Source organism: Hydrogenophaga sp., from assembly GCF_019264445.1.
Taxonomy (GTDB): domain Bacteria; phylum Pseudomonadota; class Gammaproteobacteria; order Burkholderiales; family Burkholderiaceae_C; genus Hydrogenophaga.
On record NZ_JAHVAB010000090.1, the window covers coordinates 1 to 56528 of the forward strand.

A 56528-nucleotide genomic window follows, 5' to 3' on the forward strand; every position below is an offset into this window, starting at 1 on the left:
GCGCTGGGAGACCTGTGAGAAACTGCAACAAACTCCCGACTCCCTCCCCATCGGCATGAACGCAAGCCAGCCCGTGACCGCTTCACCCACACTGGAAGCAGAGAAAGCGCCCCCGACCACCCCCCCGTTGCCACAGCAACGGCACAAGGTCGTGCTGGTGATCGATCTGGTCGAGTCGGTGCGGCTCATGGCGGCCAATGAGGCGGCTGTGGTGAACCAGTGGCGCGGCTTCCTGCACCACGCCACCACGCAGGTGCTGCCTTCGTGCCATGGCCGCCTGGTCAAGAGCCTGGGCGACGGGCTGCTGGCCGAGTTTGACCGGCCCACCGACGGCGTGCGCGCAGCGCTCGCGATGCACCAGTACTTTGGCCCACTCAACCAGAGCCTGCCGCCCGCCCAACAACTGCACCTGCGCGCAGGCCTGAACGCCACGAACCTCTACGTCGACGAAAACGATGTGTACGGCCACGGCGTGAACCTCGCTGCACGCGTGTCGGACCTCGCTGCACCTGGCGAAACGCTCGTCACCACCAGCATCTTCGACGGCATCGTCGTCGGCGTAGACGCCGAAGTGGAAGACCGCGGCGAGAGCTACCTCAAGCACTGGCCCGAGCCGGTGCGCACCTGGCAGGTGTACCCGGTGTCTGCCGCTTCGGCGGCGGTGCGCCCGCGCGTGCCTGAAGGCGCAGCCACCGACTTCCGCCCTTCGATTGCGGTCGTACCCTTCGAAACCCGAAGCCACGCGGCCGAGCAGTTCGTCATCGGCGAGCTGATCGCTGACGGCGTGATCGCACAGCTCGCCCGCAGCCAGAACCTGCGCGTGATCTCGCGCATGTCCACCACCGCATTCCGGGGCCGCCAGAGCAGCGCCGGTGAAATCGGCCAATGCCTGGATGCGACCTTCGTGCTGGGCGGCAGCTATGTCACGTATGGCGAAAAGGTCGTCATCATGGCCGAGCTCTCGGACCGCAAGCGCGGCGAGGTGATCTGGGCCGAGCGCCTGTCTGGCGACACGCGCGACCTGCTGGAAATCCAGAGCGGCCTGATCGATGCGCTGTGTTCGGCGTGCGCCAAGGCGCTGCTCAACGACGTGGTGCAGCGCACCCTGGTGCTGCCCGTGCCCCAGCTCGACAGCAATGCGCTGATGCTGGGCGGCATCACCCTCATGCACCGCTCCACGCCGCGCGACCTGCAGCGCAGCCACCAGCTGCTCGAAGCCGTGGTGGAACGCCACAAACGTGTGGCCACGCCTTGGGCGTGGCTGGCCAAGTGGCACATCATGCAAGTGGTGCAAGGCCTGTCTGGCGAACCGGCGCGCGATTTTCAGCGTGCGATTGACACCGCAGACCGCGCGCTCGACCTGGAACCCAGCAGCTCGCTGGCCATGGCCATCAAGGGCCATGCGCTGTGCCACCTGGGCGAGGACGTGGACGCCTCACACCGCCTGCTCCAGGAAGCCACGCAGAGCAACCCCAACGATCCGATGGCCTGGCTGTACAACAGCGTGTGGTCGACGATGTGGGGCACGCCGGAAGACTCCATGACGGAGGCGGAGAACGCCTTGCACCTCTCTCCGCTGGACCCGCAGAAATACTATTTCGAGATGATGCTGGCGACCAGCTGCGCAGCGCTCGAGCAATGGGATCGCGCCATCGTGCTCTGCCGCGCTTCGCTGATGAAGAACCGGTACCACCTGCCCACCATTCGGACTTTGCTGATCGCTCAACACGAACTAGGCCTGGAGAAAGAGGCAAAAGAGACTTTCACGCTCTTGACGCAACTGCAACCGCATTTGACGGTACAGCAGTACTTGGCCGCCGGAGGCGAGAGCCCGCTAAGGCAACGTGTCGCGAAAGCGCTGACCAGTTTGGGTCTTCGAATTCACTAATCAACCAACCAGGGGAACCCTATGAGCGGCGGCATCAGTGGCGGGATAAGTGGGGGCATCAGTGGAGGAATAAGCGGTGGTATCAGTGGTGGAATCGTCTCCGCCGACGCCCTCATCCTCAGCCGTGCCGCCATCGTGGGCCCGTTCAACGGCGCGGTGCTCCACGTCAACGAACCCACATTCGACCACCCGCCCAACCTCGCGCTCTGGGCCGATGGGCCGCGCCTGGAAGCATGCTTCACACAGCTCGTTGAAGGCCTGCTCTTCAAGACGCGCAGCGGTCCCAAAGACGCCACGCTGGAATTCGCCAACCTGCAGGCCAGCAACATCCAGCGCAAGCCGCTCGTGCGCATGCGTGCGCCGACCAAGGCGCAGTTCAAGAAGCAGCTCGACCTTGTGGCCGCCTATGCCGATCTGCGCGCCGACCGCGCGGTGGAAATCGTGGACCAGCGCACCCCGCCCATCGCATTTTGGTCTTCCGTGGTCGGGCTCACGGCGCACCGCCACAAGAAGACGCTGCAGCTGATCGACCTCGTGTTTTCGCTGTGCATCTTCGTGGAGATGCGCTTCAAGCACATCTTCGCCAGCATCCGCCCGGTGGCCATCTCGCCGCAGATCCAGCCCATGATCGAAACGCCGGGGCACGGCAGTTGGCCCAGTGGGCACGCGACCGAGGCCTTTGCCGTGGCCACCTTGCTTCAGGCCCTGCTGGATACCGTACCCAGTACGGGTTCAACGCCCAACGGCGTGCTCAGCCGGGAGCAACTGCAACGCCTGGCCGCGCGCATCGCGACCAACCGCGTGGTGGCCGGCGTGCACTACCCCGTGGACAGTGCCGCAGGCCGCCTGCTCGGGACGGCGCTGGCCGAGTTCCTGGTGGCGCGCGCCACCGGCACGCGCGTGCACGAGCGTGGCTTTGATGGCCGACTGTTTGAGGGGCCCAACGGCGAGCCGCTGGACTTCAGCCTGCACCAGTCGATGGACCACACCAGCGGCCACGCCTACACGCGCGCTGCCGCGTCCACCGCCGTGGGCAACGCGCCGCTGCTGAACTGGCTCTGGGAGGAAGCGCTCAAGGAGTGGGCATGAGCGGCGCATGGCAGCCGCTGCCCACCGGTGAGTTCACCGGCATCGACTGGAGCGCGCCCGGCGCCATCGACGGCGAAGACCCCTACCTCGCTTGGGCCGAGGCCGATCATTTCGCCGGCTACCACCTGGGGCGGGGCAAGAAGCCACCCAAGTGGTTGCCGATCGTGATCGAGCTGAGCGCCCATGCCGACGTGCCCGCGCTGGTGGCGGCTTCGTCCACCGCGTGGCTGCAGATTCCGCGTGTGTACCTCAACATGCCGGGCTTGCGCTTTTGCAGCGCGCGCGTGAAGCGGCGCTTCTTCGACCAATGGCGCCAAAACGCTCACCTGCGTGGGCTGATCCAGCGCTTCGAGCTGGGCTTGCCTGTGGGCCACCACACGCACCCGCTGGTGGACCCGTGCACCCCTGGCAGCCAGCCCGCCCCTGCGCCGGGGCTGCTCACTGGCAAGGTGCTGGGCCTGATCGACGGTGGCCTGGCGTTCGCCAACGACCAGTTTCTCGACACGCAAGGCCGCACGCGGGTGAAGCACTTCTGGCGGCAGGACGACACCGTCAATGGCAACTGGCCCGGCAACCAGCCGCGCCACCGCGTGCCGCTGGACCCCACCCGCGCAGGGCCCACACCGTGCGACATGGGTTACGGTCACGAACTCTCGGGTGCCGCCATCGACGCGGCCATGGCGGCCCACACGCACCACGGCCAGCTGGACGAAGCGGCGCTCTACCAACACCTGCAGCTCTGGGACCTGAGCCGGCCGGTGAACCACGGCACGCACGTGATGAGCCTGGCCTGCGGCAAGGGCAACCGGCTGCACCCCATGGACGACGAGGCCAGCCGCTGCGATCTCGTGGCGGTGCAGCTCGATTGGTCCAACGTGCTCGACACCTCGGGCGGCGCGATGAACGTGAGCGTGCTAGACGGCCTCATGTACATCCTCGCGCGCTGCGCGCCAACGGCGCAGGTGGTGGTGAACATCAGCTGGGGCACGCTGGCCGGCCCGCACGACGGCACCTCGGTGCTGGAGGCCGCCATGGACCAGCTCATCGAGCTGCTCGGTGGCCGCCTGCAAGTGGCGGTGCCCGCCGGCAATGCCTACCAGAGCCGCACCCACGCCAACGCCAGCTTGCCGCCCGGCGAATCGGTGACGCTGCACTGGCGCGTGCAGCCCGACGACCGCACGGAAAGCTATCTGGAAATCTGGCTGCCCGAGGGCGCAGAACACGTGCAGATCAGCGTGACACCGCCGGGCCAGGCCCAGCCCCTGCCACCCATGCGCATGGGCCATGCCGGCTTGTGGACCGAGGCCAACAACACGCCCCGCTGCGGCCTGATCTACCCCCGCACCTCGGCGCTGGGCAGCCACGGCACCTGCGCGCTGCTGGCGCTCGCACCCACCTTCAGCCGCAAGGCCACCGTGACGACCGCGCCCTTTGGCGCGTGGAAAGTGACGCTCGCCAACACCGGCACCACCGCCACGCTGTTCGACGCCTACATCGAGCGCGACGACGTGGCCATCGGCCAGAACACCGGGGCACGGCAGTCGTACCTGGAAGACGTGTTCTACGACACCAGCGGCAACCTGGGCTCCTTCGTGGACCATGCCGACAACCCGACGCCCATTCGGCGCAGCGGCACGTTCAACAGCCTGTCCACCGGCCAGCGCACCGTGAGCGTGGGCGGCGTGCGCCATGCACCGTCTGCCGGCGGGCTCTTTGCGCTGTATTCCCCGCGCAAGCCCGACCCCGACGCCAGCCGGCCACAACGCCCCGGAGTGAAAAACGTGCCCGACACACTGCAACCCTGCGACGACAACCCGGCGCTGTGGGGGGTGCTCGGTGCGGGCAGCCTCAGCGGCAGCGTGGTGCGCCTGGCGGGCACGAGTTCATCGGCCCCTTTGCAGGCGCGGGCCCTGCTCGACCACCTCTGAAACTGGCGGGCGCCTACCAGCGCGCGGGCAGCGGCTTGCGCAACACGATCCAGCGCTCGCGCACCGCAATGTAGCCGCCCGTTTCCAGGTCTTTCAGCAGGCGGCTGACCATCTCGCGCGAGCAGGCCAGGTGCTGCGCCATCTGCTGGTGGGTGAGGCGCTCCTTCAAGGGGCGCTCGCCCTGCTCGTTCGGGCTGCGGGCCAGCTCGTTGAGCAGACGCACCAGGCGGCCGTACACGTCGATCAAGGCCACGCTGCGCGCGCTGTCGGTGGCCAGGCGTGCGCGCCGGATCAGGCGGGCCATGAGCTCCAGGGCGAATTCGGGGTGGGCGGCGATGTAGTCCAGCAGCGTGGCCCGCGTGACCACCGCACAGGTGCTGGCCTCTGCCGCCTCGACGTTGGCCGAGCGCGGGCCGCCGTCCAGCGACATTTCGCCCACGTACTCCAGCGGGCCATACATGCCCAGCGTGAGCTCACGGCCCTGGTTGTCGGAAACGAATGCGCGCAAGCGCCCCTGCAGGACGATGTAGAGCGTGTCGCCTGTCTCGCCTTCCTGGATCAGCAACGCACCGCGCCGGTACTTGCGCGCCATGCCCAGATCGGCAAGCGCTTCAATGTGGTGGGTGTTCGGGGGGGTGGCAAAGGGAACGGCGGTTGCAGGCATCCATGCTCACGGGTGGGAAAACTCCGTGGCATTGTGGGGCATGGGCGTGATGATGCGCAAGGCAGGGACCACCGGCGGCAGCGTGTTGACCCGGTGCAGCAGGTCGCGGATGCTGGGCGAGCCGGCTTTTTCGCGCAGCGTCTTCACCTGGCTGCGAATGGTGGACTCGGCCACGCCGTGCTCCTTGGCGATTTCGGCGATCTGCCAACCCCGGCACAGGCCCATGAGCACCGACTCCTCGCTCGGGCTCAAGCCCAGCGTGCGCGCAAACATGCGCACCGCGAGGTTGTCGCTCGGGCTCTGGCGCGAGAGCAGCACCAGCACCGATGGCGCATCGGGCTCCAGCGGATGGCTCAGCGGCATGAAGGCCAGCGACAGCTCCTTGTCGCCCACGTTCAGCATCACCAGCTTGCGCTGGCCGCGAAACGACGATTCCATGGCGTGCTGGATCTGCGAAGTGAATTCCGCGCTGCTGCCGAGCAGGCTGTTGCCGTACGACATGATCAAGCGGCCCTGGGCGAGCTCGTGGCGCGCGAGGTGGTTGGCGTGCAGGATGTGGCCCTGCGGATCGATGATCAGCATGCCGTAGTCGATCTCGTCGAACACCCGCATGAGCTGCTGGTGCGACAGGACCGCGCGCGTGCTGCTGCCGGTCGCGTCCGAGCCGCCGTTCCACGACGTATCTGATGTCTGCCACATGACCAACCCCTGTAAATGGATGGCCCAGTCTAGGCAGCCCCCGCACCGCGCAGGTGTGTGCAGGTGCCGGGAACTTTGTGACGCAGTTACCTTGCGCCGCCCTGCGCCGCCTGCCGGATGGCCGTGAGCGTGCCGCGGGTGGTGATCACATCCACGTCCAGCATCACCTCGATCAGGCTGCCACCCGGTGCGGCCAGGGCGCGTTGCAGCGCGGGCTCGAACTCGGCCGTGTGCGTGATGCGCTCGGCCTGGTAGCCATAGGCGCGGGCCAGCGCGCAGAAGTCGGGGTTGCTCAGGCCTGAGCCGCTCACATGCGCGGGGTACTCGCGCTCCTGGTGCATGCGGATGGTGCCGAAGCTGCCGTTGTTGAGCAGCAGCACGATGCTTTTGGCGCCATGCTGCACCGCCGTGGCGAGCTCCTGCCCGTTCATGAGGAAGTCGCCGTCGCCGGCAATGGTGAAGGCTGTGCGACCCGTGAGGATGGCCGCACCGATGCCCGCAGGCACGCCGTAGCCCATGGCGCCATTGGTGGGGGCCAGCTGCGTCTTGAAGCCCTTGGCCAGGCCCGGGTAGCGGTAGAAGCGGTGCAGCCAGCTGGCGAAGTTGCCAGCACCGTTGGTGAGCACGGCATCGGCCGGCAGGTGCGCCTGCAGCGTGTGGATGAGCGCGGGCATGTCGATGGTGCCGGGCAGCACCACGCCGCCATTGGCCACATCGATGTTGGCGAGGTAGTCGGCGTGGCAGGCCTGTGCCCACGCTTGCCACGGCACCGATGGCGGCGCGGTGAGCACCTCCAGGCTGCGGGCGGCGGCGTTCAGCGTGGCGTGGATGGCGAGCGTGGGCTGGTAGACCCGGCCCAGCTCCTCGCCGCTGGCGTGGATGTGCACCAGCTTCTGACGGGGCAGCGGCGCCTCGATCAAGGTGTAGCCGCCGGTGGTGGCCTCGCCCAGGCGTGGGCCGATGGCGATCAGCAGGTCGCTTTCGCGCACGCGCCGCGCCAGCGCCGGGTTGATGCCCAGCCCCACGTCGCCCGCGCACAGCGGGTGGTGGTTGTCAAAAGTGTCCTGGAAGCGAAAGGCGTTGGCCACCGGCAGCTGCCAGTTTTCGGCGAAGCGCTGCAGCGCGGCGGCCGACTGCGGTGTCCAGCCGCCACCGCCGGCGATCACCAGCGGGCGCTCGCTGGCCAGCAGCAGGGTGCGCAGCTCGCGCAAGGCACCCGGGTCGCTCCAGGCCTGCACCGGCTCCACGCGCGGCAGGGGTTCGGCGTCCACGCTCTGCGTGAGCATGTCTTCGGGCAGCACCAGCACCACCGGGCCGGGCCGTCCGTTCATGGCGGTGGCAAACGCGCGCGCCACGTATTCGGGAATGCGGCGTGCGTCGTCAATGCGCTCCACGCGCTTGGCCATGCCCTTGGTGGACGGGCCGAAGAACGCGGCGTAGTCCACCTCCTGAAAGGCCTCGCGGTCGCGCGCGTCGCTCGCCACGTCGCCCACAAAAAGCACCATGGGTGTGGAATCCTGGAACGCGGTGTGCAGGCCGATGGACGCGTTGGTGGCACCGGGCCCGCGCGTCACGAAGCACACGCCCGGCCGCCCGGTGAGCTTGCCCTGCGCCTCGGCCATGAAGGCCGCGCCGCCTTCCTGCCGGTTGGTGATGAATCGAATGCGATCGGCGTGGGCATGAAAGCCGTCGAGCACCGCGAGGTAACTTTCCCCGGGCACGCCAAAGGCGTGCGTCACACCCTGGACAATCAGACATTCCACAAGCAGGTGGCCAGCGATGCGGGTCATTTGACTTTATTAACCAATTAGAGAATTATTGCGGCATGAGCACCCCACCCACACCCGTGACGGAAGAGCGCCTGAGAGACGCCGACCGCTCGCAGAATACCATTCTGATCGCGGCGCGAGACGAGTTTGCGGAGCATGGTCTGGGGGGTGCGCGCATGGACCGCATCGCTGAACGCGCGGGCCTGAACAAGCGCCTGATCTACTACTACTTCGAGGACAAGGAGCGGCTGTTTCAGGCCGTGCTGGAGCAGGCCTACCGCGACATCCGCGAGGAAGAGCAGCAGCTCAACCTGCTGCACCTCAAGCCCGAAACCGCGCTGCGCCGCCTGGTGGAGTTCACCTGGAACTACTACCTGGAGCACCCGGAATTTCTCACCCTGCTCAACAGCGCCAACCTGCACCGCGCGCGCCACCTGGAGCAGTCCGAGCGGGCCCGCCAGCTGAACTCGCCGCTGATCGCCACGCTGGGCGAAATCATTGAACGCGGCCGGGCAGACGGAAGCTTTCGCGGGGGTGTCGATCCGCTGCAGCTCTATGTGTCGATCGCCGGGCTGTCGTACTTCTACCTCTCCAACAACCACACGCTCTCGGCCATCTTCGGGCGCGACCTCATGACGCCCAAGGCGCGCAGCGAACGCCTGTCCCACATGTGCGAGGTGATCCTAGGGTATGTCCTGATGAGCTGAAGTGGCTGGCGGCTTGACGGGCCGGGGTGTGGTTTCTACTATTAACTGCTCGGTGAATTAAACCCTGGAGACCACGCATGAAAACCGCCCTGCCCCTTCGCCATCTGTTCATCACCTCCCTGCTGACCCTGGCCACGGCCAGCGCCATGGCCCAGTGGAAGCCCGACCGCCCGATCACGCTGATCGTGCCGTGGGCACCGGGCGGCTCCACCGACCAGGTCTCGCGCGTCACGGCGGCCGAGCTTGAAAAGCACCTGGGCCAGAAGATCGTGGTGATGAACCAGCCAGGCGCCTCGGGCTCGGTGGGCACCAAGAACGCCATGGCCGCGCCCGCCGACGGCTACACCTGGACCGCTGGCGGCGCCAAAGACCTCGGCACCTACAAGGTGCTGGGCATGCTCGACACCTCGGCCAACGACTGGAACCTGTACCTGAATGTGGCGCACATCGCGGTGGTGGGCGTGAACGCCGACGCGCCGTACAAGAACATGACCGAACTGCTCGCCGCCATGAAGGCCAAGCCCGGCGCGGTGTCGGTGGCCACGGCCGGCGTGAACTCCAGCGGCCACTCGGCCATTGAAGCCATCGCCCGTGTGGCCGGTGTGACCTACAAGCACGTGACGTACGACGGCGGTGCACCCGCCGCCGTGGCCGCCGCCTCTGGCGAAACGGAAGTGACCACGCAGCTGGCCGCCGAGCAGACCGACATGATCCGCGCCAAGAAGATCCGCCCGCTGGCGGTGGTGGGCGACAAGTCGATCGAGATCGAAGGCTACGGCACCATTCCGCCGCTGTCGCAGTTCATCCCTGGCTTCAAGGACCCGATCAACTACTTCGGCATCTTCGTGCCCAAGGGTGCGCCCGCCGAAGTGAAGCAGACGCTGGACAAGATCTGGGCCACCGAAATGGTCAAGAGCGAAGCGCTGCGCAAGTACGCGCAGTCGCGCGGCGCGATGTTCGCACCCATGGCGGGTGACGAGGCGCAGAAGGCCGTGTTCCCGGCCATCCAGTCGTACGCCTGGACGCAGCAAGCCGCCGGCAAGGCCAAGGTGTCGCCCGACACCGTGGGCATTCCCAAGCCCTGAGCACACCGCGCGGAACATCACATGACCGAGGGTGGAAAAACCGCCCGCTCCGACCTCTGGGGCGGAGCGGGTTGGGTCTTGTTCGGCCTGCTGATCGTGGCGGGCTCTGTGCGCATGGACCGCTTTGAGGCCATGGGCGCGCAGCTCTACACCATGCCGGGCTTCGTGCCCGGCATCATCGGCGCCGTGGTGGCGCTGCTGGGGCTGGTGCTGATGCTGCGCGGCGGCCTGCGCCACACCAAGGAAGCGGGTGCGGCCAGTGAACCCGCCGAACCGCTGCTGAACCGGCGCATCGTCATCACGATGCTGCTGTCGGTGTTCTACGCGGGCCTGCTGATCGGCCGCGCCCCGTTCTGGCTGGTGACGGCGCTGTTTGTTGCGGCCTTCGTCGCCACCTTTGCCCCGGCCGAGCAGACCCTGCCCCGCCGCCTCGCCGTGGCGGTCATCGCAGGCGTGCTCACCTCGGCCGTCGTCACCGTGGTGTTTCAGCAGGTCTTTCTCGTTCGCCTTCCCTAGGACCCCCATGTTTGACGGACTGATCATGTTCGGGCAGTCGATCGCGCGCTTCAGCAGCGTGGAGACGATTGCCTATGCCCTGCTGGCTTCGCTGGTGGGTGTGGTGATGGGCGCCCTGCCGGGCTTGACCGCCACCATGTCGCTGGCGCTGATGACCACGCTCACGCTCAAGCTGCCGCCCAGCCAGGCGCTGCTGATCCTCATCTGCACCTACGTGGGCTCGATCTACGGCGGCTCGCGCTCGGCCATCCTGCTCAACATTCCGGGCACCCCGGCGTCGGCCGCCTCGTGCCTGGACGGCTATGCGCTGGCGCGCCAGGGCATGGCCGGCCGCGCCATGGGCATCGCCACCACGGGCTCGGTCATGGGCACGCTGATCGGCATGTTCTTCCTCGCCACGTTCACGCCTGTGCTGGGTGGGCTGGCGCTGAAGTTTGGTGCGTACGAGTTCTTCTGGCTCGCGCTCTTCGGCGTCATCATCGCCGGCACCCTCACGGGCGACGACCCGCTCAAGGGCTGGATCGCGGGCATCGCGGGCCTGTTCATCGCCACCATCGGGCAGGAGCCGCAATACGGCTACGAGCGCTTTGCCTTTGGCGTGCGCGACCTGGCCGGCGGCATCCAGCTGGTGCCGGCGCTCGTGGGCGCGTTCGGTTTTGCCGAGCTGCTCACCGCCATGCGGCAACGCCAGCTGCCGGTGAAGATCAGCGCATTCGACACGGTGATCCCCAAGGTGCGCGACGTGTTCCAGTACTGGCGCACCATCTTGCGCTCGGGCCTGATCGGCACTGGCGTGGGCATTGTGCCGGGCGTGGGGGAAGACGTGGCGGCGTGGTCGTCGTACGCAGCAGCCAAGCGCGCGAGCAAGGAAAAAGAGAAGTTCGGCAAGGGCTCGGTGGAAGGCCTCATGGCCGCCGAAACCGGCGACAACGCCTGCGTGCCCGGCGCGGTCATCCCGGTGCTCACGCTGGCCATTCCGGGCTCGGCGCCGGCTGCGGTGCTGATGGCCGCGATGATCATCCACGGCGTCAAGCCCGGGCCGCTGATCATGGTGGAGAACCCCGAGTTCGTGTACGACGTGGTGACCATGATGCTGTTTGCCACGGTGGGCATCCTCATCTTCGGCCTGGTGCTCACCAAGGCGCTGGTGCAGGTGCTGCGCGTGCCCCAGCACCTCATCACGCCCATCGTTTTCGTGCTCTGCACCGTGGGCAGCTTTGCGATTGCCGGGCGCCTGTTCGACGTGTACGTGATGCTCGCCTTCGGCCTCATCGGCTTTGGCCTGCGGCACTACGGCTACCCCATGGCGCCGCTGGTGCTGGGCATCGTGCTCGGCGACCTGCTGGAGAAGAACCTGCGCCGCGCGCTGATCCTCTCCGACGGCAACCTCTCGCCCTTCTTCACCCGGCCCATCGCCGGTACCGTGGCGGCGCTCATCTTCGCCACCATCGGCTGGAAGCTCTGGGCACTCTATGGCCGCAAGCCCAAGGCCCCCACATGAAGCTGGCGCTGTGCAACGAGGTGCTGCAGCCCATGACGCTGGACGCGCAGTGCCAGGCCGCCGCGCGCATGGGCTACGACGCACTGGAAATCGCGCCCTTCACCCTGACCGACACACCCGAGGCGCTGGATGCCGCCGCCGCACGCCAGGTGCGCGGCACCGCGCACAGCCACGGACTGGCGGTCTCCAGCCTGCACTGGCTGCTGGTCAAGCCCGATGGCCTGTCGCTCGTGACGCACGACGCCGCGCTGCGCCAGCGCACGCTGGACCTGCTGCGCCGCCTGATCGACTTCACCGCCGCCTGCGGTGCGCGCGTGCTGGTGCACGGCTCGCCCCGCCAGCGCTCGCCCTCGGCGGGCCAGACGGTGGAGGACGCCCATGCGCGCTTCGAATCCGCCATGGCCGAGCTGGCGCCGCATGCCCAGGCCGCAGGCGTCGTCTATTGCATCGAACCGCTGGGGCGGTTTGAAACGAATGTGGTGAACACCGTGGCCGAAGCAGCGGCGATGGTCGACCGCATCGGCTCCCCTGCCCTGCGCACCATGCTGGATGTGAGCGCTGCGTCGCACAGCGAGACCGAGCCCGTGCACGAGGTGCTGCGCCGCTTCCTGGCCAGCGGCCACATCGCCCACGTGCAGGTGAACGACAAGAACCGCCGCGGCCCCGGCCAGGGCGACACCGACCAGCGCCCCGTGCTGCAAGTGCTCAAGGACGCCGGCTACAGCGGCTGGGTGGCCGTGGAACCGTTTGAATACCTGCCCGATGGCCCGGGCTGCGCCCGCGCCTCGGCACAACACGTCAGAGATCTCTGGAGAACCCTTTCATGACCGGTGTGACCCTGCGCGTCCACGAAGTGCAGCTGTACCAGCGCCACGTCACGCTGCGCCTGCCGTTTCGCTTTGGCGCCGCCACCGTCACGCAATGCCCCCAGGCCTTTGTGCGCGTGGTGGCCGTGGCCAACGGCCAGCGCGTGCAAGGCGCCAGCGCCGAGCTGATGGTGCCCAAGTGGTTCGACAAATCGCCTGCGCTCACCCACGAGCAAAACTTCGAGCAACTGCGCGAGTCGCTGCGCAACGCGCGCGAAGCCGTGCTCGCTGCCGGCGTGGCGCTCAGCCCGCACGCGCTGTCGCAAGAGGCGGGTGAAGCCGCGATGGTCGTGTCCGTGGGGCGCGGCCTGCCTCGGCTGGCCGCGCAGTTCGGCACCGCGCTGCTCGACAAGGCCGTGGCCGACGCCGCACTGCGCGCCGCGGGCCTGCCCTGGGTGGAAGGGCTGCGCGCGGGCGTGCTGGGCGACCCATGGGGCCCGCGGCTGTCTCTGCAGCGCCCCGCGCAGGTGGTGCTGCGCCACACCGTGGGCCTGGCCGACCGCCTCACCGACGCCGACCCCGGCACCGACCCGCAAGACGGCCTGCCCGCCACGCTGGAGGCCGCCATCCGCCGCCACGGCCTGCACCACTTCAAGCTCAAGCTGTGCGGCCAGATCGAGGCCGACGTGGAGCGGCTCACGCGCATCGTCGAGGTGCTGCAGCGCCTGGGCGGCGACTACCGCGTCACGCTCGATGGCAACGAAACCTTCACCGACGCCACCAGCCTGGGGCGCTTCTGGCACACCCTGCGCACCACGCCCGCGCTGGCCGAGCTGCTGCGCCGCACCCTGCTGCTGGAGCAACCGCTGGCGCGCGCCGTGGCGCTGCGCGAGTCCATCGCCTCGCTGGGCATCGGTGTGCCGGTGATCCTGGACGAGTCGGACGACCACACCGAAGCGCTCGACGAGGGCCTGGCCCTGGGCTACCACGGCATCTCCAGCAAGGCCTGCAAAGGCATCTACCGCTCGCTGCGCAACGCCCACCGCATCGCGCAAGACCCGCGCCTGCTGCTCTCGGGCGAAGACCTCACCTGCCAGGCCGGCCTGGCGGTGCAGCAAGACACCTTGCTCGCCGCCAGCCTGGGCGTGACCCACATCGAGCGCAACGGGCACCACTATGTGGACGGCTTTGGCACCGCGCCTGAAGAAGAGGCGCAGGCCTTCGCGGCGGCGCACCCCGGCCTGTACGAAAACAGCACCGGCCGCCCCCACCTCGCGGTCCACCAGGGGCAGCTCGACCTGACCTCTTTGCACGTGCCGGGCTTCGCGTCGGCGGCGGCACCGGTGTGGCGCAGCCTGCAGGCCATCGCCTGAGAGTTCACCAAACAGTTAACAAAATGGCTTGGGCACCACGGCTACACCGCGCTGATCGGTAGCCGGAAGTCGCTCCAATCCTCCCGATTCGCCAGGCCTTCCCCCTTGATAACGTCCGCATTAAGAAATTCCTCCCCGGGCTTGCAACCCAGTCCTCATCGCCCCTATAATTTCTGCTATTCACTGAATGGTGAATTAAAACCACAACCAGCCGCTTCACTGGAGACACACATGAAACTCATCCACGCCACCGCCCTGACCGTGCTCGCCCTCAGCGCCAGCCTGCCCGCCGTTGCCCAGCAGGGCTACCCGAACAAGGCCATCCGCGTGATCGTGCCGTTCGCCGCCGGCAGCACCACCGACATCATTGCCCGCGCCATCACCGACAAGATGAGCCAGAGCATGGGCCAGCCCATCGTGGTGGACAACCGCGGCGGCGCGAGCGGCACCATCGGCCAGGCGGCGGTGGCCACGGCAGCACCCGATGGCTACACCATCATGATTCACTCGTCCTCGCACACGGTGAGCCCTTCCACCTTCGCCAAGCTGTCGTTCGACACCGTGGGTGACTTCGCCGGCGTCACGCCGATCTCTTCCACGCCCAACGTGCTGGTGATCGCGCCGAGCAAGAACATCAAGACGCTGCAGCAGCTGGTATCCACCGCCAAGGCCAACCCGGGCAAGATGAACTTCGCCTCTGCCGGCCAGGGCAGCGCCACGCACCTCAACGCCGAGAAGTTCAAGATGGCCGCGCAGATCGACGCGGTGAACATCCCCTTCAAAGGCTCTGCCGAGGCGGTGACCGAAGTGCTCGCCGGGCGCGTGGACTACTACTTCTCGCCCATCGCCCCGGTGATCGGCCAGATCAAGGAAGGCCAGCTGCTCGCGCTGGCCGTGGGCTCGCCGCGCCGCGCGAGTGCCCTGCCCGATGTGCCCACCACCGCCGAAGCCGGCGTGCCGGGCTCCGAGTTCAATTTCTGGATCGGGATGATGGCCCCGGCCAAGACGCCGCGCGACGTCGTCAACCGCCTGCACGACGAGGTGGTGAAGGCCCTGGCCACCCCGGAAGTGAAGGAACGTTTCCTGAAGCTGGGCGCCGACGCCTGGACGCTCAAGCCCGAGCAGTTCGACGCCTACATCAAGGAAGAAATCAAGAGCAACGCCACGCTGGTGAAGGCCGCCGGCCTGCAAGTGGCCAACTGAGCCCGACGGGCATTACACGAAAGAAGAGAAGGAAACCGCACCATGGCAGTTCAACAACTCGGGATCATCATGCACGGCGTCACCGGGCGCATGGGCATGAACCAGCACCTGATCCGCTCCATCTGCGCCATTCGCGCCCAGGGCGGCGTGACGCTGTCCAACGGCGACAAGGTGATGCCCGACCCCATCCTGGTCGGCCGCAACGCCGAGAAGATGGAAGCGCTGGCCAAGGCCCACGGCATCGCACGCTGGGGCACCGACCTCGACGCCGCGCTGGCCAACCAGAGCGACACCGTCTTCTTCGACGCCGGCACCACCCAGATGCGCCCCACCCTGCTGGCCAAGGCCATCCGCGCCGGCAAGCACGTGTACTGCGAGAAGCCCATTGCCACCAACCTCAACGAGGCGGTGGAGATTGCGCGCCTGGCCGAGAGCTCGGGCCTGAAGCACGGCGCCGTGCAGGACAAGCTCTTCCTGCCCGGGCTGCGCAAGCTCGACATGCTGCGCCGCGCCGGCTTCTTCGGCCGCATGCTCAGCGTGCGCCTGGAGTTTGGCTACTGGGTGTTTGAAGGCGACCTGCAGCCCATCCAGCGCCCGAGCTGGAACTACCGCAAGGAAGACGGCGGCGGCATGATCCTGGACATGATGTGCCACTGGCGCTACGTGCTGGACAACCTGTTCGGTGAAGTCAAGTCGGTCTCGTGTATCGGCACCACGCACATCCCCACACGCTGGGACGAAGCCGGCAAGCCCTACGAGTGCACGGCCGACGACGCCGCCTACGCCACCGCCGAACTCACCGGCCACAACGGCGAACACGTGATCGCGCAGCTCAACATGAGCTGGGCCACCCGCGTGAACCGCGACGACCTCGTGACCTTCCACGTCGACGGCACGCACGGCTCGGCCGTGGCCACGCTCACCGGCTGCAAGGCGCAGAGCCGCGTGAACACGCCGCGCCCGGTGTGGAACCCGGATGTGAAGAACACGATGAACTTCTCCGAGCAGTGGCAGGACGTGCCGGACACGCAGGTGTACGACAACGGCTTCAAGATCCAGTGGGAACACTTCATCCGCCACGTGGTGGAAAACGAGCCCTACAAGTGGACGCTGCCCGAAGGCGCCAAGGGCGTGCAGCTGGTGGAAGCCGCGCTGGAGAGCTGGGAACAGCGCCGTTGGGTCGACGTGCCCGAACTAAAGATGTAACCCCCGCCGCGCTTCGCGCGACCCCCTTACAGGGGGCGACACCAGCCGTCCGGCAAAGCCGGCCCGGCGGTGTCTCTGGACTCAGTCACTTCGCGCGTTGCGCTGGAGCTTCTACATGACTCTCTCTCTCACCCTCCCCAACGCCTCGGGCAAGCTCGAGGCCTACACCCTGCGCGGCACGGCCCCGGCCAAGCCCGCCAAGGGCGTGAAGTTCAATCGCATCGCCTACTCGGCTGCCCACGTGGTGGCCAACCCGCTGGCCGCCATCGACCCCTGGCTGCAATGCGCCGTCGACTGGGACGCCACCATCGCCTACCGCCAGCACCTGTGGTCGCTGGGCATGGGCGTGGCCGAGGCCATGGACACCGCGCAGCGCGGCATGGGCATGGACTGGCCCACGTCGCTCGAACTCATCCGCCGCTCCATCGACGCCGCGCAAGACGTGCCCGGCGCGCTCGTGGCCTCCGGCTGCGGCACCGATCATCTGGTGCTGGAAGACGTCAAGTCTGTCGACGACGTGATCGCCGGCTACGAAATGCAGATGGCCGCCATTGAAAAGCTCGGCGGCAAGCTGATCGTCATGGCCAGCCGGGCGCTGGCCCGCGTGGCCCGCAGCCCGGCCGACTACGAGCGCGTGTACGACCGCATCCTGAGCCAGGCCAAACAGCCCGTGGTGCTGCACTGGCTGGGCGACATGTTCGACCCCGCCCTCAAGGGCTACTGGGGCAGCGACGATGCCGACAAGGCCATGGACACCGCACTGGCCGTGATCGCCGCGCACCCGAGCAAGGTGGACGGCATCAAGATCTCCCTGCTCGACAAGGACAAGGAGATCGCGATGCGCCGGCGCCTGCCGCCGGGCGTGCGCATGTACACCGGCGACGACTTCAACTACGCCGAGCTGATCGCCGGCGACGGCGTGGGCAGCGAGATCACGCACCGCCAGAGCGACGCGCTGCTGGGCATCTTCGATGCCATCGCACCGGCGGCCAGCGCGGCGCTGGGCGAGCTGGCGCAAGGCAACGTCGAGAAGTTCCACGAGATCCTCGGTCCCACGGTCCCGCTCTCGCGCCACATCTTCGCGGCGCCCACGCGCTTTTACAAAACCGGCGTGGTGTTCATGGCCTGGCTCAACGGCCACCAGACGCACTTCACGCTGGTGGGCGGGCAGCAGAGCACCCGTTCGCTGCCGCACCTGGCCGAGCTGTTCCGCCTGGCCGACGCCGCGAACCTGCTGGAGCAACCCGACCTGGCCGTGCAGCGCATGAGGACGCTGGCTGCCGTGCACGGGGTGGCCTGACAGCCCGTCGGGCTGAGCTTGTCGAAGCCCATCCCAACACCGCACGCGAGCCCTTCGACAAGCTCAGGGCGAACGGTTTCTCTGGACAGCATCCATGCGCGACTTCTCGCAAGACCACCACTGGCTCTCCATCAACACCGCCACCGTGCGCAAGAGCCGGGGCGCCGACCTCCCGCTCACCGACATCCTCGATGCTTGCGCGCGCCATGGCATCGGCGCGGTGTCGCCCTGGCGCGACCAGGTGGCAGCCGTCGGGCTCAAGACCGTGTCGGCGCAAGTCAAGTCGCTCGGCCTGAAGCTCTCCGGCTATTGCCGTGGCGGCATGTTCCCGGCGGTGGACGCCGCCGGCCTGCAGGCTGCGCGCGACGACAACCGCCGCGCGGTCGACGAGGCCTGTGAACTCAACGCCCCGTGCCTGGTGCTGGTGGTGGGCGCCCTGCCCGGTGCACTGGCCGGCAAGGCCGCGCACAAAGACATGGGCCGCTCGCGCCAGCAGGTGCACGACGGCATTGCCGAACTGCTCGAATACGCCCGCACCTGCGGCATGCCGCTGGCCATCGAGCCGCTGCACCCCATGTACGCCGCTGACCGCGCGTGCATCAACACCATGGAGCAGGCGCTCGATGTGTGCGATGCACTGGACCCCGCCAGGAGCGGCGCGCTCGGCGTGGCGGTGGACGTGTACCACGTGTGGTGGGACCCGAAGCTGCAAGCGCAGATCGAGCGCGCCGGGCGCTCGCGCCTGCTGGCCTTTCATGTGTGCGACTGGCTCACGCCCACCACCGACCTGCTCAACGACCGGGGGATGATGGGCGATGGCGTGATCGATATTCCGCGCATCCGCGGCTGGGTCGAAGCCCAAGGCTTCTCGGGCTTCAGCGAGGTGGAGATCTTTTCCACCGGACACTGGTGGCAGCGGCCGCACGACGAGGTGCTCAAGACCTGCATCGAGCGGCACCGCAGCGCAGTGTGAGGCGCCGCAACCGCTGCGCCGTGCTCAGCGCAGCGGCACTTCGGTGCTGGCGGTCAGCACCGCCGCGCCCCGCTCGGGCTGGGCACGTTTCTCGTCGGCGAGGATGAGCGAGCCGGTGGTGCGCTGCTGAATGCGGCGCTGTTCACCCCGCTCCGTGATGCCGTTGAGCACGGCAATGAACCATATGAGCAGCAGGCCGGCGGCAGCAAACAACACCCACACCAAGGCCCCGGAAGCCGAGTCCATCCACTCGGGGGTTGCGCTGCGGACCTTGTAGGCAGACCGGTTCATGGGGAGCTCCTCGATGCGTTGTGGGTATGGAACGCATCATGGTGGCGGTCGATGGCCGGCCTTGTCGGCGGGCGGCGGCAAGCGTTGTAGGAATGCGCCGACACGGTCGGCGCGGTGGCGCCTGTGCCGCTCAGGCGGCGGCGGATTCGCGGCGCAGCGGCGACTGCTCGGCCACCATGGCCTCCAGCGCTTTCTGCACCACCCCTTGGGCATTGACCGGGCGCAGCAGGCGGCTGGCGATCAACCGTTCGCAACTGCGCTTGGTCATGGAGTGCGGGCGTCCGCCCCGGCTCACGAACATGAACAGCGTGCCCTTGCTGCTGGCCCAGATGAGCTGGGCGCGCAGCCACTCCCGGTGCGAATACAGGTCGACCCAGTCGCCCTCGCGAAGCCCCGCCAGCGTGGCCGCCGCGTTGATGTCGTCGATCTCGACCTCTTCGGCCAGGGCAGCCGCGTGGGAATCGTCGGCAGCAGCCCGAGCCACCAGCTCGGTGTCTTCCAGGTCGCCGTAGTCGGTGGGCATGGTGTCTTCAAAACCCGCCGCTTCCAGCTCGCGCTTGCCCAGCCAGGGTTGGGCGCGCGGCCTGGGCTTGCGCTGCTCGGGCGTGGCCGGCAGGGTTTCGTCCAGGTCCATCGACATGGAGGACGGCACGTCGTCCAGCGGCATCGAGCCCGAATGCTCCATCTGCGGCGAGCCGGAGAGGCTGGCATCGGCGCGGATGCGCGCGCGGCGCAGGCCCAGCACCGGTGCGTGCAGGCGCATGAGCGCGTCAAAGAAGGGTTTGGTTTCCTCGCGGGTCTTGCCCAGCATGTCCAGGCCGGCGTGCAGCGTGGCCAGCATGCCGGGGACCATGGCGAAGAGTTCTTTTGGCCGCTTGAGCGTGACTTCCTTCTTCACGCTCCACAGCAGGTTGGACACCACCTTGCGGTAGCCACCCGGATCGGCCTCGCCTTCCGGGCCACCGAGCCTGGCGGAGGCAATCACCAGCGCCCACGGCCCGTAGAGAAAGTCGAGGATCACACCCGGCGCGTTGTCCACATCAGGGCGCTGGCTGAGCTCCCAGGCGATCTGGTCCGCCATGGCCTGCCGCTCTTCGGCATAGCGGATGGACTGCAGGCTGTTGTCCTGCAGCGCGAGTTCTTTCTGGTCCTGCGCTTCCCAGCCCTGGCGCAGCTCGGTGAGCACATCGGCAAACGGTTGGGGATCGCGCGTGGCGGTGGCGTTGAGCTCGTTGAAAGCCCGCTGCACCGGCTGGAAGAAACTGTCGAACTCTTCCGAGAACTCGTCGTTGAACTTGAAGCTGCGCTGCGCGACGCTCTCGATCAGGCGGCGCGCCGGATGCTCGTCTTCGTTGAAGAAGCGCGGGTTGGCCATGGCCAGGCGCAGCAGCGCGGGCTCCAGCGCCACCACCGCTTCGCGCACCGGGCCCAGCAGCAGCGGGTCGCTCGCCACCTGGCTCACCAGCGTGCGCACCAGGTCCAGGCCCACGGCCTGGCTCACGCGCTGCGCCTTCTGCTTGAGGTGCATCAGCACGCGCGAGCGCTCGTGCGCTGCCGCGTAAGTGCCCCAGGCCTTGTGGCTGAGCTGGCTGGAGATGCCCACCTCGCGCGCGGGCCGGTCCACCACCGGCAGGTCGCGGTACTGGGTCTGCTGCTCCAGGATCATGGACTCGTCGAGCACCGGGATGGCGGCAAACGCCTCGATGGCGGCGAGCTCCTCGCTCACCTGCTCGTAGTAGTCCGGGGTCAGGTGGCGGTCAAAGTGCTTGCCGCCCTGGTTGAGGAATTCATGAAACACCTGGTGGTCCACGCCAGACTGCATGCGCGCGAGCGTCTGCATGGGCGGCAACTGGTCGGCGCTGGACCAGGTGGACGCATGAAAGCCGCTGTTCCCGTGCTCACCCACGTCCTGCCATTGGCTGCTGCGCGACACGCCCAGCGCGGCCGCGCGCGAAGAGAGCCCCAGCCCGCCAGAGCGCGTGGACAGGGCACCCGAGCGCGTGGACGAGCCTTCCTCGACCAGCCGCACCCGGTAGCCGGCCTCCTGCACATTGGCGCGCTGCAGCATCAGCGCCACGCGTTCGTAGAGTTTTTGCAGCTCGCGCGCCAGCGCGTCGCCCATGTGGCGCAGCCACAGCGCGCGCACCTCGGGCTCGGACTCGGCCGACGCCATGAGCTCGCGCAGCGCGCGCACGAACACCGAAGGGCGCATGGGGTTGCGCTCGGCCTGCACGGTCTGCAAACCGATCACCGAGCTGATCAGCGCGTCCAGCACGGTGAGCTGTTGTTCCAGCACCGGCATGAGGCTGTGCACGAGGCGCGCGGATTCGAGCGATTCATTGACCGCGTCGTCCTCCACCAGCGACAGGAGAGACGACTCCGACAGCAGCGCCGGCCGCGAGGTGTTGGCCTCGGGCGAGGCCATGAGCGCGTCGCGCAGGTGCTGGGGGAAAGTCTGGCCCCACTGGATCTTGTTCTGCAGCAGGCCCCACCAGGCCAGCGCCAGGCGGTCGCGCTGCGCCACTTCCCGCGACGCCTTCTCGGCCGCCTGCAGGCTGGCGATGGCCGAGTCGGCGCAGCGCGCCAGCATCTCGGGGGCGCCAGACAGCGCTTCCTGGAAGCACTGTTGCAACAAACGGGAGGGCGCCATCATGGGCGGTGAGCGGAAATCGGTAAACGGGCGGGGGTATCGATCAAGCCGCTTTTATACCCGTTGGCGAAGCCCCCCGCCTGATGCACGTCAAATATTCGGCAGCCGGGCACAACACGTGCTCCGGCGGCTGGGACAGCGCTGGCCGTGCGGTGCCGCGCCGGGACTTTTCGGCCGGCTCAGGCCGCTGCCAGCGGCGTGCGCCGCACCCGGCGCACGTTGAAGGCGCTGGCAATGAGCACCGCCTGCACCACGGCCAGACCGATGAGCACGCCCCGGAACTGGCCATGGTCCATCAGCACCCCAAAGATGAGCGGCGAGATGGCCTGCCCGATGTCCAGCCCCGAATACACCACGCCGTAGACGCGCCCGGTGGCGTTGTCCGGGGTGGACTTCTTCACCAGCAGGTCGCGCGACGGCCCGGCAATGCCGGCCGAAAAGCCCATGGCGCCAAACAGCACCGGCACCGCAGCGGCCGGCACATGGCCAAACGCCAGCAGCAGTGCCACACAGGCCGCCAGGCCAAAACCCACGCCCACCACGCGCTCGCAGCGCGCCGGGTCCGAGGCCAGAAAGCCGCCCAGCACCATGCCGCCCGCGGAGCACACCATGTAAATGGTGAGGCAGACCGCCACCAGCGCGATGGGCACCGCGTGCAGCTGGCGCGCGGCTTCCGGCGCAAACGCCTGCACCACGCTCAGCGACATGGCATAGAAGAAAAAGAAGCCAAAGCACATCCACACGGCGGGAATGCGCAGGAAGGCCATCGGGTCTTCCGCGGCGGCCTGGCCATGTCCCTGCGCGGGGCCTTGCACCGGCTTGGGCGCTGCAGGCAGGCTCAGGCGCTCCCGGTTGAACCACAGCACCGCCAGCACCGCAAACGCCAGCACGCCCGCGCTGGCCAGCGCTGCACGCCACGAAAACGCCAGCGCAATCGGCACCATCATGGCGGGCGCCAGCGCCCAGCCCAGGCTGCCGGTGATGCCGTGCACGCTGTAGGCGTGGCCCAGGCGCGGCGCGCTCACCTTGCGGTTGAGCAGCGTGTAGTCCACCGGGTGGAACACACCGTTGCCGGTGCCCGCGATCACGGCGAAGAAAGCCATCATCCAGTAGCTGGTGCTGGCCGCAAAACCGAACGCCGCCACGCCCAGCATCGCCAGCCCGGCAAACAGCACCGGGCGCGGCCCGAGCCGGTCCACCAGAAACCCCGAGGCCGTCTGCACCGCGCAGGAGGTGACGAAAAACACCGTCATGAGAAAGCCCAGCTCGGCGTAGCTCGCGTTGAACGCGTCCTTGAGCCAAGGGAACAGCGGCGCCAGCAGCAGCTGGCTGAAGTGGCTCACCATGTGAGCCAGGCCCACCAGCCCGATAAGGCTGGCGTCCTGCCGGAACGCCACGGCTGGCAAGGTTTGGGTGGTGCTGGATGACGACATGGCGCGATCGTAGGCGCAAGGCCTTCTGCCGAATTGCGATGATCTGTCAGAATTCAGCGGAAATCCGCCAAAGCAACATGGCCACCCGCCACGCCACCATGCAACGCCGTGCCAGCCCGATTCCCCTGGGGGACACCGACCCCTTCACACCCGATGCCGCACGCCCGGTGCGCGTGCGGGCACGCTCCCTGAGCGCCGACGCGCATTTCGACCCGCACCGCCACCCCTGGGGCCAGCTCGCCTACTGCACCACCGGCATCCTGCAGGCGATGGCCGCACCCGACGAGCCCAACCTGCAAGCCGTCACCTACATCGTGCCGCCCTCGCGCGCGGTGTGGTTCCCGCCCGGCATGCGCCATGCCGTCACGGTGCGCGAGGCGGCTGAATTCCGCACGCTGTATGTGCACGCCGATGCGGTGCCCGCGGGGTGGACGTCGTGCCGGATGATCGTGGTCTCGCCCTTGCTGCGCGAACTCATCCAGGCCATGGACGCAGCCACACGCCGGGCGGCCGAACCCTCGCGCGACCAGCTGCTGATCCAGCTCGTGCTCGACGAACTGGCCCACGCCGACACGCACTCGCTGGGCGTGCCGCTGCCACGCGACAAACGCCTGCGCGCACTGTGCGAGGCGGTGCTCAACGCGCCGGGCGAGCGCGCCACGCTGGCGCAATGGGCGGCCGACACCGGCGCCAGCGAGCGCACGGTGGCCAGGCTTTTCCGTGAAGAGCTGGGCACCACCTACCAGCAATGGCGGCAGCAGGCGGTGCTGGCGCACGCCCTGCCCTTGCTGGCGCGCGGCATGCCCATCAGCCAGGTGGCCGCCGCCACCGGCTACGCCAGCGACAGCGCCTTCAGCGCGATGTTCAAGGCAGCCATGGGCCACCCGCCCACCCGCTGGGGCCTGCAAGGCGACGGCCAGCGCTGAACGGCGCGATCTGGTTCAAACCGCTGTCATATCTGACAGGCAGCATCGCCAGGGTGCGGTCCAGAATCGTCCGCAGGTTTTCAGGGACGAAAAACAATGAACAGCATCCGGCGCTACGCCAAGACCACCCGCGCCTGGGACGCCCTGGCGCGGCCCGACATCCTGGGTCGAAAGGCCCACACCTTGCTGCTGATGGCCAATGGCCGGCGCAGCGAAAATGAGCTCGGCCGTCTGCTCGGCGAAGACGTGTCGGGCGTGCTGCAGTGGCTGCTGCAGCAGGGTTACCTGCAGTGCACCCAGCCCGCCCACACCGTGGAAACCGACGACGACATCGTGGCCGGCGCCTGAGCCGCGCCCAAGCGGCGCGACCGCTCAGAGCCAGCGTTTGAGCAAGCCCATCACCCGCTGGAACCTGGCGCCATAAGGCGGATAGAACAGCTGGCCCATGGCCCAGCGCGACTGCACCAGCACCGGCTTTTGCTGCGTGAAGCGCAGGAAACCCGCCTCGCCGTGGTACGAGCCCCAACCGCTCTCGCCCACGCCACCAAAGGGCAAGCCCTCGTGGGCCACGTGCATCAAGGTGTCGTTGACCGTGACGCCGCCACTGACCGTGCGCGCCAGCAGGCGGTCGCACGCGGCCCGGTCGCTGCCGAACCAGTACAGCGCGAGTGGGCGCGGGCGCTGGTTGATGAACGCCACGGCGCCATCGAGCGTGTCGTACGGCAACACGGGCAGGATGGGGCCGAAGATTTCTTCGTCCATCAGGCGCGAACCCGGCGCGGGATCGAACACCAGCGAAGGACGCATTTGCCTCGTGCTGCCCGCCTCGCCCTCCGGCGGTGCCACATCCACCACGCGGGCGCCGCCCGCCCGCGCCTCATCCAGCAAGGCAGCCAGCCGGGCGAGGTGCCGTTCGCTCACGATGGCCGCGTAATCGGGGTTGCCGGACACGGTGGGAAAAAGGCGCGCCACGGCCTGGGCGTAGGCCCGCTCGAACGCCGCCTCGCGCCCGCGTGGCAGCAGCACATAGTCGGGTGCGATGCAGGTCTGCCCGGCGTTGAGCAGCTTGCCGTGGGCGATCTTGACCGCTGCATCGTTCAGGTCGCAAGACGCGTCGACCACGCACGGCGACTTGCCGCCCAGCTCAAGCGTGGTGGGCGTGAGGTTGGCAGCAGCAGCGGCTGCCACCTGCCGGCCCACCGACGTGGAGCCGGTGAAGAACAGGTGGTCGAATGGCAGCTTCGAAAACTCCTGGGCCACGTCCGGCCCGCCCAGGGCCACACAGAATTCGTCGGCCGAAAACACCTCATGCACGAGCCGGGCCATGAGGGCCGAGGTGTGGGGTGTGAGCTCGCTGGGTTTGAGCATCACGCGATTGCCCGCGGCCAGCGCGGCGGCAGCGGGGCCGAAGGTCAGCTGCAGCGGGTAGTTCCATGGACCGATGACGCCCACCACGCCCAGCGGCTGGCGCTGGATGTGCCCACTCGCAGGCAGCAGGTACAGCGGCGTGGCCACGCGTTGCGGCTTCATCCAGCGCGGCAGCTTGTCGTGCAGCTGCGCCATGCCGGCGCGCAGCACAAACAAGTCGGCCGCCTCGGTCAGCTGGGGCGAACGCACACCAAAGTCGGCCTGCACCGCTTCGGCCAGTGCTGCGGCGTGGGCATCGATGAGCGCACGCAGACGCCCCAGCCGGTCGCGCCGCAGCGCCAGGGGCACCTCCACCTGCGCGCGGCTGGCGTTGTGCTGGGCGTCAAACAGCGCCCTGAGGGGAAGGGTGGGGGGTATCTGCGTCATCGGTTCATGATAGGCCGCGAGCCCCCGCACCGGTAGGTCTGCGCCCCCATCCGCGACGGACGGAGGCGCCACCGCTCAGGCCTGGGCGAGCGCGTCGCCGAACTCGAACACACCCGGGTTCTGCACCGGGTCCACGTCCACCGGAATCGACGATTTCGGCGGGTAGCGGCCCTCCAGCAAGAACTTCGAGAGCGGGTTCTCGATGCGCTGCTGGATCGCGCGCTTCAGGGGCCGCGCGCCAAACACCGGGTCGAAGCCGACCTTGGCCAGCTCGGCCAGCGCCGCGGGCGACACCTGCAGGTGCAGGTCCATCTTGGCCAGGCGCGCTTCGAGCACCTTGAGCTGGATCGCTGCGATGGACTCGATGTGCTGGGCATCCAGCGCGTGAAACACCACCGTCTCGTCGATGCGGTTCAAGAACTCCGGGCGGAAGTGGTTCTTGAGCTCGCCCCACACCGCGTCCTTCACGTCTTCGTACGACTCGCCCACCATCGCCTGTATCAGGTGCGAGCCGATGTTGCTCGTCATCACGATCACGGTGTTCTTGAAGTCCACGGTGCGGCCCTGGCCATCGGTAAGGCGCCCGTCGTCCAGCACCTGCAGCAGCACGTTGAACACGTCCGGGTGGGCTTTCTCCACCTCGTCGAGCAGCAGCACGCTGTAGGGCTTGCGGCGCACGGCTTCGGTGAGGTAGCCGCCCTCCTCGTAGCCCACGTAACCGGGCGGCGCGCCAATGAGGCGGGCCACCGAATGCTTCTCCATGAACTCACTCATGTCGATGCGCACCAGGTGGTCTTCGCTGTCGAACAGGAAGCCGGCCAGCGCCTTGCACAGCTCGGTCTTGCCCACGCCCGTGGGGCCGAGGAACAGGAAGGAACCGGTCGGGCGGTTGGGGTCGGACAGGCCCGAGCGCGAGCGGCGGATGGCGTTGGCCACGGCGCCGATGGCCTCGTCCTGGCCCACCACGCGCTCGTGCAATTTGCCTTCCATCAGCAGCAGCTTGTCGCGCTCGCCCTGCATGAGCTTGGCCACCGGGATGCCGGTGGCGCGCGCCACCACCTCGGCGATTTCTTCGGCGCCCACTTGCGTGCGCAGCAGCTGCGGGCGGCCCTTGCCGTCCTTGTTCTGCGCCTTGCCCGACTCCACCGCCTGCGCGTCCTTCAGGCGCTTTTCCAGCTCGGGCAGCTTGCCGTACTGCAGTTCAGCGACCTTGTTGAAGTCGCCCTTGTCGGTGAAGGTCTTGATCTGCGAGCGGATGCGGTCCATTTCCTCCATCACGTCCTTGGAGCCCAGGGCCGCGGCCTTCTCGGCCTTCCAGATTTCGTCGTAGTCGGAGATCTCTTTCTCCAGCCGGCCAATCTCTTCCTCGATCAAGCCAAAGCGCTTTTGCGAGGCCTCGTCCTTCTCGCGGCGCACGGCCTCGCGCTCGATCTGCAGCTGGATCAGGCGGCGGTCCAGCCGGTCCATCACCTCGGGCTTGGAGTCAAGCTCGATCTTGATCTTGGACGCGGCTTCGTCGATCAGGTCGATCGCCTTGTCGGGCAGGAAGCGGTCGGTGATGTAGCGGTGGCTGAGCTCGGCCGCGGCGACGATGGCCGGGTCGGTGATCTGCACGCCGTGGTGCACTTCGTACTTTTCCTGCAGGCCGCGCAGGATGGCGATGGTCGCCTCCACGCTGGGCTCGCCCACCAGGATCTTCTGGAAGCGGCGTTCCAGCGCGGCATCTTTCTCGATGTACTTGCGGTATTCGTCGAGCGTGGTGGCGCCCACGCAGTGCAGCTCGCCGCGCGCGAGCGCCGGCTTGAGCATGTTGCCCGCGTCCATCGCGCCTTCGGCCTTGCCCGCGCCCACCATGGTGTGCAGCTCGTCGATGAAGACGATGGTCTGCCCTTCGTCCTTGGCCAGTTCGTTCAGCACGGTTTTCAGGCGCTCTTCGAACTCGCCGCGGAACTTGGCGCCGGCCAGCAGCGCGGCCATGTCCAGGCTCAGCACGCGCTTGCCCTTGAGCGAATCGGGCACCTCGCCCGCCACGATGCGCTGCGCCAGACCTTCGACGATGGCGGTCTTGCCCACGCCGGGTTCACCGATGAGCACCGGGTTGTTCTTGGTGCGGCGCTGCAGCACCTGAATGGCGCGGCGAATTTCGTCGTCGCGGCCGATCACCGGGTCCAGCTTGCCCAGGCGGGCGCGCTCGGTGAGGTCGAGCGTGTATTTCTTGAGCGCCTCGCGCTGGCCTTCGGCCTCGGGGCTGTCCATCTTCTGGCCGCCGCGCACCGCCGTGATGGCCGCTTCCAGGCTCTTGCGGTTGAGGCCGTTTTCGTTCGCGATGCGAGCCAGCTCGCCTTTGCCGTCGGCCACGGCGAGCAGAAAGAGTTCGCTGGCAATGAACTGGTCGCCGCGCTTGATGGCCTCCTTCTCGGTGGCCTGCAGCAGCTTGGCCAGCTCCTGCCCCACCTGCACCTGGTCCTGCCCCTGCACTTCGGGCAGGCGCTTCACGGCGGCTTCCACCGCTTTGGTGAGGCCGGGCACGTTCACGCCCGCGCGCTGCAGCAAAGACTGCGGGCCGTCGGCCTGGCGCAGCAGGGCCAGCAGCAGGTGGGCGGGTTCGATGTAGGCGTGGTCGGCGCCCAGGGCCAGCGTCTGGGCCTCGCTCAGGGCTTCCTGGAACTTCGTGGTGAGTTTGTCGAGTCGCATGTCGGGGCTCTCCGTGTATTCAGAACTGCACCGCAGTTGGGTGTGTTCGCCCCATTTTCAAGCCGCAGGCGCACCGGCGCACGCCTGGCCGCGCCGCCCTTGATGCAGATCAAGCCCCGGTGGATCGCAGCTTGCGCCAGTACGCGTAGGTCCAGGCGGTGGTGAAACCCAGGCGCGCATAGAGCGAAAGCGCCGGCGCGTTGCTCGCGTCCACCTGCAGGAAGACGCGGTCAATGCCGCGCTGCTGCGCCTGCAGCGCCATGGTGCACAGCAGGCTTCCAGCGAGCCCGCGTCCCCGGTGGGCGGCCGCCGTGCGCATGCCATGCACGCCCAGCCAGCCATGGCCGAACGAGGCCGCGCCACACGCCAGCGTCTGGCCGTTCTCGCGGACGCTGGCAAACAGGGTGTCGTGCGCTCGGCCCAGCGAGCGGGCGCGGCTCGCTCCATCCACCGGGTCCAGGCCTTCGCCCAGAAACATGGCCATCCACGCCGCGTCCGGGGCCGGTTCGAGTTCGCCAGCTGGCGATGCCGGGCCTGCGAGCACATCGGCCACCCGCGCGGTCTGGGTCAGCGTGGGTTGAACGCGCGAGAAGCCCAGGCGTTGCAGCGCGCGGTGCATGCCATAGAAGGCCGGAAGCTCAGGCAACCGAAACACCGGCGCGAACCCGCGCGCGCTGTAGCGCTTGGCGATGCTGGCGGCCAGGGCCGGATCCGGCGTGTCGTGCGACAAGGGCACCGCGCTGTGCGCCCGGCCCACCGTGCCGCTGTCCATGGGGAGGAGCCAGCCGGGCATCACCTCCAGCGCCTCGGGCGCAACGGCCTGCAGCGTGGCGCGCTCCAGGCTTTCGATGTCGGCGGCTCGCCAGCGCCGGCGGGGCAAGGCCTCAGCCATTTTTGGCTTCAATGCCCCAGCGGGCGAGCGCTGCATCGTCGCTCACGCGGGCATCCACCCAGCGTGCGCCCTCGGGCGTCTGCTCTTTCTTCCAGAAAGGCGCCTGGGTCTTGAGGTAATCCATCAGGAACTCGCACGCCTTGAAGCTCTCGCCCCGGTGCGCGGAGGTCACAGCCACGAGCACGATCTGGTCCAGCGGCTGCAGCAGGCCGACGCGGTGGATCACGCGCGCGCCATAGAGGTCAAAGCGCTCGAAAGCCTGGTCGATCATGGCTTCGATGGACTTCTCGGTCATGCCCGGGTAGTGCTCCAGCTCCAGGGTGCTCACGTCCTGGCCGTCGTTGCGGTCGCGCACGGTGCCCACAAAGCTGCACACCGCGCCCACGCGACGGTCCTGCTCGCGCAGCTGCGCCACCTCGGTGGACAGATCGAAGTCCTCGGTCTGGATGCGGACCCGTGCAGTCACCTCAGCCTCCCGTGACCGGTGGGAAGAAACCGACTTCGGCGCCCTCGCTCAACGCCGCCGTCTCGTCGCTCATGGTCTGGTTGAGTGCCACGCGCACCGCGCGGCCCGGGGCCAGCGCTTGCGCATACGCCCCACCGCGCGCTGCCAGCTCGGCGCGCAGGGCTGCGAGCGTGGCCGCCTGGGTATCCATCGACTCGCTGCCGGTGCCCAGGGCCTCGCGGATGGAGGCGAAATAGCGCAGGTGAACTTTCATGCGAGGAGGTCCGCAAACGATATGTAGGAGACGAGGTCGCCCTGGGCGATGGTGGTGCCGGCCGGGTTGTCGACCAGCCCGTCGCCCCAGACGGCGGAAGTGAGCACGCCCGAGCTCTGGTTGGGGAACAGGTCGAGCCCGCCGGCCGCGTTGCGGCGAACGCGCAGGAACTCGCGGCGCTTGTCGGCCCGCGCCACGGTGAAGTGCGCGGGCAGCGAGGTGGCAGGCGGCAGGGCCTGCAGGCGGCTCGCCGGCACGCCCTGCAACTTCAGCAGGAAGGGCCGCACCAGCAGCAAGAACGTGACGAAGCTCGACACGGGATTGCCCGGCAGGCCAATGAAGTGGCACGCTGCCCCGGGTGTGTCGCGGCGCACGGTGCCATAGGCGAACGGTTTGCCCGGTTTCATGCCGATCTGCCAGAGATCGAGGCTGCCCAGCGCCTGCACGGAGGGCTTGATGTGGTCTTCTTCACCCACCGACACGCCGCCGCTGGTGAGGATCAGGTCGTGGTGGTCGGCGGCGGTCTTCAGGGCAGCGAGCGTCGCCTCGCGCCGGTCGGGCACGATGCCCAGGTCGCTCACCTCGCAGCCCATGCGTTGCAACAAGGCGCGCAGAAAGAACCGGTTCGAGTTGTAGATGGCGCCTGGCTTCATGGCCTCGGGCGGTACGTCGCCGGGCATCACCAGTTCGTCGCCAGTGGAAAAAAGCGCCACGCGCGGGCGCGCCAGCACGCTGAGATGGGACAGGCCAAGGCTCGCCGCCAGGCCCAGGCTCGCGGGCGACAGTCGCTCGCCCCGCGCCAGCACCACCGCGCCGCGCGTGACGTCTTCGCCCGCGCGCCGCACCCACTGGCCGACCTCGGGCACGGCCTGGATGTGCACGGCGTGGATGTCGCCACCGACCTCCACCGTGTCTTCCTGCATCACCACGGCATCGGCACCCGCCGGCATGGGCGCACCCGTGAAGATGCGCGCGCAGGTACCGGGTTCCAGCGCATGGCCGGCATGGCCGGCGGCGATGCGCTGGCTCACGCGCAGCACGGTGCCCGCCTCGGTCACGTCGGCCACGCGCAGTGCGTAGCCGTCCATGGACGAGTTGTCATTGGGCGGCACCTGCAGGGCCGAGGTCAGGTCTTGCGCCAGCACGCGCCGGTCGGCATCGAACGTGGCCACGGTCTCCGTGGCGCTCAACGCCTGCACGCGATTCAACAGGTCGTGCATGGCATCGACCAGTGACATCAACGGGGCACGCGCGGCAGCGGGTTTGGGTGCATTCATGGCGGGAGGGAGGCCGGGTCGGCCCGGTAGGCGAAGCGGTCTGCATTGTCGAGCAACCAGAGCGCCACATCATCCGGGCGGTTCAAATCCAGCACCGGGCGTGGGGTGGGTTCGGGCAAGGCCTGCGGGCTGTCGGTGGCCACGGCAAGGATGTGGGCGTCGGCCGGGTAGCGCACCGGTTTGCCGCTGGCCTCGCGCCACACCTCCACCTTGAAGAGATCGCTATCCTTGAAACCTTCCACCAGCACCCAGTCCACAGACGGGTGCAACTCGGCGATGAGGCTGTGCACGGAATGCGTCACGCGCTCCTGCAGCTCGCGCATGATCACCAGCCGCCGCGGCGAGGCAGCCAACACCTCGAACGCACCGGCTTCGCGGTGGCGCCAGGTGTCCTTGCCGGGGTGGTCAATGTCGAAATTGTGGTGGGCGTGCTTGACCACCGAGACGCGCTGTCCACGCAGCTGAAGCGCAGGGATCAGTTGTTCGACCAGCGTGGTCTTGCCGGATCCGGAGTAGCCTGCGAATCCGACGACCTTCATGCGCCGGTCGTGCAGTGGTCGACGATGAAAGCCTGCACGGCCGGCGTGCTGGCAGGCATCACCTTCACGCGTTTGGGCAGGTCTTCGATGCCGATGAACTGCACCGGACGGTCGGGCTGCTGCCCCAACGCCTCCACAATGGTTTCGGCAAACTTGATGGGCAGCGCGGTTTCCAGCACGACCATGGGGGTTGCGTCCTCGCGGTGTTCGAGCGCCACCTTCACGCCGTCGGCCGTGTGGGTGTCGATCATCAGCCGATAGCGCTGGTACACGCTGCGGATGGTGTCGAGGCGGTTGGCGTGTGTGCTCTTGCCGCTTCGAAATCCATAGCGCGATGCCGCTTGGGCAAACGCCGGGTCAGCGCTCAAGTCGAACCGCCCTTCGGCCGCGAGGGCGGGCCCAAACAGGCGCTTCACGCGCTCACCGTCGCGCTCCAGCAGGTCGAACACAAAACGCTCGAAGTTGCTGGCCTTGGAGATATCCATCGACGGACTGGACGTCTCATGGGTGTCTGCGCTGCCGCGCACGCGGTACACGCCGGTGCGGAAGAACTCGTCCAGCACGTCGTTCTCGTTGGTGGCGACCACCAGCGTGCGGATGGGCAAGCCCATCTGGCGCGCGACATGTCCAGCGCACACGTTGCCAAAGTTGCCGCTGGGCACCGTGAAGGACACCTGCTGCGTGTTCTGTTGCGTGGCCTGAAAGTAGCCCGCGAAGTAGTACACCACCTGCGCCAACAGCCGCGCCCAGTTGATCGAGTTGACGGTCCCGATCTTGTGAGCACGTTTGAATTCGAGGTCGTTGCTGACCGCCTTGACGATGTCCTGGCAGTCGTCGAACACCCCTTCAACCGCGATGTTGTGGATGTTCTCGTCCATCAGGCTGAACATCTGCGCCTGCTGGAAAGGGCTCATGCGGCCGTGGGGGCTGAGCATGAAAACACGGACCCCCTTCTTGCCACGCATGGCGTATTCCGCTGCGCTGCCGGTGTCGCCGGAAGTCGCCCCCAGGATGTTGAGCTCTTCGCCGCGTCGCGCCAGTTCGTACTCGAAGAGGTTGCCCAACAGCTGCATCGCCATGTCCTTGAAGGCCAGCGTGGGGCCATTGGACAGCGCCTCAAGGTAAAAACCCGCTTGCGGACCCTGCGCTGAAGGCGCCTCCAGCGTCTTCAACGGCACGATCTGCGGCGTGCCGAACACCGCTTCGGTGTATGTCTTCTCACACAGCGCGCGCAGGTCGGCGGCGGGAATGTCGTCGATGTAAAGCGAGAGCACCTCGAACGCCAGCGACGCATAACCACCCGCGCGACCGCCATCGAACGCCTCGCGCAAGCGCTGCAGCGTGGACGCATCGACCGCGGGGTACCGCTCCGGCAGGTACAGGCCACCGTCGGGCGCGAGCCCTTCCAGAAGGATTTCGCAGAAGCGCTTGCGGTCTGCGTGACCGCGGGTCGAGATGTAGCGCATCAGTTCAGCTCTTCCTTGCGGATGCGCACGATCGGCGCAAGCACCGTCGGCAGCTTCTGCAACTGCGACAGGGCGTCGGTCATCGTGCCCTCACGCGTGTCGTGCGTGAGGATGATCAGGTCGGTGGACGTGCCGCCTTCGCCGCTCACCTCATCCGCTTCGCGCTGCAGCACCGCGTCGATGCTGATGCCCGCGCCCGCCAGCAGGCCCGTCACCTGGGCCAGCACACCCGCTTCGTCGGCCACGCGCAAGCGAAGGTAGTAGCTCGTCACGACCTCGCTCATGGGCAGCACCAGCAGATCGCTCATGGCGTCCGGCTGGAACGCCAGATGGGGCACGCGCTGGTGCGGGTCGGCCGTATGCAGGCGGGTGATGTCCACGAGATCGGCGATCACCGCGCTGGCGGTGGGCTCACTGCCGGCGCCCTTGCCGTAGTAGAGCGTCGCGCCCACCGCATCGCCCTGCACCACTACCGCATTCATCGCGCCTTCCACATTGGCAATCAAACGCTTGGCCGGCACCAGGCTCGGGTGCACACGCAACTCGATCCCCTTGGCCGTGCGTTTGGTGATGCCCAGCAACTTGATGCGGTAGCCGAGCTGCTCGGCGTACTTGATATCGGTTGCACCCAGCTGGGTGATGCCTTCGACATACGCCTTTTCGAACTGCACGGGAATGCCGAACGCGATCGCGCTCATGAGCGTGACCTTGTGAGCGGCATCCACGCCTTCAATGTCGAAGGTCGGATCGGCCTCGGCATAGCCCAGGCGCTGCGCTTCCTTGAGCACCACATCGAAGTCCAGCCCCTTGTCGCGCATCTCGGACAGGATGAAGTTCGTCGTGCCGTTGATGATGCCGGCAATCCATTGAATGCTGTTGGCGGTCAAGCCCTCGCGCAGCGCCTTGATGATGGGGATGCCGCCGGCCACAGCCGCCTCGAACGCCACCATCACTCCTTTGGCGGAGGCCGCTGCAAAGATCTCCGTGCCATGAACCGCCAGCAGGGCCTTGTTGGCGGTCACCACATGCTTGCCGGCCGCAATGGCTTCCAGCACCAACGCCTTGGCAATGCCATAGCCGCCAATGAGTTCGATCACGATGTCGATCTCGGGGTTGGCAATCACCGCACGCGCATCGTTCACCACCGTCACGCCCGACCCCACGATGGACTGCGCACGCGCGGTGTCCAGATCCGCCACCATGGTGATTTCAATGCCACGGCCAGCCCGCCTGCGGATCTCTTCCTGATTGCGCTTGAGCACGTTGAACGTGCCACTGCCCACGGTACCTATGCCCAGAAGGCCAACTTGGATCGGTTTCATATCGGTGATCTTGGAAAACAGGAATTTCAGACGGCGTGCCGTTTTCGGCGGCTCTCAAGGAATCTCGCAATGCGCTCGATGGCCTCGCGCAAGTCGTCTTCATGCGGCAGAAACACAATGCGGAAATGCTGGTGGTCGGGATAGTTGAAACCCGATCCCTGTACCAGCATGACGCGCGTCTCGCGCAGCACTTCCATGAAGAATTGACGGTCATCCGCAATCGGATACACGACGGGATCGAGTTTGGGAAACATGTAGAGCGCAGCCTGCGGCTTCACGCAGGTCACGCCCGGAATGGCCGTGATCAGCTCATAGGCCAGATCACGCTGGCGGCGCAGGCGCCCGCCTTCCTTCACGAGGTCGTTGATGCTCTGATAGCCACCCAGCGCCGTCTGGATCGCCCACTGCCCCGGGACATTCGAGCCCAGCTTGAGATTGGCGAGCATGTTCAGGCCTTCGATGAAGTCCTTGGCCACATGCTTCGGGCCCGACACGATCATCCAGCCGGCCCGGTACCCGCACGAACGGTACGCCTTTGACAACGAGTTGAAGGTAAGCGTGAGCACGTCGGTGGACAGGCTTGCCATCGCGGTGTGCTGCACACCGTCGTACAGCACCTTGTCATACACCTCGTCCGCCAGCAACACCAGCCCGAACTCGCGAGCGAGTTCGACGATGCCTTTGAGCAACTCATCGCTGTACAGCACGCCAGTCGGGTTGTTGGGGTTGATCACCACAATGCCCTTGGTGCGAGGCGTGATCCTGGCGCGCATGTCCGCCAGATCGGGTTGCCAACCATTGGTCTCATCGCAGCGGTAGTGCACCGGCGTACCACCCGACAGGCTGGTGGCAGCCGTCCACAAGGGGTAGTCGGGCGAGGGCACCAGCAGCTCATCGCCGTTGTCGAGCAAGGCATTGGCGGCCATGACGATGAGTTCGCTGGCCCCGTTACCCAGGTAGATGTCTTCCAGCGTCACACCCACCACACCTTGTTGCTGCGTGTAGTGCATCACCGCCTTGCGTGCGCCGAAGATGCCCTTGCTGTCCGAGTAACCTGCTGAGTTCGGCAGGTTGCGGATCATGTCCTGCTGAATTTCTTCTGGTGCGTCAAAACCAAACGGCGCCAGGTTGCCGATGTTCAGTCGAATGATCTTCTGACCTTCGTCTTCCATCTGCTTGGCCGCGTCCACGATCGGACCGCGCACGTCATACAGCACATTGGCCAACTTGGCGGATTTCTGGATGGTTTTCAAGGTGTCTCCCGCACACGGCGGTCAAGTCCGGCAAGGCCCCACCACGGAGAACCGGAGGGTAATATTCGGCCTCGCCAACAGGGAAAACCTGCAATTTGACCACAGTTCCCACGCACGACCGGGCATCTGCCTCCTCATGAAACTGCACGCCGACAAGCCGGACACACACACCATCACCTCCTACGGCGAGGGCTGGATCGCCGTGAACGGTCAACGGCATGAAGGCAGCCTGCTGCTGACCTCGGATGGCCAGTTGATTCCATGGGGCTGCTCGCGCTTTGAGGAGCTGCAGGCCGACCACTTTGATCGTCTCGCCAGCCTCATGCCAGAGCCCCCCGAGCTGGTCGTTTTTGGCAGCGGCGCGCGGCTGCGTTTTGTCCCGCCCAGTTTGCTGAAGGACCTGATGGGTCGGCGGATTGGCGTCGAAAGCATGGACACGGCAGCCGCCTGCCGCACCTACAACATTTTGGTCAGCGAGGGTCGCCGGGTCATTGCGGCGCTGCTGATCGAGTCCTGACACGATCCTGCCCTTCCTCCGGCAAGACCGGACCTGATCGTGACGAAGCACGCCAATCAGGGTAAAATACCGGATTGGTTCCTGCCGCGCCCACCTCGCAATCAACTTGCCTGGCACACCGCGAAGCAGCCGGGAAGCCAACGCATCACCACCAACTTACGTCAGGGGTCCACGCAGTATGGCAGTCGTTGTCAACAAACCCATTCCCGAATTCGAATCGCAGGCCACCGGCGGCGTGAAGGTCAGCAACCAGACGCACTTGGGTCAGACCATCGTGCTGTATTTTTACCCCAAGGACAACACCCCTGGCTGCACCACAGAAGCCATGCAGTTCCGGGACAAGTACAAGGATTTCGTGAAAGCCGGCGCACAGGTGTTCGGCGTGTCGCGAGACAACATGAAATCACACGATGATTTCAAGACCAAACTCGAGCTGCCCTTTGAGCTGATTGCAGACACCGAAGAAAAGATGTGCCACATGTTCGGTGTGGTGAAGAACAAGATCATGTACGGCAAGAAGGTCAAGGGCATTGAGCGCAGCACTTTCCTGATCGGCCCCGACGGTGTGCTCAAGCAGGAATGGCGCGGACTCAAAGTCCCCGGTCACGTGGAAGACGTGCTCAAGGCGGTCAAGGCTCTCAAGAAGGCCGCCTGAAATCGCGCGAACACGACGGGGTGTGGCGGTGCGCCATTGCAGAATTCCCGGGTCATCCGACTCGTGCATAATGAATTCATGACAACGGGAAGCTTTCCAGCCCCACCCTCTTTCGACAAGTTTCGCAGCCCACAAAGCCGCCCGGTCTTCCCGGCGGCTTTTTGTTTTCCGGCCCCTCGCTGAACCACGATTCCCCCATGCCACTGCCTCCAGCCCCCTCTAAACGAGCCGCCCTGCTAGCCCCCGACGCCTATTCTCTCCGTGCTGCTGACGAGCCTGCGGACACCACACCGCAGCGCGAACCTTCGGTACCGACGACACCACCGATCACCGCGGACGTCGCTCCTCCAGCGCGTGGCACCGGCAGGAAGCGAAAATCGCCAACGCAGCCCACGAACGACCGCCCTGCGGTGTCTCATGCGCCGCCAGCTTCTGTCGACAGCCCGGAACAAAACCTGCAGGCGCGTCGGCAGTCGACGGCCACGTCGAACGTCGAACGCACATCGGCGGTGTCCCCGGTGACCAGCAACCGGCGACGCCACAGTGGCAAGGCCACCCACGGCGGGCCCGCACGCCTGTTCGTGCTGGACACCAACGTGCTGCTGCACGATCCAATGAGCCTGTTCCGCTTCGAGGAACACGACATCTTCCTGCCGATGATCGTGCTCGAAGAACTCGACGGCCACAAGAAGGGCATGACGGAGGTGGCGCGCAACGGCCGCCAGACGAGCCGTACGCTTGACGCACTGGTCGCGCAACAGGGTGGCGACATGACCAAGGGCCTGAAGCTCTCGGCCACGGGGCACCAGTCGGCGCGCGGTCTCTTGTTCTTCCAGACCGAACCTCTCGACAACGCCCTGCCCTCGAGCCTGCCGCAAGGCAAGGCCGACAACCAGATTCTGGGCGTGGTGCACGCCTTGCGCGAACGCCATCCGCAGCGTGAAGTGATCCTGGTGTCCAAAGACATCAACATGCGGGTGAAGGCGCGCGCGCTGGGCCTGGCTGCGGAGGATTACCAGAACGACAAGACGCTGGACGACGGCGAGTTGCTGTACGCCGGAGCGCTGGCGCTGCCGCAGGACTTCTGGACGCGCCAGAGCAAGACCATCGAGAGCTGGCAAAGCGGCAGCCACACGTTCTATCGTGTCAGCGGTCCTTCGGTGGGTCAGTTCTACATCAACCAGTTTGTCTATTTCGAAGCGCCTGGCGAGCCGTCGCTGTACGCACGCGTGACCGAAATCCGCGACAAGACAGCCGTGCTCAAGACGCTCAAGGACTACACGCACCTGAAAAACGCGGTGTGGGGGGTGACCAGCCGCAACCGCGAACAGAATTTCGCGCTCAACCTGCTGATGGATCCCGAGATCGATTTCGTGACGCTGGCCGGCACGGCAGGCACAGGCAAGACGCTGATGGCGCTCGCCAGTGGCCTCACTCAGGTGCTCGATGACCGCCGCTACACCGAAATCATCATGACCCGCGCCACGGTGAGCGTGGGCGAGGACATTGGCTTCCTGCCTGGTACCGAAGAGGAAAAGATGGGCCCTTGGATGGGCGCACTGGACGACAACCTGGAGTTCCTCGCCAAGGGCGATGGCGGTAACGCGGGCGAATGGGGCCGTGCGGCCACCAATGAACTCATTCGAAGTCGCATCAAGGTCAAGAGCATGAACTTCATGCGTGGCCGCACGTTCATGAACAAGTACGTGATCATCGATGAGGCTCAGAACCTGACGCCCAAGCAAATGAAAACGCTGATCACACGTGCAGGCCCCGGCACCAAGATCATCTGCATGGGCAACCTGGCTCAAATCGACACGCCCTATCTCACTGAAGGCTCATCGGGACTGACATTCGCGGTGGACCGGTTCAAAGGTTGGCCCCATGGAGGACACATCACGCTGGCGCGTGGAGAACGGTCAAGGTTGGCGGACTTTGCCAGCGAGGTGCTCTGAGCGGACGCAGCGGCAAGCCCAAAAGAAAACCCGGCGAGTGCCGGGTTTTCTTTTGGTGGGGCGCAAACGGATCAGAAGTCCCCGCCGCCCGCCAGACTCTCAAATCGAGTGAGCATGTTCAGGAACGCAAGCTTGACCGTGCCTGTAGGCCCGTTACGCTGCTTGCCGATGATGATCTCTGCCACACCGGGCTCCTTGCAAGCGTCCTTGGTGTAGTACTCGTCGCGGTAAATGAACATGATGATGTCCGCATCCTGTTCGATGGCGCCCGATTCACGCAAGTCACTCATCATGGGTCGCTTGTCGGTGCGCGTCTCCACGCTTCGATTCAGCTGCGAAAGCGCAATCACCGGGCATTGCAACTCCTTGGCCAGCATCTTCAGGCCCCGCGAGATCTCACCCAGTTCGGACGCACGGTTGTCACCATCACTGCCGCTGCCGCTCATGAGCTGCAGATAGTCGACAACGATCAGACCCAGCTTGCCGCACTGGCGGGCCAGGCGCCGCGCGTTGGCGCGCAGCACGCTGGGATTGAGGCCGGGCGTCTCATCGATGTGCAGCGACACATTGCGCAACTTCTCGATGGCCTCTGTCAAGCGCGGCCATTCGTCGTCGGTCAGCTTGCCGTTGCGCAGGTGGGATTGGTTGATGCGACCGATCGATCCAACGATACGCACCGCGAGCTGTGAAGCGCCCATTTCCATTGAGAACACCGCAACGGGCAGGCCCTCGTTGAGTGCCACGTGCTCGGCGATGTTGATGGCAAATGCGGTCTTGCCCATGGATGGGCGTGCCGCAAGCACGACCAGATCACCCGCCTGCAAACCAGAGGTCATGCGATCCAGATCGACAAAGCCGGTCGGCACACCCGTGATGTCGTTGGGGTTGTCGGCCATTTCCTGAACGCGGTCGAGCAGTTCAACGACCAGCGTATCCATGCCCTGAAACCCCTCCTTCATGCGCGAGCCCTCTTCCCCGATATGGAAGATCTTTTGCTCGGCCTCATCAAGGATCTTGTCAACCGACTTGCCCTGCGTGTTGAAGGCCGCCGTGGCGATTTCGTCGCTGGCCGCGACAAGCTTCCGCAGAATCGCTCGCTCCCGCACGATCTCGGCATATCGCCGGATATTCGCAGCGCTCGGCACATACTGCGCCAACGAGTTGAGATACGCCAACCCCCCCGCTTCCTCCGCCTTGCCAAGGTTCTGCAGGTGCTCGAACACCGTCACCACATCGGCGGGTTTGCTGGCATTGACCAGCGTGGCAATGGCGGAGTACGCCAGGCGGTGCTCGTAGCGGTAGAAATCGGAGTCGTTGACCAGGTCGGCCACACGGTCCCAGGCACCGTTGTCGAGCAGCAACCCACCCAGCACGCTGGACTCCGCCTCGATCGAATGAGGCGGCACGCGCAGCTGGGCAATCTGACGATCGGTACCACCGTCGATGTCGTCCAGACCGGCATCGAAAGAGGAGAAGGAACTCGTGAAAGCTGTGGACATGGGGTTCATGGAAAGTGAGCAGGCATGGTACTCCCTGGGGTGTCAGGCGTCAGGGGACAACCCTGTGGACAACGCGTTGGCAACCCGTGAATTTCTGCTGCGAGCGAAAACGGATCTCCAATGAAAAAAGCCGCAGCCCGACGGGCAGCGGCTTTCACGCGAAGCGCTCAGGCGCCTGCGACGGAGATCAGGCGGTTTCGCCGAGCACCGTGACGTTGACGTCGACCGTCACATCGGTGTGCAGGTTCACGCTGACGGTGTAGTCGCCAACGTTCTTCAGCGGCCCATTGGGCATGCGAACTTGTGACTTGGACACCGCGAAGCCTTGCTTCACGAGTTCTTCAGAGACGTCGTGGTTGGTCACGGAGCCAAAGAGGCGGCCGTCCACACCGGCCTTTTGAGACAGCTTGACCGTCACGGCAGCGAGCTTCTCACCCAGGGCCTGGGCTTCTGCATGCTTGGCAGCAGCCACTTTTTCGAGTTCGGCGCGGCGTGCTTCGAATTCGGCAATGGCGTTCTGGGTGGCGCGACGGGCACGGCCGGTCGGGATCAGGAAGTTACGGGCGTAGCCGTCCTTGACCTTGACCACATCGCCGAGGGCGCCGAGATTGACAACTTTGTCGAGCAGGATGATTTGCATGTCAGGCTCTCTTTCAGACGCGATGCTGGTCGCTGTAAGGCAACATGCCAAGGAAGCGGGCACGCTTGATGGCGGTGTTGACCTGGCGCTGGTAGAAGGCACGCGTACCGGTCAGGCGCGCGGGAATGATCTTGCCGTTCTCGGCGATGAAGTCACGCAGGACGTCCACGTCCTTGTAGTCGACTTCTTCGACGTTGGCCACGGTGAAGCGGCAGAAGCGCTTGCGCTTGAAGAGCAGCGACTGGGTGTTGCGCTTGGGGCGCTTGTCTTTGTTGAAACGTTTGGGTGCAGCCATGATGGGCCTTCCTATGTTTTGCTGAAATCTTGGATGTGGAACACCACGCCTTTGCCGTTGCGCGCATTTGTCATGAAACCGTGAAACTCACATGCTGAGTCGAGTCCCTGACGGGAAAGGATCTCGGCTTGTGCGCCAAAGGCAACCGCCCTCAGCTGCAATTTCACTTGTCTGGGTGTGTCCATTTCGACGACCTGTGATTCGTGCTCAAGCACGATGTTGATGGCCGGAATGCCTGCCGGTGTGTAGCGCAGGCTCTGAACCTGCACCACGACGGCGGACAATCGAAGAACGTTCACCCGATGACAATGCCGCGCCGCGGACTTACGCGGCGGCCTGTTCCTGCGACTGGTGCGTCGAAGAAGGCTGCTGAAGCTTGCGGGCTTCTTCGCGCTCAACCGACTTCATCATGGCCGAAGGACCGGTATCGGCCTTCTTGCGCAGCACGGTGAGGTGGCGCAGCACGGCGTCGTTGAACTTGAAGGCATGCTCCAGTTCGGCCATCACGGCCTGATCGGCTTCGATGTTGACGCACAGGTAGTGGGCCTTGGACAGCTTGTTGATCTGATAAGCCATCTGACGACGGCCCCAGTCCTCAACACGGTGGATCTTGCCGCCGCCGGCGGTGATCATGCCCTTGTAACGCTCCAGCATGGCTGGAACCTGTTCGCTTTGATCCGGATGGATCAGCAAGACGATTTCATAGTGACGCATGGACTCTCCTTGTGGATGAAAAAGCTACCCCCAGCGTCGGTTGGGGTGCAGCAAGGCAAGCCCGCGATTCTAGCAAAAAACCCGGCCAGTCGCAAAACTGGCCGGGTCTGTCACGCCACCAGGGCGTGAGCACCTGGTTGCAAGGGTTTCAGGAGCAGGCGATCAGGAGGCCCTGAGGCTCGGATAGCGCACGTGCTCGACCAGTTCCTGGATCTTGCGGCTGGGCGCCGGCGTGATCAGGCTCACCAGAATGATCACGGCAAAGCCGACCGGCACGCCAAAGACGCCCGCCGAGATGGGCTGAATACCCCACCAGAGTTCGACAGGCGACGTGATGCCGAACAGTCCGCGCATCCACGGCTGGGTGGTCACCATATAGTAGAAGGTGATACCCAGTCCGGCCACCATCCCCAGCGAGGCGGCCAACCCGGTGGCTCGCTTCCAGAAGATGCCCAGCACCAAGGCCGGGAAAAACGCAGCAGCTGCGAACGAGAACGCCGCCGACACGAGGAACAGGATGTCTGCCGGCTTCTGCGCCGCGACATACGCTGCGCCGAGTGCCACCACCAGCAGCAGGACCTTGGAAATGGTCACGCGGCGGGCCGTGGAGGCGTTCGGGTCGATCATCTTGTAGTACAGGTCGTGCGACAGCGCGTTGGCAATCGTGAGCAGCAGGCCGTCCGCCGTGGACAGTGCAGCTGCCAGACCACCTGCAGCCACCAGGCCTGAGATGACGTAGGGCAAACCGCCAATTTCCGGCGTGGCCAGCACGATGATGTCGCCGCCGATGGTCATCTCGTTGAGTTGCAGAATGCCGTCCTTGTTGATGTCGGTGATCGCCATCAGCGACGGATCCACCTTGTTCCAGGACGCCACCCAGGCGGGCAGCTGCTCAATCGGCGTACCAATGAGCACATGGAACACCTCGTACTTCACCAGCACGGCCAGTGCGGGCGCCGTGAAGTACAGCAGGAAGATGAAGAACAGCGACCATGTGACCGACTCGCGAGCCTCTCTCACGCTGGGCACCGTGTAGTAGCGCATCAGAATGTGAGGCAGGGCTGCGGTACCGACCATCAGGCAGAAGATCAGCGCCAGGAAGTTGCGGCGGGACGTGTCATACGCCTCCACCGCTTTCGCATCGCCCTTGGGGTCGCCAGCAAACTGCTGCGCGTGCGGCGGCATGCCGTTGAGCGGCCGCGACTTCGCGTCGGCACCGGCCTTGGCCGCCGTCCATGCGGTCTTGGCGGCTGCCGCGTCCTTGGGCAACGCCGCCAGAGCTTTTTCCGCGGCGGTGATCTCGGCAGCCGGCGCATTGGACGCGCGGAGCTGGGCCAGCTTGGCTTCGGCAGCCGCCTTGTCGGCGGTCAGCGCTGCGGCTGGGTCCTTCAGCTTCTCGGCCAGTGCGGCAGAACGCTGCTTGAAGACCTCACGAACCTCGAGTTCCTTCGGGTCGTTGGCGAGCAGTTTTTCCTTGGCTGTGACCTTCTCCAGCTGGAAGCCATAGATGGCTTGCGGCACAGGCACGCTGGTCTGTTTCACCGACAGCCACACCACCGGGATCATGTAAGCCACGATCAGGATGATGTACTGCGCCACCTGCGTCCAGGTGACGGCGCGCATGCCGCCCAGGAATGAGCACACCAGAATGCCGCCGAGGCCCAGGAAAATCCCCAGCTCGAAAGCCACACCCGTCAGGCGCGATGTGATCAGGCCCACGCCATAGATCTGCGCCACAACGTAGGTGAACGAACACAGGATGGCGGCGAAGATGCCGATGAAACGCGGCAGGTTGCCGCCATAGCGTTCGCCAAGGAAGTCAGGAATGGTGAACTGACCGAACTTGCGCAGGTAGGGTGCCAGGAACAGCGCCACCAGACAGTAGCCACCAGTCCAGCCCATGATGAAGGCCAGGCCGCTGTAGCCCGTCAGGTAGAGGGTGCCGGCCATGCCGATGAACGAGGCGGCCGACATCCAGTCCGCACCCGTGGCCATGCCGTTGTAGACCGCCGGTACACGACGCCCTGCGACGTAGTACTCCGCCGCGTCGGTCGTGCGACTCATGATGCCGATGCCGGCGTAGAGCCCGATGGTGGCGAGCAGGAAGATGAAGCCGATCCACTCGCGCGACAGCCCCATCTGCTCAAGGATCGCCAGAGCGATCACGAAAATGAAGAAGCCGCCGGTGTACCACTTGTACACCTTGTTGAGCTGCTGCTTGAAGGCCTTGTTGCTGCCGGTACCGCCAGCGCCTGTTTCGAACATGCCTGCCATGGTGTTACTCCTCGGTCTCTTCAACACCGTGTTCGATGTCGAGTTTGTTCATGTACCAGGCGTAGTACCCAATGATCACGCAGTACACCACCAAGGCGCCCTGGGCTCCCATCCAGAAGCTGAACGGCCAACCAAAAAAGTTGAAGCTCAGCTCGCGGGCGAAGTAGCTCACGACGAACGTCACCACGAACCAGATTGCGAGCAATATGGCCGTGATGTTCAGGTTTTTCCGCCAGTAGCGACGGTGCTTGTCAGTCAGTTGCATGCGATCGACCTCCATCAACAAGACCCTCTCGGGCACGTCACGAACACCGCCTTTGTCCCCCAGGCAGCCTGCAACCGGTCCGCGTTTTTCGGTCAGCGTTTGGCAACGCCCACCACTTTTACGGTCGCACAGCGACAGCGTGGAAACCTCAGGCCTGGGGTTGAACCAGCCCGGTCTCTCGCTCCAGCTGTGCAGCCACTTTGGGCTCGAATCCGCGGAGGTGGCGAATGATCTTCGCGGCCTCTTCGGGCTCTTCCCGGTCGACATGAACCCGTGCCAGCTGATACCAGCCGTAGGGGCTCATGGGTTGCAGTTCTGTGTTCTTGCGCAGCGCGGCAATGGCTTCGTCGAAGCGGCGCTGGCGAATGAGACTCAGCGACAGGCCATACCAGGCACGGTCGAGCTTGGGATCGATGTCCAGCGCACGCCGAAAAGCGGCTTCGGCCTGATCGAGCTCACCCATTTCTTCACTGAGGTAACCGAGGTTGAACCACCCGGGTGCCGCCCCCGGCTGGGCTGCGACCTGCCGCTGCAGTGCCTGCAAGGCACCCGCCTTGTCGCCCAGTTCCGCCAGCACGTGCGCCCGGGTGGCCAAGGCGTACACGTCTGCGGGGTTCACATTCAGCATGTCGTCGAGGCGCACCAAAGCGCGCTCGCGTTGCCCAAACACCAGCAACGCCCTCACCTGCCAACGGGCGAAGAGGTTGTCGAGTTGCGACATCACTGACACAGCGCCACTCCAATCTTCAAGCAATGGTTGACCTTCACCAGCGTCACGCCGACCCACACGAAACCCAGAATCAGAAACGCTACCAGCGGGAGGTGGCGTTCGAGCACGAGCTTGGGCGTCACAAAACGGGCCAGCTTCACAAACGGCGAGCCCACCTGCTGAAGAATTTTGTAGAAGATGTTTTCGCTCTTGCGCTGTCCCGCCAGCAACCCGAGCACCCATTGCCCAAAGAGCGCCAGCAAGGCGATTTCGGCGATGAGTTTCACGGTGGAGATGAGCAACAACATGTGACAAGACCAGAAGTTGGGCCCATTCTGAAGTCTCAACTTACCGATTTCTTACAAAGATGCCTCTGTCCGCCCGGATGCAGGTCAAACCCTGTGAGGGATAACCCGCAAGGCGGTTGCCCGGGTCGCCAGAGCGCCGCGCTGTGACGCTTGCACAGCGTCGATGCAATAAAAAAGCGGCAGGGTCGCCCCTGCCGCCATGGTGTTCCGTCGGTCGACGGTCGACTACGCGGCCTTGGCCGCCAACAACTTCCAGGTTTCCACGACGGAGTCCGGGTTCAGCGAAATGGAGCTGATGCCCTCATCGCGCAGCCATTGGGCGAAGTCGGGATGGTCGCTGGGGCCCTGGCCGCAGATGCCCACGTACTTTCCAGCGGCGTTGCAGGCGCCGATGGCCATCGTCAGCATGGCCTTGACGGCAGGGTCGCGCTCGTCAAAGTCGTGCGCCAGCAGCTCCAGCCCGGAATCGCGGTCCAGGCCCAGGGTGAGCTGGGTCAGGTCGTTGGAGCCGATCGAGAAGCCGTCGAAGAACTGGAGGAAGTCCTTGGCCAGCACGGCGTTGCTGGGGATCTCGCACATCATGATGACCTTGAGGTCGTTTACGCCGCGCTTCAAACCCTTCTCGGCCAGCAGTCCGGTGACGCGCTCGGCCTGTGCCAGCGTGCGCACGAAGGGCACCATGACCTGCACATTGGTCAGGCCCATGTCTTCGCGCACGCGCTTGAGCGCCTCGCACTCCATGGCGAAGGCTTCCCGGAAGTCTTCACTGACGTAGCGCGCGGCGCCACGGAAGCCCAGCATCGGGTTCTCTTCTTCGGGCTCGTAGCGCGAGCCGCCCACCAGCTTGCGGTACTCGTTGCTCTTGAAATCGGACAGACGCACGATCACGGGCTTGGGCCAGAAGGCCGCTGCGATGGTGGCCACGCCTTCAGCCACCTTGTCCACATAGAAAGCGCGCGGTGAGGCGTGACCACGCGCCACCGACTCCACCGCCTTTTTCAGGTCGGCGTCGATGTTCGGGTAGTCCAGGATGGCCTTGGGATGCACGCCGATGTTGTTGTTGATGATGAACTCCAGCCGCGCCAGGCCCACGCCCCCGTTGGGGATCTGGGCGAAGTCAAAGGCGAGCTGCGGGTTGCCCACGTTCATCATGATCTTCACGTCCAGCGCGGGCATCTCGCCGCGCTGCACTTCGGTGATCTCGGTTTCCAGCAAACCGTCGTAGATGTTGCCGGTATCGCCTTCAGCGCAGCTCACGGTCACCAGCGTGCCGTCCTTGAGCAGATCGGTGGCGTCACCGCAGCCCACCACGGCGGGAATGCCCAACTCGCGCGCGATGATGGCCGCGTGGCAGGTGCGGCCACCCCGGTTGGTCACGATGGCGCTGGCGCGCTTCATGACCGGTTCCCAGTTGGGGTCGGTCATGTCGGTCACGAGCACGTCGCCGGGCTGCACCTTGTCCATCTCGCTGATGTTGTGCACCAGCCGCACCGGGCCCGTGCCCACCTTCTGGCCAATGGCCCGGCCGCTGGCCAGCACCGCGCCCTTGCCCTTGAGCTTGTAGCGCACCTCGGTCTTGCCGGCGCTCTGGCTCTTCACGGTCTCGGGACGCGCCTGCAGGATGTAGATCTGGCCGTCGGTGCCGTCCTTGCCCCACTCGATGTCCATCGGGCGGCCGTAATGCGCTTCGATCACGAGCGCGTACTTCGCGAGTTGCTCCACGTCCGCGTCGGTCAGGCTGTAGCGGTTGCGCTGCTCCACCGGCACGTCGACCGTCTTGACCAGCTTGCCGCTGTCGGCCTTCTCTTCGGGTGTGCTGAACACCATCTGGATCAGCTTGGAGCCCAGGTTGCGGCGAATCAGCGCGCGCTTGCCGGCCTTGAGCATGGGCTTGTGCACATAGAACTCGTCCGGGTTCACGGCACCCTGCACCACGGTCTCGCCCAGGCCGTAGCTGGACGTGATGAAGACCACGTCTTCAAAACCGCTCTCGGTGTCGATGGTGAACATCACGCCGGCCGCACCGGTGTCCGAGCGCACCATGCGCTGCACGCCTGCGGAGAGCGCCACGTCAGCGTGGGCAAAGCCCTTGTGCACGCGGTAGCTGATCGCGCGGTCGTTGTAGAGGCTGGCAAACACCTCTTTCATCTTGTGCAGCACTTCGTCGATGCCCACCACGTTCAGGAAGGTTTCCTGCTGGCCGGCGAAAGAAGCGTCGGGCAAATCTTCGGCCGTGGCGGATGAACGCACGGCAAACGATGCCTTGGCATTGCCAGCGCTGAGTTTCACGAACTCGTCGCGGATGGCTTGCTCGAGGTCGGCGGGAAAAGGCTGGTTCTCGACCATGGCGCGGATCTCCGCACCGGCGGTGGCCAGCGCGCGCACGTCTTCGGTGTCCAGCGCATCCAGTCGCGCGTTGATGCGCTCGGTCAGGCCATCGTGTTTGAGGAACTCGCGGAAGGCGTGCGCCGTGGTGGCAAAGCCGGTGGGCACCTTCACGCCGGTGGGCAGTTGCGAAATCATTTCGCCGAGGCTGGCGTTCTTGCCGCCGACGGACTCGACATCGCTCATTCGCAGTTTTTCGAACGGCACGACCAGATCGGTCGCTCCAAACAGCTGGGACATGGGAAAGCTCCTAAGGTTGAAAAACCGGGGGGTCCGTGCACCAGCGGGTTGACCTGTTGTGCTGTTGTGGGTCTGACACCGTGCAGGGAAGCAGATTCGGGCGCGCCGGCGCAAGGATAATGGCGCCGTCGAAAAAAATTCCATTGTAAGGACGCGGCACCATGCCCAATCGCACGGTTTTCTTCATCTCGGACGGCACCGGCATCACCGCCGAGACGTTTGGCAACGCCATCCTGAACCAGTTCGAGACCACCGTGCGCCGCGTCCGGCTGCCGTTCCTGGACAACGTGGACAAAGCCCATCAGGCGGTGCGGCAGATCAACCACACAGCCGACCTGGAGGGCAACCGCCCTCTGGTGTTCACCACCGTGGTCGACATGGATGTGCTCTCCGTCTTTCGCACCCAGTGCAAAGGTGTGCTGCTGGACATGTTTGGCACCTTCATTGCCCCGCTGGAGCATGAGCTGGGCATCAAGTCCAACCACCGCGTCGGGCGATTCTCAGATGCGTCCAAGAGCCAGGCCTACAACGACCGGATCGAGGCCATCAACTTCTCGCTGGCGCACGACGACGGGCAAAGCCACAAGGACCTCCAGGGCTCGGACGTGATCCTGGTCGGCGTGAGCCGCAGCGGCAAGACGCCCACGTCCCTGTACCTCGCCATGCAGTACGGACTGAAGGCCTCGAACTACCCCCTCATTCCCGAAGACTTTGATCGCCGCCAGCTGCCACCGGCCCTGGCGCCGCACCGCAAGAAGATCTTCGGTCTGACCATCGCGCCCGAACGCCTGAGCGAGATCCGCAACGAGCGACGTCCCAATTCGCGTTACGCGCAGCTGGACAACTGCCGCATGGAGGTGAGCGAAGCCGAAGCGATGATGCGCCGCGAGGGCATCCGCTGGCTCTCGACGACCACGAAGTCCATCGAGGAAATCGCCACCACGATCCTCCAGGAAATCCGCCCGGAGCGGCTCGAATACTGAGCGCTGCCGGGGCGGCAACACACGCCCCCGCAGCACCCCAAACTTAACGCCGATTAAGTCTCGGGTCAGTTGGCCGTCAGCGCCAGGTCAGTGCGCGGTAAGTCCTTGCCGTCAAGCTCGATGTCACCCCCATCACATCGAGAGACAAGCATGGAACAAGACCTGGTTCATCGAATTGCGGGCCACCCGCTCTACCAACAACTCAAGGCCAAGCGCACGCGCTTTGGCTGGTGGCTCACGCTGGCCATGATGGTCGTCTACTACGGCTTCATCCTGCTGGTGGCGTTCGACAAGAGCTTCCTCGCGCAACGCGTGGGCAGCGGTGTGCTGACCCTCGGCATTCCGCTGGGCTTTGGCGTCATCGTCTTCACGATCGTCATCACGGCGATCTATGTGCGCCGGGCGAACAGCGAATTCGACGAGCTCTCGGCTGCCGTGGCCAAGGCGGTGCAGAAATGAGCCGCCTGCCCACCTTCGTTCGGCGTGCGTTCACGCTGCTCGCGCTGTTCGGCGTCTCCGCTGCGGTCTGGGCCGCAGGTGCCGACCTGGGCCAGGCTGAAAAGCAGGCCACCAACTGGACGGCCATCGGCATGTTCGCCCTCTTCGTTCTGGGCACGCTCTACATCACCAAGTGGGCGGCCGCCAAAACCAAAAGCGCGTCCGACTTCTACACCGCTGGCGGCGGCATCACGGGCTTCCAGAACGGTCTGGCGATTGCGGGTGACTACATGTCGGCCGCCTCGTTCCTCGGCATTTCTGCGGCCGTGATGGCCTCGGGCTTTGACGGACTCATCTACTCCATCGGCTTTCTCGTGGGCTGGCCCGTCATCACCTTTTTGATGGCCGAGCGCCTGCGCAACCTCGGCAAGTTCACCTTCGCCGACGTCGCCGCCTTCCGCTTCCAGCAGGCACCGATCCGCATCTTTGCGGCCTCGGGCACGCTGGTCGTCGTGGCCTTCTACCTGATCGCGCAAATGGTCGGTGCGGGCCAGCTCATCAAGCTGCTGTTCGGTCTGGAGTACTGGATCGCGGTGGTGATCGTGGGCGCGCTGATGATGGTGTACGTGCTGTTCGGCGGCATGACCGCCACCACCTGGGTGCAGATCATCAAGGCGTGCCTGCTGCTGGGCGGCGCATCGTTCATGGCCTTCATGGTGCTGCTGCACTTCGGCTTCAGCCCGGAGGCCATGTTTGCCAGCGCCGTGCAGATCAAGACCGACCTGGCCCTGAAAGACGGCAAGGTGGCCGAAGCGGCTGCCACCATCGGGCAGTCGATCATGGGGCCGGGCAACTTTGTGAAAGACCCGATCTCGGCCATCAGCTTCGGCATGGCGCTCATGTTCGGCACCGCGGGCCTGCCCCACATCCTCATGCGCTTCTTCACCGTGCCCAGCGCCAAGGAAGCGCGCAAGTCGGTGATGTGGGCCACCGGCTGGATCGGCTATTTCTACCTGCTGACCTTCATCATCGGTTTCGGCGCCATCACCTTTGTGCTCACCAACCCGCAGTTCCTGGACGCCAAGGGCGGCCTGCTGGGCGGCAACAACATGGCGGCGGTGCACCTGGCCAACGCAGTCGGTGGCAACGTGTTCCTTGGCTTCATCTCGGCCGTGGCGTTTGCGACCATCCTGGCGGTGGTGGCCGGCCTCACGCTGTCGGGCGCATCGGCGGTCTCGCACGACCTCTATGCCACCGTGCTCAAGAAAGGCAAGGCCGATTCCTTCACCGAACTGCGCGTGTCCAAGGTCACCACGGTCTGCCTGGGCATCGTGGCAGTGGTGCTGGGCATCGCGTTCGAGAAGCAGAACATCGCCTTCATGGTGTCACTGGCGTTTGCCATCGCGGCCTCGGCCAACTTCCCGGTGCTTTTCATGAGCGTGCTGTGGAAAGACTGCACCACCAAAGGCGCGGTGATCGGCGGCTTCCTGGGCCTGGTGTCGTCGGTGGCGCTCACCGTCGTGTCGCCCTCGGTGTGGGAGGCCACGCTGGGCAACCCCAAGGGCTCCGCCCTCTTCCCCTACACGTCGCCCGCGCTGTTCTCCATGGCCATCGGATTCGTGGGCATCTGGCTGTTCTCCGTCCTGGACAAGAGCCAGCGCGCCCAGGTGGACCGCGCAGGTTTCCTGGCGCAGCAGGTGCGCTCGGAAACCGGCATCGGCGCCGCCGCCGCGTCGGGCCATTGAAAAGGGCCGCGTCAAGCGGCCCTTTTGTCCTTCTGCCCAGGGGTGCGGGGTCAGGCCGGCACCGCTTCCGCTGGCGCTGCCACCGGCTGGCGAATGAGATGGTCAAACGCACTGAGTGCGGCCTTCGACCCCTCGCCCGCGGCGATCACGATCTGCTTGTAGGGCACCGTGGTGCAGTCACCTGCGGCGAACACGCCGGGCACATTGGTGTGGCCCTTGGCGTCCACCTCAATCTCGCCAAACCGGCTGAGCGCCACCGTGCCCTTGAGGAACTCGGTGTTGGGCACCAGACCGATCTGCACGAACACGCCTTCCAGCTCGATGTGCTTCACCTCGCCGCTCACGCGGTCCTTGTAGCTCAGGCCATTGACCTTGCCATTGGCGCCGGTGATCTCGGTCGTCTGCGCGTTCACGTGGATGTCCACGTTGGGCAGGCTCTTGAGTTTGCTCACCAGCACCGCATCGGCCTTGAGGGCGTCGGCGAACTCGATGAGCGTCACGTGCTGCACCACACCCGCGAGGTCGATGGCGGCCTCAACACCTGAGTTGCCACCACCAATCACGGACACGCGCTTGCCCTTGAACAGCGGGCCGTCGCAGTGCGGGCAGTAGGCCACGCCCTTGTTGCGGTACTCGGCTTCGCCGGGCACGTTGACGTTGCGCCAGCGCGCGCCGGTGGACAGGATCACGCTGCGCGCGCTCAGCACCGCGCCGTTGGCCAACTGCACCTGCAGCAAGCCGTTGGGCTCGGCCGGCGGGATCAGCTTGTCGGCGCGCTGCAGGTTCATGATGTCCACGTCGTAGTGGCGCACCTGGGCTTCCAGCGCGGCGGCGAACTTGGGGCCGTCGGTCTCGAGCACGCTGATGTAGTTCTCGATCGCCATGGTGTCGTTGACCTGGCCACCAAAGCGTTCGGCGGCCACGCCCACACGGATGCCCTTGCGCGCTGCGTACACCGCGGCGGCAGCACCGGCTGGGCCACCACCCACGATGAGCACGTCAAACGGGTCCTTGGCATTGAGCTTGGCGGCTTCGCGCGCATCGGCGTTCACGTCCAGCTTGGCCACGATCTCTTCGAGCGTCATGCGGCCGGAGCCAAACACCTCGCCATTCAGAAACACGATGGGCACGGCCATGATGTCGCGCGCATTCACTTCGTCCTGGAATGCGCCGCCTTCGATGACCGTGGTCTTCACATTTGGATTCAGGATGGCCATGAGGCTCAGCGCCTGCACCACGTCCGGGCAGTTGTGGCAGGTCAGGGACATGTAGACCTCGAAGTTGAAGTCACCGTCCAGTGCGCGGATCTGGTCCATCACGTCCGGCTCGGCCTTGGGCGGGTGCCCACCGGTCCAGAGCAGCGCCAGCACCAGCGACGTGAATTCGTGGCCCAGTGGCAAGCCCGCAAAGCGCAGCGAGGTGTCGCTGCCCACGCGCTGCAGCGAGAACGACGGGCGGCGGGTGTCCTGGCCGTCGGTTTTCAGGGTGATCTTGTCGCTGCGCAACCCCTGGATGGTTTGCAGCAGCTCCAGCGTGTCCCGGGAGCTCTCAGAGTCGCTCAAGGAAGCAACGATCTCGAAGGGTTGTGTCACGCGCTCGAGGTAAGCGCCGAGTTGGGCCTTGAGGGTGTCGTCCAGCATGGTGTGTTTCCTTTATCAAGCGACTTTGGGAACCGGCTTCCTCACGTGTTGAAAGGCGGCCAGAGGGCAGCCACGCAGGCTTTGTGAGCCTGCGTGTTCTCGAAATACAAACGAATGAGGCAAAGCCTCATGTCGGTTCAAAGGCAATCAGATCTTGCCGACCAGGTCCAGCGAGGGAGCAATGGTCTTGGCGCCTTCGTTCCACTTGGCGGGGCACACTTCGCCCGGGTGAGCGGCGGTGTACTGGGCAGCCTTGAGCTTGCGCAGGGTTTCCTTGACGTCGCGTGCGATCTCGTTGGAGTGCACTTCGGCGGTCTTGATCTGGCCTTCGGGGTTGATGATGAACGTGCCGCGCAGCGCCAGACCTTCTTCAGCAATGTGCACACCAAACGCGTTGGTCAGCGTGTGGGTGGGGTCGCCCACCAGCGGGAACTTGGCCTTGCCCACGGCGGGCGAGGTTTCGTGCCACACCTTGTGCGAGAAGTGCGTGTCGGTGGTGACGATGTACACCTCGGCGCCCAGCTTCTGGAACTCGGCGTAGTTGTCGGCAGCGTCTTCCACTTCGGTCGGGCAGTTGAAGGTGAAGGCGGCCGGCATGAAGATCAGGACCGACCACTTGCCCTTCAGCGACTCGTCGCTCACGTCGATGAACTTGCCGTTCAGGAAGGCGGTGGTCTTGAAAGGCTGGACCGTGGTGTTGATCAGGGACATGGTTTTCCTTGGGTTGGTTGAGTGAATGGCGGGAATGCACGCGTACGTGCATCGGAACGGCCTGAATGATAGCAAATAACTACCAAGGCAGAGAATTGATAGTGTTTATCCACCCCATAGATTTTCTTGCTGACCGGAACCATCAACATCCGTTCTCCATAAGAAAATTATGTGATTCTTAACAGGAATCGTTTTCATTTGTAATAATGAACGCAGTAGCCAGCCCGCCAGCCCTGCGTTTCCGTCCTTTTGTGATGCGGTTCGAGTGGAAGCACGCCAGCCATTTCCATTCGTACATGCACACATAAGGATTTCCGATGTTTCATGCGTCCCGCATGGCGGACAGCCGTCAGCCGATTTCGTTCCACCACGCCCTGCCCCAGCGCGCCACCGCAGTGGCTTGCGCCCTCTTCCTGCTGGCGCACGGCACGGCCCATGGTCAGGCGGCCACTGTCGCGCTGCCCGAGGTCGTGGTGTCAGCGTCCGGCTTTGAGCAGGACATCAAGAAGGCGCCGGCCAGCATCACAGTGGTGTCTCGCGAAGTGCTGGAAACCAAACGGGCCACCAGCCTGGCCGAGGCCCTGGCCGATGTGGAGGGCGTGGACGTCGGCAACGACGTCGGCAAGACCGGGGGCATGAACATCAGCATTCGCGGCATGCCGTCGGACTACACGCTGGTGCTGGTGGACGGGCGCCGCCAGAACGCCGCCGGCAACGTGACGCCCAACGGCTTCGGCGAAACCTCCACCAGCTTTCTGCCGCCCATCAGCGCCATCGAACGGATCGAGGTGATTCGCGGCCCCATGGCCACGCTCTATGGCTCAGACGCCATGGGCGGCGTGATCAACATCATCACGCGCAAGGTGGGCAAGGTGTGGGCCGGCGCCGTCAGCCTGAGTGGCACCTGGCAGGAGAACCGCGACCGCGGCGACAACGCCAGCGCCAACGTGTACCTGAGCGGCCCGATCCAGCAAGACCTGCTCGGTCTCACGCTGCGCGCCAGCACCTTCAAGCGCGCCGCATCCGAACTGGAACCCACCGGCAACGCGGGCAACACGACCATCAGCACACGCGGCCCGAGCCCGGTGAAGGCCGACATCGACACCATCGGCGCACGCCTCACGCTCACCCCCACGCGCGACCACGAGCTGTACCTGGACCTGGACACCGCACGGCAGGTGTACGACAACTCGGCGGCGCAATTGGGCACGCTGGGCGTGCAGGGCTACACCGACCAACAGAAGTTCAACCGCGAGCAGACGGTGCTGGCCTACAACGCCAACCTGGGCATTGGCAGGCTGGAAACCAGCCTCACGCACAACGAAACCGAAACCATCGGCCGCACGATCCCCAACGGCACGCCGGGCCGGGTGCCTGGCAGCGCGCGCACGCTCACCGCCGAAAACCGCATCGTCGATGCCAAGCTGATCACCGCCGTGGGCGAGTCGCACCTGCTCACCGTGGGCGCGCAGCACTGGGACGCTGAAATGGTCGACGGTGTGGCGCCCGCGCCCTACACGCACACCCAGTGGGCGGTGTTCGGCGAAGACGAATGGCGGTTGCGGCCCGATCTGGCGCTCACGCTGGGCGCGCGCTACGACGACCACAGCCAGTTCGGCGCCCAGTTCAGCCCGCGCATCTACACGGTGTGGGAAGCCAACCCGAACTGGACCGTCAAGGGCGGCGTGAGCCGCGGCTTCAAGACGCCGCGCCTGGACCAACTGGCCGATGGCATCACCGGCTTCACGGGCCAGGGCACGCGCCCCACCATCGGCACGCCATCGCTGAAACCCGAGACCAGCACCTCGTATGAGTTCGGCACGCTGTTTGACGACCAGCGAGGCTTCACGCTCGGCGCCACGGTGTTCTTCAACCAGTTCAAGGACAAGATCGCCACCGGCACCGGGCTGCTGAACTGCAGCTTCGCGGCACAACCCAACCGCCCCGGCTGCGTGGACTATGGCAACTGGCCTGCGGTGGACACGTATGGGCAATCGGTCAACGTGGACGAGGCCGAGACGCGCGGCTTCGAGCTGTCCACCCGCGTGCCCGTGGCCCGGGGCGTTCACGCCACGGCCAACTACACCTTCACCCGCAGCGAGCAAAAGAGCGGTGTGAGCGCCGGGCAGCCGCTCTACAACACGCCGCGGCACATGCTCAACGCCAAGCTGGACTGGAAGGTCGACGACAAGCTCACCACCTGGGTGAGCGCCGAATACCGCAGCTCGCGCTGGCGCGACAACACCACCGCCGCCGGTGCGGCCGCGCGCGCAGCGCTGGGCGACTACAAGGCCACCACGCAGTTCCACCTGGGCGGCAGCTACCGCGTGAACAAATCGCTCACGCTCAGCGCCACCCTCTACAACCTGTTTGACAAGGACTTTCTGGAATACGCGCAGTACGCCCCCAACGCCTACGCCGCGCTCTACAACAACATGCTCGAAGGCCGCCGGCTCTGGGTCACGGCCAACCTGACCTTCTGACCTTTTTCGCCAGGCATTGAAGACCAGCGCCAGGGCCTCACGGTCCTGGCGTTGTGCTTTCTGGGTGACGCACGCGCACAACAAAGTGGAACAAATGTGAATAGGAATG

The 56528-nt window shown here is 65.6% G+C and carries 50 protein-coding genes; 22 read left to right on the forward strand and 28 right to left on the reverse strand.

The window, feature by feature from the left end; translation table 11 throughout:
• From KXJ60_RS21225 to KXJ60_RS21235, 3 genes are all read left to right on the forward strand, one after another.
• Window positions 1-1888 (forward strand): hypothetical protein (locus tag KXJ60_RS21225; RefSeq protein ID WP_291132300.1); only part of this gene is annotated, 1888 nt, incomplete at its 5' end.
• A 21-nt stretch (window positions 1889-1909) separates the two neighbouring features.
• Entirely contained in the window at window positions 1910-2977 is a 1068-nt protein-coding gene (locus KXJ60_RS21230) for a phosphatase PAP2 family protein (RefSeq protein ID WP_291132302.1), read from the forward strand.
• Window positions 2974-4905, forward strand: a complete 1932-nt coding sequence (locus KXJ60_RS21235) for a hypothetical protein (RefSeq protein ID WP_291132303.1) — start codon at window positions 2974-2976, stop codon at window positions 4903-4905. The genes KXJ60_RS21230 and KXJ60_RS21235 overlap by 4 nt, the downstream gene beginning before the upstream one ends.
• 13 nt (window positions 4906-4918) lie before the next feature.
• On the opposite strand, the gene KXJ60_RS21240 is transcribed toward KXJ60_RS21235, so the two are convergent.
• From KXJ60_RS21240 to KXJ60_RS21250, 3 genes are all read right to left on the reverse strand, one after another.
• Window positions 4919-5569, reverse strand: coding sequence for a Crp/Fnr family transcriptional regulator (locus tag KXJ60_RS21240; protein ID WP_291132305.1), 651 nt, complete (start codon window positions 5567-5569; stop codon window positions 4919-4921).
• Between the two features lie 6 nt (window positions 5570-5575).
• Complete coding sequence (locus KXJ60_RS21245) at window positions 5576-6268, reverse strand: hypothetical protein (RefSeq protein ID WP_291132308.1); 693 nt, start codon at window positions 6266-6268, stop codon at window positions 5576-5578.
• Window positions 6269-6354: 86 nt separating this feature from the next.
• Window positions 6355-8058, reverse strand: a complete 1704-nt coding sequence (locus tag KXJ60_RS21250) for a thiamine pyrophosphate-binding protein (protein WP_291132311.1) — start codon at window positions 8056-8058, stop codon at window positions 6355-6357.
• 35 nt (window positions 8059-8093) lie between these two features.
• On the opposite strand from KXJ60_RS21250, the gene KXJ60_RS21255 reads away from it, so the two are divergent.
• The 10 genes from KXJ60_RS21255 to KXJ60_RS21300 all read left to right on the forward strand — a co-directional run bounded on the left by KXJ60_RS21255 (window position 8094) and on the right by KXJ60_RS21300 (window position 18707).
• Window positions 8094-8744: a TetR/AcrR family transcriptional regulator gene (locus KXJ60_RS21255; RefSeq protein WP_291132313.1), complete on the forward strand. Its 651-nt coding sequence runs from the start codon at window positions 8094-8096 to the stop codon at window positions 8742-8744.
• Window positions 8745-8821: 77 nt separating this feature from the next.
• The gene (locus tag KXJ60_RS21260; protein ID WP_291132315.1) at window positions 8822-9829 is read left to right on the forward strand and encodes a tripartite tricarboxylate transporter substrate binding protein; all 1008 of its coding nucleotides are present in this window, start codon (window positions 8822-8824) and stop codon (window positions 9827-9829) included.
• Window positions 9830-9850: 21 nt separating this feature from the next.
• Window positions 9851-10345 carry a tripartite tricarboxylate transporter TctB family protein gene (locus KXJ60_RS21265; protein ID WP_291132318.1) on the forward strand — a complete coding sequence of 165 codons (495 nt, stop codon included), beginning with the start codon at window positions 9851-9853 and terminating at the stop codon, window positions 10343-10345.
• A 7-nt stretch (window positions 10346-10352) separates the two neighbouring features.
• Window positions 10353-11846, forward strand: a complete 1494-nt coding sequence (locus KXJ60_RS21270; RefSeq protein WP_291132321.1) for a tripartite tricarboxylate transporter permease — start codon at window positions 10353-10355, stop codon at window positions 11844-11846.
• A complete protein-coding gene (locus KXJ60_RS21275; protein ID WP_291132324.1) occupies window positions 11843-12673 on the forward strand; it encodes a sugar phosphate isomerase/epimerase family protein in 831 nt (276 codons plus the stop codon). Before KXJ60_RS21270 ends, KXJ60_RS21275 begins: the two co-directional genes overlap by 4 nt.
• Window positions 12670-14025, forward strand: coding sequence for an enolase C-terminal domain-like protein (locus KXJ60_RS21280; protein WP_291132327.1), 1356 nt, complete (start codon window positions 12670-12672; stop codon window positions 14023-14025). The genes KXJ60_RS21275 and KXJ60_RS21280 overlap by 4 nt, the downstream gene beginning before the upstream one ends.
• A gap of 231 nt (window positions 14026-14256) precedes the next feature.
• Entirely contained in the window at window positions 14257-15228 is a 972-nt protein-coding gene (locus tag KXJ60_RS21285) for a tripartite tricarboxylate transporter substrate binding protein (protein WP_291132329.1), read from the forward strand.
• A 42-nt stretch (window positions 15229-15270) separates the two neighbouring features.
• Window positions 15271-16434 (forward strand): Gfo/Idh/MocA family oxidoreductase, encoded by a 1164-nt coding sequence (locus KXJ60_RS21290; protein ID WP_291132332.1) that lies wholly within the window; start codon window positions 15271-15273, stop codon window positions 16432-16434.
• A 115-nt stretch (window positions 16435-16549) separates the two neighbouring features.
• Complete coding sequence (locus tag KXJ60_RS21295; protein ID WP_291132335.1) at window positions 16550-17734, forward strand: dihydrodipicolinate synthase family protein; 1185 nt, start codon at window positions 16550-16552, stop codon at window positions 17732-17734.
• Between the two features lie 94 nt (window positions 17735-17828).
• Window positions 17829-18707: a sugar phosphate isomerase/epimerase family protein gene (locus KXJ60_RS21300; RefSeq protein WP_291132337.1), complete on the forward strand. Its 879-nt coding sequence runs from the start codon at window positions 17829-17831 to the stop codon at window positions 18705-18707.
• 24 nt (window positions 18708-18731) lie between these two features.
• On the opposite strand, the gene KXJ60_RS21305 is transcribed toward KXJ60_RS21300, so the two are convergent.
• From KXJ60_RS21305 to KXJ60_RS21315, 3 genes are all read right to left on the reverse strand, one after another.
• The gene (locus KXJ60_RS21305; RefSeq protein ID WP_291132340.1) at window positions 18732-18998 is read right to left on the reverse strand and encodes a hypothetical protein; all 267 of its coding nucleotides are present in this window, start codon (window positions 18996-18998) and stop codon (window positions 18732-18734) included.
• Between the two features lie 130 nt (window positions 18999-19128).
• A complete protein-coding gene (locus tag KXJ60_RS21310) occupies window positions 19129-21651 on the reverse strand; it encodes a DUF1631 family protein (RefSeq protein ID WP_291132342.1) in 2523 nt (840 codons plus the stop codon).
• Window positions 21652-21827: 176 nt separating this feature from the next.
• Window positions 21828-23081 carry an MFS transporter gene (locus tag KXJ60_RS21315; protein WP_291132345.1) on the reverse strand — a complete coding sequence of 418 codons (1254 nt, stop codon included), beginning with the start codon at window positions 23079-23081 and terminating at the stop codon, window positions 21828-21830.
• 77 nt (window positions 23082-23158) lie between these two features.
• On the opposite strand from KXJ60_RS21315, the gene KXJ60_RS21320 reads away from it, so the two are divergent.
• Both KXJ60_RS21320 and KXJ60_RS21325 read left to right on the forward strand, forming a co-directional pair.
• A complete protein-coding gene (locus KXJ60_RS21320; RefSeq protein ID WP_291132346.1) occupies window positions 23159-24007 on the forward strand; it encodes a helix-turn-helix transcriptional regulator in 849 nt (282 codons plus the stop codon).
• Between the two features lie 96 nt (window positions 24008-24103).
• Window positions 24104-24355 (forward strand): hypothetical protein, encoded by a 252-nt coding sequence (locus tag KXJ60_RS21325; RefSeq protein ID WP_291132349.1) that lies wholly within the window; start codon window positions 24104-24106, stop codon window positions 24353-24355.
• A 24-nt stretch (window positions 24356-24379) separates the two neighbouring features.
• Here the strand turns inward: KXJ60_RS21325 and KXJ60_RS21330 are convergent, their stop codons facing one another.
• The 10 genes from KXJ60_RS21330 to KXJ60_RS21375 all read right to left on the reverse strand — a co-directional run bounded on the left by KXJ60_RS21330 (window position 24380) and on the right by KXJ60_RS21375 (window position 35963).
• Complete coding sequence (locus tag KXJ60_RS21330; protein WP_291132352.1) at window positions 24380-25801, reverse strand: aldehyde dehydrogenase family protein; 1422 nt, start codon at window positions 25799-25801, stop codon at window positions 24380-24382.
• A gap of 75 nt (window positions 25802-25876) precedes the next feature.
• On the reverse strand, window positions 25877-28495 hold the full coding sequence (clpB, locus tag KXJ60_RS21335) for an ATP-dependent chaperone ClpB (protein ID WP_291132355.1): 2619 nt from the start codon (window positions 28493-28495) through the stop codon (window positions 25877-25879).
• A gap of 109 nt (window positions 28496-28604) precedes the next feature.
• A complete protein-coding gene (locus KXJ60_RS21340) occupies window positions 28605-29387 on the reverse strand; it encodes a GNAT family N-acetyltransferase (protein WP_291132357.1) in 783 nt (260 codons plus the stop codon).
• Window positions 29380-29853 (reverse strand): molybdopterin synthase catalytic subunit MoaE, encoded by a 474-nt coding sequence (gene moaE / locus KXJ60_RS21345; RefSeq protein ID WP_291132360.1) that lies wholly within the window; start codon window positions 29851-29853, stop codon window positions 29380-29382. The genes KXJ60_RS21340 and moaE overlap by 8 nt, the downstream gene beginning before the upstream one ends.
• 1 nt (window position 29854) lies before the next feature.
• Window positions 29855-30106, reverse strand: coding sequence for a molybdopterin converting factor subunit 1 (moaD, locus tag KXJ60_RS21350; RefSeq protein ID WP_291132363.1), 252 nt, complete (start codon window positions 30104-30106; stop codon window positions 29855-29857).
• On the reverse strand, window positions 30103-31383 hold the full coding sequence (glp, locus tag KXJ60_RS21355) for a gephyrin-like molybdotransferase Glp (RefSeq protein ID WP_291132364.1): 1281 nt from the start codon (window positions 31381-31383) through the stop codon (window positions 30103-30105). Before glp ends, moaD begins: the two co-directional genes overlap by 4 nt.
• Window positions 31380-31922, reverse strand: a complete 543-nt coding sequence (gene mobB, locus KXJ60_RS21360) for a molybdopterin-guanine dinucleotide biosynthesis protein B (RefSeq protein WP_291132367.1) — start codon at window positions 31920-31922, stop codon at window positions 31380-31382. The genes glp and mobB overlap by 4 nt, the downstream gene beginning before the upstream one ends.
• Window positions 31919-33388, reverse strand: a complete 1470-nt coding sequence (thrC, locus tag KXJ60_RS21365) for a threonine synthase (protein WP_291132370.1) — start codon at window positions 33386-33388, stop codon at window positions 31919-31921. Before thrC ends, mobB begins: the two co-directional genes overlap by 4 nt.
• On the reverse strand, window positions 33388-34710 hold the full coding sequence (locus tag KXJ60_RS21370) for a homoserine dehydrogenase (protein ID WP_291132373.1): 1323 nt from the start codon (window positions 34708-34710) through the stop codon (window positions 33388-33390). Before KXJ60_RS21370 ends, thrC begins: the two co-directional genes overlap by 1 nt.
• A gap of 26 nt (window positions 34711-34736) precedes the next feature.
• Entirely contained in the window at window positions 34737-35963 is a 1227-nt protein-coding gene (locus KXJ60_RS21375) for a pyridoxal phosphate-dependent aminotransferase (protein ID WP_291132376.1), read from the reverse strand.
• A gap of 136 nt (window positions 35964-36099) precedes the next feature.
• Between KXJ60_RS21375 and KXJ60_RS21380 the strand changes: the two genes are divergently transcribed.
• The 3 genes from KXJ60_RS21380 (at window position 36100) to KXJ60_RS21390 (ending at window position 39090) form a co-directional block, all read left to right on the forward strand.
• Window positions 36100-36480: an Mth938-like domain-containing protein gene (locus tag KXJ60_RS21380; RefSeq protein ID WP_291132379.1), complete on the forward strand. Its 381-nt coding sequence runs from the start codon at window positions 36100-36102 to the stop codon at window positions 36478-36480.
• A gap of 178 nt (window positions 36481-36658) precedes the next feature.
• Window positions 36659-37135, forward strand: coding sequence for a peroxiredoxin (locus KXJ60_RS21385; protein WP_291132382.1), 477 nt, complete (start codon window positions 36659-36661; stop codon window positions 37133-37135).
• A gap of 197 nt (window positions 37136-37332) precedes the next feature.
• The gene (locus tag KXJ60_RS21390; protein WP_291132385.1) at window positions 37333-39090 is read left to right on the forward strand and encodes a PhoH family protein; all 1758 of its coding nucleotides are present in this window, start codon (window positions 37333-37335) and stop codon (window positions 39088-39090) included.
• 71 nt (window positions 39091-39161) lie between these two features.
• Here the strand turns inward: KXJ60_RS21390 and dnaB are convergent, their stop codons facing one another.
• The 10 genes from dnaB to ppsA form a co-directional block, all read right to left on the reverse strand.
• Window positions 39162-40589 carry a replicative DNA helicase gene (gene dnaB / locus KXJ60_RS21395; protein WP_291132457.1) on the reverse strand — a complete coding sequence of 476 codons (1428 nt, stop codon included), beginning with the start codon at window positions 40587-40589 and terminating at the stop codon, window positions 39162-39164.
• Window positions 40590-40776: 187 nt separating this feature from the next.
• Complete coding sequence (rplI, locus tag KXJ60_RS21400; protein ID WP_291132388.1) at window positions 40777-41229, reverse strand: 50S ribosomal protein L9; 453 nt, start codon at window positions 41227-41229, stop codon at window positions 40777-40779.
• A gap of 13 nt (window positions 41230-41242) precedes the next feature.
• Window positions 41243-41524: a 30S ribosomal protein S18 gene (gene rpsR, locus KXJ60_RS21405; protein WP_086119488.1), complete on the reverse strand. Its 282-nt coding sequence runs from the start codon at window positions 41522-41524 to the stop codon at window positions 41243-41245.
• Window positions 41525-41535: 11 nt separating this feature from the next.
• The gene (gene priB / locus KXJ60_RS21410; protein WP_291132394.1) at window positions 41536-41808 is read right to left on the reverse strand and encodes a primosomal replication protein N; all 273 of its coding nucleotides are present in this window, start codon (window positions 41806-41808) and stop codon (window positions 41536-41538) included.
• Between the two features lie 40 nt (window positions 41809-41848).
• On the reverse strand, window positions 41849-42238 hold the full coding sequence (gene rpsF / locus KXJ60_RS21415) for a 30S ribosomal protein S6 (RefSeq protein ID WP_291132397.1): 390 nt from the start codon (window positions 42236-42238) through the stop codon (window positions 41849-41851).
• A 162-nt stretch (window positions 42239-42400) separates the two neighbouring features.
• A complete protein-coding gene (locus tag KXJ60_RS21420; RefSeq protein WP_291132400.1) occupies window positions 42401-44512 on the reverse strand; it encodes a sodium:solute symporter family protein in 2112 nt (703 codons plus the stop codon).
• Between the two features lie 4 nt (window positions 44513-44516).
• Window positions 44517-44777, reverse strand: coding sequence for a DUF4212 domain-containing protein (locus KXJ60_RS21425; RefSeq protein WP_291132403.1), 261 nt, complete (start codon window positions 44775-44777; stop codon window positions 44517-44519).
• Between the two features lie 148 nt (window positions 44778-44925).
• Window positions 44926-45498: a tetratricopeptide repeat protein gene (locus KXJ60_RS21430; protein ID WP_291132405.1), complete on the reverse strand. Its 573-nt coding sequence runs from the start codon at window positions 45496-45498 to the stop codon at window positions 44926-44928.
• Window positions 45498-45794, reverse strand: a complete 297-nt coding sequence (locus KXJ60_RS21435; RefSeq protein WP_291132407.1) for a hypothetical protein — start codon at window positions 45792-45794, stop codon at window positions 45498-45500. The genes KXJ60_RS21430 and KXJ60_RS21435 overlap by 1 nt, the downstream gene beginning before the upstream one ends.
• 225 nt (window positions 45795-46019) lie before the next feature.
• Window positions 46020-48419 (reverse strand): phosphoenolpyruvate synthase, encoded by a 2400-nt coding sequence (ppsA, locus tag KXJ60_RS21440; RefSeq protein WP_291132409.1) that lies wholly within the window; start codon window positions 48417-48419, stop codon window positions 46020-46022.
• Between the two features lie 161 nt (window positions 48420-48580).
• On the opposite strand from ppsA, the gene KXJ60_RS21445 reads away from it, so the two are divergent.
• From KXJ60_RS21445 to KXJ60_RS21455, 3 genes are all read left to right on the forward strand, one after another.
• On the forward strand, window positions 48581-49402 hold the full coding sequence (locus KXJ60_RS21445) for a pyruvate, water dikinase regulatory protein (protein WP_291132411.1): 822 nt from the start codon (window positions 48581-48583) through the stop codon (window positions 49400-49402).
• Between the two features lie 150 nt (window positions 49403-49552).
• Entirely contained in the window at window positions 49553-49861 is a 309-nt protein-coding gene (locus KXJ60_RS21450; RefSeq protein WP_291132413.1) for a DUF485 domain-containing protein, read from the forward strand.
• On the forward strand, window positions 49858-51585 hold the full coding sequence (locus tag KXJ60_RS21455) for a cation acetate symporter (RefSeq protein ID WP_291132414.1): 1728 nt from the start codon (window positions 49858-49860) through the stop codon (window positions 51583-51585). The genes KXJ60_RS21450 and KXJ60_RS21455 overlap by 4 nt, the downstream gene beginning before the upstream one ends.
• A gap of 50 nt (window positions 51586-51635) precedes the next feature.
• Here the strand turns inward: KXJ60_RS21455 and ahpF are convergent, their stop codons facing one another.
• Both ahpF and ahpC read right to left on the reverse strand, forming a co-directional pair.
• Entirely contained in the window at window positions 51636-53225 is a 1590-nt protein-coding gene (gene ahpF / locus KXJ60_RS21460; RefSeq protein WP_291132416.1) for an alkyl hydroperoxide reductase subunit F, read from the reverse strand.
• Between the two features lie 147 nt (window positions 53226-53372).
• On the reverse strand, window positions 53373-53936 hold the full coding sequence (ahpC, locus tag KXJ60_RS21465; protein WP_291132418.1) for an alkyl hydroperoxide reductase subunit C: 564 nt from the start codon (window positions 53934-53936) through the stop codon (window positions 53373-53375).
• Window positions 53937-54253: 317 nt separating this feature from the next.
• Between ahpC and KXJ60_RS21470 the strand changes: the two genes are divergently transcribed.
• Entirely contained in the window at window positions 54254-56419 is a 2166-nt protein-coding gene (locus KXJ60_RS21470; protein ID WP_291132420.1) for a TonB-dependent receptor, read from the forward strand.
• Window positions 56420-56528 lie beyond the last annotated feature (109 nt).

Excerpts from the sequence above, each read along its gene's own strand:
- KXJ60_RS21230 (WP_291132302.1), top strand. The coding sequence starts at position 1,910 with ATGAGCGGCGGCATCAGTGGCGGGATAAGTGGGGGCATCAGTGGAGGA.
- KXJ60_RS21235 (WP_291132303.1), top strand. The coding sequence starts at position 2,974 with ATGAGCGGCGCATGGCAGCCGCTGCCCACCGGTGAGTTCACCGGCATC.
- KXJ60_RS21240 (WP_291132305.1), bottom strand. The coding sequence starts at position 5,569 with ATGCCTGCAACCGCCGTTCCCTTTGCCACCCCCCCGAACACCCACCAC.
- KXJ60_RS21245 (WP_291132308.1), bottom strand. The coding sequence starts at position 6,268 with ATGTGGCAGACATCAGATACGTCGTGGAACGGCGGCTCGGACGCGACC.
- KXJ60_RS21250 (WP_291132311.1), bottom strand. The coding sequence starts at position 8,058 with ATGACCCGCATCGCTGGCCACCTGCTTGTGGAATGTCTGATTGTCCAG.
- KXJ60_RS21255 (WP_291132313.1), top strand. The coding sequence starts at position 8,094 with ATGAGCACCCCACCCACACCCGTGACGGAAGAGCGCCTGAGAGACGCC.
- KXJ60_RS21260 (WP_291132315.1), top strand. The coding sequence starts at position 8,822 with ATGAAAACCGCCCTGCCCCTTCGCCATCTGTTCATCACCTCCCTGCTG.
- KXJ60_RS21265 (WP_291132318.1), top strand. The coding sequence starts at position 9,851 with ATGACCGAGGGTGGAAAAACCGCCCGCTCCGACCTCTGGGGCGGAGCG.
- KXJ60_RS21270 (WP_291132321.1), top strand. The coding sequence starts at position 10,353 with ATGTTTGACGGACTGATCATGTTCGGGCAGTCGATCGCGCGCTTCAGC.
- KXJ60_RS21275 (WP_291132324.1), top strand. The coding sequence starts at position 11,843 with ATGAAGCTGGCGCTGTGCAACGAGGTGCTGCAGCCCATGACGCTGGAC.
- KXJ60_RS21280 (WP_291132327.1), top strand. The coding sequence starts at position 12,670 with ATGACCGGTGTGACCCTGCGCGTCCACGAAGTGCAGCTGTACCAGCGC.
- KXJ60_RS21285 (WP_291132329.1), top strand. The coding sequence starts at position 14,257 with ATGAAACTCATCCACGCCACCGCCCTGACCGTGCTCGCCCTCAGCGCC.
- KXJ60_RS21290 (WP_291132332.1), top strand. The coding sequence starts at position 15,271 with ATGGCAGTTCAACAACTCGGGATCATCATGCACGGCGTCACCGGGCGC.
- KXJ60_RS21295 (WP_291132335.1), top strand. The coding sequence starts at position 16,550 with ATGACTCTCTCTCTCACCCTCCCCAACGCCTCGGGCAAGCTCGAGGCC.
- KXJ60_RS21300 (WP_291132337.1), top strand. The coding sequence starts at position 17,829 with ATGCGCGACTTCTCGCAAGACCACCACTGGCTCTCCATCAACACCGCC.
- KXJ60_RS21305 (WP_291132340.1), bottom strand. The coding sequence starts at position 18,998 with ATGAACCGGTCTGCCTACAAGGTCCGCAGCGCAACCCCCGAGTGGATG.
- KXJ60_RS21310 (WP_291132342.1), bottom strand. The coding sequence starts at position 21,651 with ATGATGGCGCCCTCCCGTTTGTTGCAACAGTGCTTCCAGGAAGCGCTG.
- KXJ60_RS21315 (WP_291132345.1), bottom strand. The coding sequence starts at position 23,081 with ATGTCGTCATCCAGCACCACCCAAACCTTGCCAGCCGTGGCGTTCCGG.
- KXJ60_RS21320 (WP_291132346.1), top strand. The coding sequence starts at position 23,159 with ATGGCCACCCGCCACGCCACCATGCAACGCCGTGCCAGCCCGATTCCC.
- KXJ60_RS21325 (WP_291132349.1), top strand. The coding sequence starts at position 24,104 with ATGAACAGCATCCGGCGCTACGCCAAGACCACCCGCGCCTGGGACGCC.
- KXJ60_RS21330 (WP_291132352.1), bottom strand. The coding sequence starts at position 25,801 with ATGACGCAGATACCCCCCACCCTTCCCCTCAGGGCGCTGTTTGACGCC.
- clpB (WP_291132355.1), bottom strand. The coding sequence starts at position 28,495 with ATGCGACTCGACAAACTCACCACGAAGTTCCAGGAAGCCCTGAGCGAG.
- KXJ60_RS21340 (WP_291132357.1), bottom strand. The coding sequence starts at position 29,387 with ATGGCTGAGGCCTTGCCCCGCCGGCGCTGGCGAGCCGCCGACATCGAA.
- moaD (WP_291132363.1), bottom strand. The coding sequence starts at position 30,106 with ATGAAAGTTCACCTGCGCTATTTCGCCTCCATCCGCGAGGCCCTGGGC.
- glp (WP_291132364.1), bottom strand. The coding sequence starts at position 31,383 with ATGAATGCACCCAAACCCGCTGCCGCGCGTGCCCCGTTGATGTCACTG.
- mobB (WP_291132367.1), bottom strand. The coding sequence starts at position 31,922 with ATGAAGGTCGTCGGATTCGCAGGCTACTCCGGATCCGGCAAGACCACG.
- thrC (WP_291132370.1), bottom strand. The coding sequence starts at position 33,388 with ATGCGCTACATCTCGACCCGCGGTCACGCAGACCGCAAGCGCTTCTGC.
- KXJ60_RS21370 (WP_291132373.1), bottom strand. The coding sequence starts at position 34,710 with ATGAAACCGATCCAAGTTGGCCTTCTGGGCATAGGTACCGTGGGCAGT.
- KXJ60_RS21380 (WP_291132379.1), top strand. The coding sequence starts at position 36,100 with ATGAAACTGCACGCCGACAAGCCGGACACACACACCATCACCTCCTAC.
- KXJ60_RS21385 (WP_291132382.1), top strand. The coding sequence starts at position 36,659 with ATGGCAGTCGTTGTCAACAAACCCATTCCCGAATTCGAATCGCAGGCC.
- KXJ60_RS21390 (WP_291132385.1), top strand. The coding sequence starts at position 37,333 with ATGCCACTGCCTCCAGCCCCCTCTAAACGAGCCGCCCTGCTAGCCCCC.
- dnaB (WP_291132457.1), bottom strand. The coding sequence starts at position 40,589 with ATGTCCACAGCTTTCACGAGTTCCTTCTCCTCTTTCGATGCCGGTCTG.
- rplI (WP_291132388.1), bottom strand. The coding sequence starts at position 41,229 with ATGCAAATCATCCTGCTCGACAAAGTTGTCAATCTCGGCGCCCTCGGC.
- rpsR (WP_086119488.1), bottom strand. The coding sequence starts at position 41,524 with ATGGCTGCACCCAAACGTTTCAACAAAGACAAGCGCCCCAAGCGCAAC.
- rpsF (WP_291132397.1), bottom strand. The coding sequence starts at position 42,238 with ATGCGTCACTATGAAATCGTCTTGCTGATCCATCCGGATCAAAGCGAA.
- KXJ60_RS21420 (WP_291132400.1), bottom strand. The coding sequence starts at position 44,512 with ATGGCAGGCATGTTCGAAACAGGCGCTGGCGGTACCGGCAGCAACAAG.
- KXJ60_RS21425 (WP_291132403.1), bottom strand. The coding sequence starts at position 44,777 with ATGCAACTGACTGACAAGCACCGTCGCTACTGGCGGAAAAACCTGAAC.
- KXJ60_RS21430 (WP_291132405.1), bottom strand. The coding sequence starts at position 45,498 with ATGTCGCAACTCGACAACCTCTTCGCCCGTTGGCAGGTGAGGGCGTTG.
- KXJ60_RS21435 (WP_291132407.1), bottom strand. The coding sequence starts at position 45,794 with ATGTTGTTGCTCATCTCCACCGTGAAACTCATCGCCGAAATCGCCTTG.
- ppsA (WP_291132409.1), bottom strand. The coding sequence starts at position 48,419 with ATGTCCCAGCTGTTTGGAGCGACCGATCTGGTCGTGCCGTTCGAAAAA.
- KXJ60_RS21445 (WP_291132411.1), top strand. The coding sequence starts at position 48,581 with ATGCCCAATCGCACGGTTTTCTTCATCTCGGACGGCACCGGCATCACC.
- KXJ60_RS21450 (WP_291132413.1), top strand. The coding sequence starts at position 49,553 with ATGGAACAAGACCTGGTTCATCGAATTGCGGGCCACCCGCTCTACCAA.
- KXJ60_RS21455 (WP_291132414.1), top strand. The coding sequence starts at position 49,858 with ATGAGCCGCCTGCCCACCTTCGTTCGGCGTGCGTTCACGCTGCTCGCG.
- ahpF (WP_291132416.1), bottom strand. The coding sequence starts at position 53,225 with ATGCTGGACGACACCCTCAAGGCCCAACTCGGCGCTTACCTCGAGCGC.
- ahpC (WP_291132418.1), bottom strand. The coding sequence starts at position 53,936 with ATGTCCCTGATCAACACCACGGTCCAGCCTTTCAAGACCACCGCCTTC.
- KXJ60_RS21470 (WP_291132420.1), top strand. The coding sequence starts at position 54,254 with ATGTTTCATGCGTCCCGCATGGCGGACAGCCGTCAGCCGATTTCGTTC.